We start from the raw sequence: 57671 nt of genomic DNA, 5'->3' as shown, positions 1-57671 counted from the left end.
CTTAACTCAATCACCTGATCACCCCGTAACGCGCGAAACTCAGAGGGTTTGATCTGCAGGTCATCCATAACAAAACTATCATCTTCAGCTATATTCGCTCGCGGACGCAGAGTGCGTCGTGTCACCGCTCGTATCCGGGCGATCACTTCACGACTGCCAAAGGGTTTTTTGATGTAATCATCAGCGCCTAATTCAAGCCCCAACACCTGATCGATCTCTTCCGATTTTGCGCTGATAAAGATCACCGGCAGCACTTCACTATGCTGACGAATACGTCGACACACCGCATAGCCATCCTGCTTTGGCATCATGATATCCAGCAGCACCAGATCCGGAAGATGCTGCTGATATAACCCCCAGGCCTCATCACCATCCGCCGCCGCTATACACTCATACCCTTCAGACTCCAGCAAGGTCGTCAGTCCCTGGCGGATATGCAGATCATCTTCAGCAATTAACAGTTTCATATCCCTTCCTGTCTAATAATCGGGCTTGTTGTCCAGCTCTTCAGCGGAGATAACAACGGGGGTTACCAGCGTCAGTAAAAAGCTGGAGCCAGACGCCTCTGACGAGGGACACGACTCCACAGCCAGATCGCCTCGATGCGCCCGAGCCAGGTCACGCGCCAACCCCAACCCGATACCGGTACCACTGACGCCGTCTGTCAGTTTCTCACTGCCACGGTAAAAAGGCTCAAACACTTTGTCTGCGTCATTCATCGGGATACCGGGGCCATAGTCCCGCACCCGGATATAACTCTGCAAACAACCCGACCGCTCCTCTTGCCAGCTACTGATATCAACGAAACGCCCCTCTGAAGCATATTTTTCACAGTTGCTCAGCAGATTATTCAGAATCTGCTCCAGCGCTTCACCGTCAAAATAACATAGTTGCTTAGCTTCAGCGGTAAAGCGGATACTTAATGCCCGCGCACTTAAGACCGGCGTAAACAGTTCCACCACCTGACCAATACAGTTATCGATAACCCCTTGCTGATATCTGACACTGACACCCTCACGTTTCGATCGTGAAAAACTCAGCACATTCTCAATCAGTCGGGACAACCGCCCCGCCTCACTGCTGATCACCCCCAGATAACGTTGCGCTACCGGCTCATCCTCGGGCAGTTCCTGCTCTAACATCTCGGTATATAAACGCACATTCGTCAGCGGTGTTTTCAGTTCATGAGACACCTGATTGACAAAATTAACCCGTTGTTCCGCCAGCCTCAGTTCGCGGTTATGTTCGCGATACAACAGGTAAGCCAGCGTCGATAAACCCGCAGCCAGCAACACTAACAAAACGATCAGTCCCAGCCATCCAGTGATGGCCACCGGTAGCTCAGAGGTATAGTAGGCCAGATGCCAGCTCGCCAAAGGGTGACTCAACGGTACTGTTTGCAAGGGTTTCTGCCCACTCTCAGCGACCTGTCCGCCGCCCCAGCTATAGGCAATTTCGCCCCGGTCATTCACCAGACGGATCTCGCTATCCATCTGCGGCGCGATCGACACATCCGCCGCGACACCGGCAACCGTGCTGGACGGCAGCAGATCGATCAGGTCCGATAACAACCGCGCGGAGTTCAGTGCAAAACCCACGGTATTGCCGTCACTATCCTGCAACCAGAAAATCTGTTGCAACCCCACTTCAGCGTACCAGGCAATCCAGCCATGGGGTGGTTCCGGCGCGTTCAGCCCGGCAGACTCAGATAACCCCTGCACGGCAACATCCGAGCTGTAGCGGTTTTTTTGCGCCACCGGACTACTGAGTCTGGCGCTCTTTAATGTGTCATTACTCCCCCCGGAATATCTCTGGTTTATCCCGCCTACCGGATCCGGTGTCGGCATAGTAAAACGCTCAGGTTCACGCAGCAGATTACGGGTGAGCGCGACAAACTCCTGCTCCTGATGATTCAACGGCTGGTCTGATGGAGGAAACAGACGCTCGCCGCTGGGCGATAGTACAAAGACCTGCTTTACTGCAGCCGACTGCTGGATAAACCGGCGCACCGTTTCAACCCGGTATTGCCCTGCAGTTTCCTGCTGCAATATTTCTGTCTGGCGAATAAAAAGCTGCTGCAAGCGGAAAAAATGTTCCTGAAACTGAGCATCAATACTCTGCAACCGTTCAGTAGCCAGATTACTTAACTGGTGAGCGACAACCTGCTGCTGGTCCAGCTGCAAGCGCACGCCAAACCAGGCCAGCAATAACAGCGGCACAGCGATAATAACGGCGAGTAATAGGGGTGTTCGTCTGTTCACAGATCCTTCCGGTGGTGTGAGCGGGGATTAAACGCTGACGTTCAATCCCCAGGTCACTCTGTTGCTATACGTGTATTAATACGCCTGCTGGGTGGCACGCTTATACTGTCGTGCCTTCAGCTCTTTACGTTGTTTATTCCAGTCCTGCTCAAGCTCCAGAGAGTCGGCATCCTGCAGAGCTTCCGCTTCCTGTTTCTGCAACTTGGGTGAGTTCAGCGACTCCGCCTGAGAACCCAGATAGGATGCACTATCCTGAAGGATCTTTTTAGCTCCTTCCAGATCACCGCTATCCCGTGCTTTAATCGCATCACGACTATATTCATTAGCCACCTGCTCAACCGCCGCTTCCAGTGTTTTATCATCCCGGGCGGCCTTCACTTCCTGCTTTGAACCACTGAAACGGGCGATACTCTGGCCGGATAACTGCTCCTCGCTCTGGGTGAACAGATTATCGTAGTGCACCTGCACCGCCACCAGTTCAAGCTCCGTTTCAGCCTGCTGTTGCGGAACTTCGACCTCAAGAATAACGAACTTTTCCTGCTCGCTATACAACTGATTCAGGCGGGTTGTCACCCGGTCGCCAATAATCTCGCTCTCACGTCCCAACAGCCGAATCGGCTTTACACCGTTGCGACAACGAATCTCAATATTGACCCCCTGGGCCACCACGGAGAGTACATCACCAAACTCATACTGAAATACAGACGCCAGATCTTCAGCGTTTTCGACAAACGCGTGATTACCATCGCTGTAACCCGCCAAACGGGTCATCAGGTCTTCGTTATAACCAAGGCCCAGACCTATCGTGGTGACACTGATCCCCTCTTTCGCCAGCGAAGCCCCCAGCTCCCCCAGTTCAGACGCCGACTGCGGGCCAACATTGGCCAAACCGTCGGAGAGCAAAATAACCCGGTTTACCCGGTTCCGGCTGAGAAACGTGCGCAGTTCATTTGCCCCTTTACTCACGCCGGCAAACAGCGCGGTATTGCCATCCGCCTGAATATTACGGATCGCAGCATAAATAGCCTGTTGGTTATGCACTTCGGTCGCTGGCACCACCACCTGCACCTGTGAATCGTAACTCACCACCGAGACGGTATCCCGCTCATCAAGTCGCTTAATCGCCATGATAGCGGCTTCGCGGGCATACTGAATTTTATCGCCGCCCATGGAGCCCGACTTATCCAATACAATCGCCACATTGGCCGGTATCCGGGCTTGTTTATCCTGCTGTTTAAAGCCTTCCAGCGATACTTTAATAAACGCCCGGTGACTTTGCCCGGCTTCCATCACCGGAGTGGCCAGATTAATATTCAGATTCACCTGATTCGCCTGGGCCAGCAGCGGCAACAGGCTCAGTAAAAACAATCCGAATGATTGCAACGTTCGTCTTAGCATATAGTTGTCAGATTGAGAGTTCATGATCATATTCCTGAGTTGAGAGTATAGTGGAGCCCTTCCACCGTTGTATTGACTCTACGCTCAGTCAGACAGAGAAAAGTCAGATCAGGTTATCGATTTTGTAAGAAATTTGTAAAATCCAAACCCTTTATTGTAAGAACTCTTTAATCGAGCCTCATCAAGCAAGCATCAGGTCTGATGACACAACTCGATCCAGCGTTCGATCCCCGCACTGCGATACTTATGTTTGTTGATCACCAAATACAGCTGGCGACTGAAATCACGTCCGGCGACCCGCAAGGGCACCAGGGTTTCCAGCTCAAACGACTCTTGTAACGCGATCCGCGATAAACAGCCGATTCCCAACCCCTGCGCCACCGTCTGTTTAATCCCCTCTGCGTGCTCAAGTTCCAGCAACACATTCAGGTTGGGCAATAAACCATGCAGCGCCCAGTCAAACGCCTGCCGGGTGCCGGAGCCCTGCTCACGCAATATCCACCGCGCCGAGAGCAGATCGGTATCACTCAGCTGAAGTTTCTGCGTCAGCGGATGACCCGGGGCACAGAACACCTCCAGCCGGTCACTCAGCCAGGGAATCACCTCCAGATCAGGGTGTTGCACCTCACCTTCCACCAGTCCGATATCCAGATCAAAATTGACCAGCCGGGCGGCGATGGCCGAGGTGTTGGCCACCTGAAGGTCCAGCTTAGCCCGGGGTTGCTCGTCCAGGTAACGGGCGATCAGCCCCACCGCCAGATAGTTGCCGATGGTCATGGTGGCACCGATCTTCAACTGCCCCACCGCCTCATGCTGCGCCATATCCTGTTCCAGACTGCGGGCCCGTTCTAACAACGCTTCCGCCCGGGGACGCAGCAATCGCCCCAGCTCATTGATCTTCAGCCGCTTACCCACCCTGTCAAACAACTGGATATCAAACTGTGACTCAAGATCACGCAATGCCCCACTGGCCGCCGATTGCGACATCGACAAACTCTCCGCCGCGCGGGAGATATTGTCGAAATGGGCGACCGCCAGAAACACCTCTAACTGCCGTAAGCTATACTTCATAACCTGTTTTTCCGATAACTGTTACCATAATAATCGTCTTTAACAATATAGCAGAGCGATCTACTATGCACTCAGGAAATAGATAACCCCTTTTTTATAACCTGAATCAACAGTGTTATCAGTCGAATAAGTGTGAGGTAGGTCCATGTCAAACATCGGTCGTGAAGAGGTGCTCAGCGTACATCACTGGAACGATACTCTGTTCAGTTTTACCACCAGCAGAGACCCCGGCTTCCGTTTCAAAAACGGTCACTTCACCATGATCGGTCTGGAACATGAAGGCCGCCCATTGATGCGCGCTTATAGCATTGCCAGCGCCAATCACGAAGATCAGCTGGAATTCTTCAGCATCAAGGTCCAGGACGGCCCGCTGACCTCTAAACTGCAGAGCATTCAGGTCGGCGACCAGATTCTCATCAGCCGCAAGCCCACTGGCACCCTGATCAATGATCATCTGCTGCCAGGCAAGCATCTCTACCTGATCAGCACCGGCACCGGCCTGGCGCCGTTTATGAGCATCATTAAAGATCCGGAAATTTATGAACAATATGACAAAGTGATTCTCACCCACGGGGTTCGTCAGCTGTCAGAGCTGGCCTATGCCGATGTGATTCAGGAGCACCTGCCCAGCAACGAATACTTCGGTGATATGGTCAGCGACAAGCTGCTGTACTACCCCACCGTCACCCGCGAACCGTTCCGCAATCAGGGCCGGCTGACCGACCTGATCGCCACCGGCAAACTCACCCGGGATCTGGGCCTGCCCGACCTGAGCCTTGAGAATGACCGGTTTATGATCTGCGGCAGCCCCAGTATGCTCAAAGACACCACCCGCCTGCTGGATCAAATGGGCTTTGAAGAAGCCCGCCACGGCGATGCGGGACACTATGTGATTGAACGGGCCTTTGTCGAACGTTGAAATCAGGGCTTTGTCGCAGCCTCCTGCTTGAATGAAGAGGCTGTGACGCAACGATTTCAAAGATATTTCACTAATCGCATTGACCGGCCGAAAACGAGACGTATAATACGCTCCACGTTTGTGCCAGTGTGATGGAATTGGTAGACATAGGGGATTCAAAATCCCCCGCCCTTAAAAGCGTGCCGGTTCGAGTCCGGCCACTGGTACCAAAGTTTTACAAACGCCCCGTATAACGCGCCCTATGGCGTTCCAGCGAATCATTATTATCAATAGTGTCAGACCTTAGTGTCAGTTTCCGGCACTCAGCAGTTAATTAAAGTTTTAAAATTGCGTCGTCAAACTAACTCTTGAAGCACCAAGGGCTTATCATGTCATAAAGCTCTGCAACATGGTGATTCAATTCATCACTATCTGACATTTCAGCTATTTCGCAGAAGGTCAAAAACAGAATCATCGCGGAAAACTGGATTGTTTCTTCTTCTTGCTGTGGGTTGTGATGCGGCTGAATAGTGACACCATCATATCTTCTTGTTACTTGTAACTGCCCCCCATGGGTATAGCTATTAAAAGCACTCCATGTTTCAGCCCTAATATCAGTCAGAGTACTCGGCCACTTTCTAGTTGCTTCGACCGCTTTAACCATAGCGGCAAACGTAAGACGCTTGCTGCTACCTTCGAGTTGAATCTTGTCTTTCTCTATAAAAGTTTCGAATTCCTTCTCTGTCGCACAATGTAATAGCCAACTTGCCCTAATATAAGTTTCGAATAAGATCCTCAACAAAGCAAAACCCGAAGCGCTGCAGTGTCCTTCAAACAAGAGACAGATGCCTTTCGCGTGCTCATTAGCTACATCATACAGCGCACCAGCAACCGCACTTCTTTGACTACCGGCAGAAGCGAACTCATGAACCTTGGGATCAATAAACGCGAGCATTTTTCTATAATTAAGTAATAAGTTCATAATTTTAAAGTACACCTTCAGAAAACCGTTTTAGGACTCTACTCACAGCAGCCCTAGTCCATAAACACCCTCGTTGGGTAGCGATCTCTTGTTCATTCAACCAGACTGATAGCTCACCCAAGCTCGACCGCCCTTCTACACGCGCTCTCTGAATTTCACTCATCACCAGTGAAGCATGCTTCTCAGCCTTCTCAGAGCGAGCGGTACGCGCCTTCAGCGTCACATCACCGGTACGGACTGCTCGCGCCTCTGCCAACCTAGGATTACCCAACGTCACGCCTCTCGCTTTAGCAGCCTTTAAAGCCGCTTTAGTACGGATCGATATAGCCTTCCTCTCAGCCTGAGCCATCACTGACATCATCTGAACCATCGTCTCATTAGCCTCTGGCATATCACAAGCGACAAAAGGAACTCCGGAGTCTTGAAGCTGAGCGATAAAGCCAACAGAGCGAGACAGACGATCTAGCTTAGCAATCACTAAACGCCCACGAATCAACTGGCATCGTTCAATAGCCGCCAGCAACTCAGGTCGGTCATTATTGCCACCGGATTCAATTTCGGTGTATTCAGCACTAACAGCCTGCCCAGTCATTGCAGCGTAAGCTTCTACGTCATGACGCTGAGCTTCAAGACCCAGACCACTTTTACCCTGTCTCGATGTAGAAACCCTGTAATATGCGATCAACTTATCGTTATTCATCCCTGGCCCCCGGAGTGTGTATCAAACTGTTAAACGAACATTTAACGTAACGATACAGCATCACCTTCAGAAATGCGGGCTTTTTTCAGCCTACCATTAGGAGCGCATCTCTGAGTTTTATATCACCTTTTCCAAGTTGGTGGTAAAGACACGTTCCTGCTTCTTTCAACCAAGCCTGACTACTAACTATGTGATAGTTGCCAACAGGCCTGTAAATGTCATTCCGGTTTAGTAATATTAATCCGGCATCCTGACATCTACGTTTTTCTAGCCGCTCAATGTCAGAGCCAATATCGTTTGAGTATCGAACCTGAAATAATCCAGCACATACAAGCTGTCGCTCTTGTCCAGCTTCAAGCGCCACATTAGTGCGAGTTTCCAGATCAGAGTTATCGTACTGCAGCACCTTCCCAGATACTCGACTAGCCAGACGAGCTGCAGAACCGGTACCAACATAAACGGCTGCATCCTTTTGAAACTCAATCCGGTAGAGGAACTTTATATGGCCGCACAGGCTTCCCTGGCCGATTAGCCACCGACGAAGCAACTCTTCAAGAAAACGCACCTGTGCTGTCACAGCTACCTTTAAACCTGCCTGATAAAGTGAATTCATCTTCGTATCTCCATTATCAACTCATGGAGCACGATAGCTAAAGATGACAAAAAAACAATTAAGTAATCAGTTACTTACCGACTTTACCCTGACAGCAAAGCTGCTACAACAAGGTTCAGAGCCCCTCTACATCCATGCCGTGCTCAGCCAACCACTGCTTACGTTCTTCATAGTCTGGCATGGCTCGCTCAAGACGAAGCCAGAACTCAGCAGAATGATTCGGCTCATGAAGATGAACCAGTTCATGCACTACAACATACTCAGCAATGCGTGCCGGAAGCAAAATAGTTTTCCAGTGAAAGTAAAGACGACCGCCCTTACCACATGACCCCCAGCGATAACCGAGATCTTGTACGTTGATACCTGAGGGGTTTACCTCAAGGCGTTGAGCAAAGTCCTGTACACGCTGCCAGAGCCACTTTTTTCCTCGCCCGCTATACCACCGGATAAAGTGCTTACGCGCTTCAGGGAGCGCTTCACTGTGCAGATGAAAGCGCCCATTTACCCACTTTAGTGGTTCTGTCTGGAGGTCAACTAAATTCAACCGATGATGGCGGCCAAGATAGAGAAAGCCCTCTCCCTGAACGTATTTCTTATGGCGCACCTGCTTATTCATAAGCGCTTTTTCGGCGAGTTTCTTGTAGACCCATAACTGCTTACTCCGCACGAAAGACTCTAGCACATCGGCACTGACGCCCACCGGAGAACTTAGCGACAGCGAGCTGTCTCGTTCAACAGTTAGTTGGAGCGTTTTGCGCCTGGTGCTTTCGCGCACAGGAATTTCAAGGTCATCAACTTGCAGGATCATACCCGCTCCAGTTTGTAGCTATTTGCCTTTGCAAGATCTCGCAGCTTATCCACCAATGGCTCGATCTGGTCGAACTCCAGTAACTCGCTTTCATATATGCGCTCGAATAGCTCCTGTTCCAGAGCCTCCTGCATAGGGCGGCGGTGGGGCTCCCAGAAGCTTGACGTCTTCACCTCTCTGGTGATGTACTCCACCAGATGTTCGGTAAGCTGAATAAGATCGGCTTCAGTGGCAAGATCAGGCTTACTATCGCCACACTTAATAGCCCGCAGCATCCGATAAAATGGAAGGTAATGCTCAGGAACATCCGGCATTCCTTCCTCGTGAACGGTGCTGCCACTATTAACTTCATCAATAATGGTCTGCAGCGCTGCAATTAGCTCATCCCACTGGCCCGACATACCCTCCAGAATATCTTTCAGACGCTCGCTGAGCTTACGATAATAAACCGGATCCTCGTCCAACTTCTGCTGCACATGGCTACGTATTGCGTGCTCCATCTCCGACGCCACCGCTTTCTTACCTTTTTCTGGGTCCGCATTATAGGAGGCCGCCAGTTCTTTAACCTGATTCAGTTGATCGGCGAATGTGGCATCAGTCAGATTAACCGGTGCGATTTTAGGATCAATCCCTAACGAGATCACATGGTCGTCGATCAACTTGCGCACTTTGGCACCGATGTCTTTACCCAGCACTACACTATCGCGGTATCGGCGGCGAGCACTGGCGTATATCATCGCCAACTGTTTGGCATCCGGGGTGAATGGCAAAGCCTCTGGGCGGGGCAATACCAAATCCAGGCTCTGCATAAATGCTTTTACCTTGACCCCGAACTCCTGACGAACACGTTCACTGTCCAGCGCCTGGACACAGGATTCCAGATCGGACAGGTCTTCAATACCTCGCGCCCTTAATACATCCACAGCACGCATATGTCGATCACGCAGCGCCGGGATCTCATCTTTCAGGCTACGCAGAGCCCCATCCACATCGTCATCGCTATAAGCAGCCAGCGCCGCTTTGAGATGATTGGCAACACCGAAATAGTCCACCACGATGCCTGCTGACTTACCAAAGCCAGTGCGGTTCACACGAGCAATGGTTTGCAACAGTTCTGCCTCACGAATAGAGCGGTCGAGATACATCACTCCCTCGATAGGCGCATCGAAGCCAGTTAACAACATAGATTTAACTATCAGAAACGCCAGAGGGTCCGTTTTCTTCTGGTCACCCAATAAAGGTTTTTTAAACCGGGCAATGGCGTTATCTTGTTCAGAACGATCTGTATGCTCAGTCCACTCCGCGCCATCGTTGTTGCTGCTGGATATGATGGTGGCAAACTCCAGCTTGGAAAGAGTTTCACGGTAACGCCAAGCCTGGATCAGCGCTTGCATCTTAGGCGATTTGCGACACAGCTGCTCATCATCTAGCCCTTTAAGTTCTGAGCTGAGGTGATCTGCCTCATCCAATAGATCATCGCGTGCCTTCTCAAAAGCCCCCTTGTAACGCACAGCAGCGAGACGACTGTATGCTACTACCTGAGCCTTGAAGCCGTTGGGAAGGATATTAGTAATGTAGTGACGCAACATATCCCGCGCTTTGTCATCAATCAGCTGCGGGGCTTCCAACACGTTGCCCTTGGTGGCGTACTTCTTCTTGATCTCCTCCAGCTCTTCAGCGCTCTTATCAGCGAAGAAATCTTCGAAAAGCTCATCAAGGCTGCTGCCATCTTTAACCGCGCCCTGTGCCGTACGCCCCTCGTAAAGGACCGGCACAGTAGCCCCGTCAGCCTCTGCCTCGCGGATAGTGTACTTGTCGATAAACTCACCGAAGATTTCATGGGTGCGCTTCTTCTCACCCATAATGATCGGGGTACCGGTAAAGCCTATCCGGGCGCAGTTAGGAATCCCAGCCAGCAGGTTGGCGTGAAGATCTCCCGCCTGAGTCCGATGTGCCTCGTCCACCATCACCAAAATGTCCTTACTTGCGTTCAGTAGCTCGAAGTCACCGAGCTTAGCCGCCTGCCCTTGAGGTGAAGGGTCGCGATACTTCTGGATCATGGCAAATACCAATCCCGGCCCATCCTGACGCAGGATGTTCTTCAGCGCGGAGCTATTGTTAGCAACTTGTACCGATTCACCAGTCAGAGTGGCAGTACCTGAAAGCTGGTTTTGAAGGTCGGTACGGTCAGTAACCACAACCACTTTGAAGCGACGAAGATCTGGGTCAGTACGCATACAGCGAACCATAAAAACCATAGTCAGCGACTTACCGGAACCCTGTGTATGCCAGACGATACCTCCACGACGATCATACTCACCATCCTGGGAGCGAGTCTCACCACGTTTGAGGCGATCAATCGCTTTAACCACTCCACGATACTGCTGATACCGGCACACCAGTTTTATCGTCTGCCCGCCGGTGTTCATAAACAGGGTGAAGTGGCGAATGATGTCCAGTAGATTGGCTTTATCGAGCATCCCAGCCACCGTACGCTGTTGCGGCGAGAGCACAGCCACACCCAATCGCTCAGCAACCTCTTTTTCGGTCTGTGTCGGTGCCTCACAGCTAGCAACGGTTTTCCAGGGTAGATAATGATCTGTACCCGCACCAATGGTACCCACAAGGCACTCATCGAAGCAGGTAGCCAGCAGGAACTGATTGGTTTGGAACAGTGCCGGAGCACCTTCGTTATCGCTCACTTCACCATTGGCGAAGCGCTGATTGGAGTAGCGGCGTAACTGATCTATCGACTCAACCATTGGCTCGGCTACAGTGGGGCTCTTACACTCGATCACCACTACCGGGATACCGTTCATCAACAACACCAGATCAGGAATGATGTGCTGCTTGGTACTGTCATGCCCCGGCGGACACTTAACCTTGAATTGGTTGATGACAGTAAACTGATTATTAGCCGGCGTATCCCAGTCGATGTAATGGATGGTGCGGGAACGTCCACCATCCCAGTCTGTTAATCCATCAACCACAAAGCCTTCAGTGAGCAGCTCTGTGGCGATCTGATTGGCTTCCATCAGACGCGGCGCGGCAATACGATTCAAGGCTGACACTGCGCTACTGATCCGTTCCTCATCCAACCACTCTACGCGGGAGCCATTCGCCATATGGCGGGTATTGATACTTTTAAGCCGCTCGCGCAACACACTGCTCTGCAGCACCTCGGCAAAGCTGGTGCGACCGGTGACGGCAGGATCATCCAGATCACCTGCCGCATAGGTCCAGCCCATGGCCACCAACTGGTCGATCAGCGGTTTTTCGCTTAGTTTGTATTCGGGGCCCATCCTTGTCCTCCTTACCCTTGGGGTTAGCTCGACAGCTGTTGCTTGGTCATTTTATTAACACGCACTTTGCCAGTAAGCAGGTCATCCATTAAGCCAAATTTCTGTTGCTTCAACTTCGTCAGATTTGACTCGTTTTCTTTGATTAATGCCTCATGACTGCTAATGACTGTATCAATCCTTTCTTGCTCTTTTAGGGGGGGAATGGGAAAGAACAGTTCTTTTAAAGGGGCTATCGATAGTTCAGCACGGGTCGTACCAACTTGAGACAATTCAAGCGTCTTTTGCCCTAAGGGCGAACGTAGCAAGAAACACAAAAAATTAGAACTCACACCAGCCGAAGGTCGAATTTTGGCAATATCCCGGCTGATATTACCCTCAAAATGATTCGGCACCACTCCAATGCGTCCAATCGTAGCCTTCACTGATATAAGCACATCACCACCTTTAACCCGACTTCTAGTATATCCCGCATCGATTGAATGAGCTGTTCGGTGGATGTTCGTCGAGTAGTCGCCAAGCAAGTCTCTTATTGCTAAAACAGGAACCCCATCTGCCACATATCCAAAGACCTGAACTATTCCGTAGCAAATTGGTGTTGAGCTGATTTCTTGAAGTGTTCGCGCGTCCCACTCTTTCGGAATTTCACCCAGTGGAGACTCCTTGTAAAGCTCCGGCGCTTGCTCATAGGGCGGGCGCAGTTGCCCACTGGCATCAATACCTCGGGTCAGCAGGTCACGCAGAAGGCCCTGCTTCACTTGCTGCAACTTGGCGACAATAGCCTCGGTCTGACGGATTTGGATCTCGAGTTGTTGCCCAATTTCAGAAATTAGAGCCCGTTCTTCTTTCGGGGGAAGCAATAAGGTGGTATTTAACAATGCCGTATTCGTAAAGTTAACCTGCGACTCAGCCATGCCTGTGCTGCGATCATCCAAATATTTCTGGGGTTCGGCCTGCGATAGCAAACCTGCAATCACATCCGATTCACAATACTCTGCCTTAAGTCGAAGCCCTATCATTTTTCCAGAGACGATCAATCGAGGCTGGGTAGCGGGCACATGAACGACCACACCCACACGATGACGCGGACCCGCTTTGGTAACGAGCACATCCCCAGCTTTAACTTCGAGATGTTTCTGCCCCCAGTAGCTCTGAGGCAAAGTCTTATGGGCAAATTCATTAAAGCCTGACCATGTAACAGCGGTGGTCTTAAATACCCCCCATTCTGATTCAGTCTGGATATTCCTTTCCTCACAGGTTGGGCTAGGCCCTGAGAAGTGAGTATCGATTAAGTCTTTAACCGAAACCACTTGCCAGCCAGACGGAACTTTTTCAAACATACCCTAGATCTCCCAGATACCCAGTCAGCTTCTGCGCCGCTCTGTCTCGCGCCTGTTCGATCTCGGTCAGCGTCACCTGGTACTTGTCCCACCACTTTTCCACCGCCTCAATCACCAATTGGCGCTGGGCACTAATATAGCGCTCAACGATGATCTGCATATCGCTATGAAGGATGGTTAGAAGCAGTTCGGCGGCCTGGACGTTATCCAGCGCATCCACCGTCGCATTAAGCTGAGCAGGCAACTCAGCCAGCTGCGCCTTGATCTGTTTGGTTAACGCAGTACGCTCTTTCTTCCACGCCTTGATCTCTTTTTCGAGTGTGACAATCTCTGCCTCGCTCAGGGGCTCAGCGTCGCTCTCCTCATCCTCATCGGACTCTTTGGGTAACTTCTCCTCGGCGGTCTTGATCTGGCTCTCCAGCTCGGCCTTGTCGCGCTCCAGCGCCTGCAGTGTGTCGATAAAGTCAGCCAGCAGGAACTTAACCAGCTTGTGCTCTAGCGGGTCGTCTTTGCTGGTGCTGTCGTCGATAGCGGTGATGATGCTGGTGCGCCAGGCGTCGATCACGCCAAAAGTGTCGCGAGCCATCAGGGTCTGAAAGTCATAACGCTGGGCGTACCAAAACCCGGCAATCATGCCGCTGATCTGAAAGTCGTCCAGCATCCCCACCGGTTGCAGGGCGACGTTGAAACTGTCGATCAGCTCAGCCCGCAACTTGGCATAAGCCTTGTGCTCAGCCAGCGCGGTAATGCTCTGGCTATGAGCACACCACCAGTTCTCAAAGGCATCGCGCAGTGCCTGCTCCTGGGCGGTGACGCCTGCGTTCTGCTCTATAGCGGGCTTGATCGCTACCTTTTGGTCGATGCTCTCACGGAACACCTGATAGCCGGGATCATCTTGCTTGGATTCAAATAGATCGTGAGAGTCCAGACCTTGAGCTTGGAACAGCGTCAGCTTGTCATCAAGCTCAGCCTGAGGGATACCGCCTAACAAATGAGCACGCACATCATGGGGCTCTGGTGGTGGCGCGTTATCGGCGTAGCGACGAATATTGAGGTTGTAGCCATTCTCACGCAGCGTCTCGCTGCTGACGATGCTGGCGAAGCCCGGGATATCTTTCCCTTCGCCACTGGCGAATGCCTCGTAGGTGGCTGCGATCTTCTCGATATGTTCGGGCATCAGGTAGTTCTGCGCCCGGCCCTCGAAGTATTCACGGTCCGCATTGATGAACAGTACCTTGCCCTGATTAACAGGCAGTTTGCTACTGACCTGATGGGCTCCTTCACTGCCACGCTGTCGCAACACCAGAATACAGGCAGGGATACCGGTACCATAGAACAGGTTTTGTGGCAGGCCAATTACCGCTTCCAGCAAGTCATCCTCGATGATTCCTGCACGGATGCGCTGCTCATCACCTCCCCTGAATAGCACTCCATGAGGCAGTACAGTGGCAACCATGCCACCCGGTGCGCACACCGCCAGCATGTGCTGCAGGAACATCAGATCCGCCTTCTTGGAACCAAGCGGCACCTCACCGTAGTTAAAGCGTTCACTGCGGAACAGGGGCTGGAATACCTCTTGTCCCGACTCATCTTTGTCCTTGCTGCCGAAGTTGATAGAGAACGGTGGATTAGTGAGGATACGGTCGAAGCGCACCAGTTCGCCCCCCTGCACATGCCGGGGCTTCTCCAGTGTGTCATCGTTCTGCAGGTTGGCAGTGGTGATGCCATGCAATAGCATATTCATCTTAGCGATGGACCAGACAGTACCTGCCGCTTCCTGACCGTAGCAGTCGAGCCTGTAACCTTCACCTCCATGCTCGTCGATATACTCTTTAGAAGCGATCAGCATACCGCCAGAGCCACAACAGGGGTCATACACCTTATGGTGCTGCTCAGGCTTGAGCAGTCGTACCATCATCCGCACCACAGAACGGGGCGTATAGAACTCACCACCTTTCTTACCGGCAGAGTCGGCAAAGTCGCCAATCAGATATTCGTAGGCTGCACCCAGCAGATCAGGAAACTCGAAATCCTGATCTCGAAGCCGGTGCTTGTTGAAGTGATTGATCAGCGCCCGGAGTTTAATGTCTGGCAGCTTGCTCTGGCCCACCTTGCGGTTGAAATCAATGTGCTCCAGCACATCCTGCAGACTGGTATTACCCTGCTCCAGACCGCCCAGGGCTTCGTTGAGGTGATCACCCACATGCTTATGCGCTTCTTTGACCAGGAAATCCCACCGGGAGCTTCCGGGCACGTAAAAACTGGTTTTGTACCAGAGCTTTGATTCGGCAACCTGCTCTGCCTCTTCAGGTGATTTACCTTTGGCAATCTGCTCTCTGATCACCTGTTCGCGCCGTTCCTCAAACACATCTGAGCACCGTTTCAGGAACAGCATCCCGAATATATATTCTTTAAATTCAGAAGCGTCCATCTTGCCGCGAAGGATGTCGGCAGCGTTAAAGAGGTGACGTTCAAGTTGGTTAAGCGTTAATGGCATGTCAATCCTTGTTAACAAGCGTCCTGAAACGATTATGGCTGCGTGCCTGTATCGTTCTCCGGTGTCATGTGTGTTACTTGGTTCGTAGCGAAACTATACCTGCAATCTTATACCTCGGTCACTTCTTTCTATCCCATCCCAGCCACTGTCAGTTGATTAAGAGTTGATGACATGTTGTCGTTTGTTTGTCCTATGTGTGTCAAAAAACGATCATTTCTGGTTCAGGAGATTTCCGGCCCAGTGATCATGAGGGTTCAAGGATGAAAGAGGCTACTATAAGGGTAAATTTCTGAAACTCGTCAGGCAGGAACAACCGACCCTGATCCGTGAGATTTCTTATACTTGGAAGGGTGCCTATGTTTAAAAAAACCGAAAAAACCGACAACATATGACAAACAAAAAACAACATTGAGTGTGTGGTTCGCTGCGCACTACTTGTATAAGGGCACATAGAACCGTGGGTGGGCTGAAAGGATTCATCCGGGTCACTAAAGTGGTTGTCACCTATAACATTCACAGACGGCATAGGGAGCAGTAGACGATCAACCTTTATCTATCCCTCTAACGCCCTGAGAAGCCCTGTATTCGACGCGGAGAACAAACCCCACAAGAGGTCAATTATTCCGGCGTTCGCACACCAGAGCCCCCTGATCGCGAACCTCGCTCGTTAACAGGGTAGATTCTGGAACCGATCACGAAAATAGTCCAAAATCAGGGTGGTCTGCATAGCCTTCTGGATTCAGGTCTCCAGAACTGTGGGGCCGATTTTTGACTGGATCGGCGAGCTTTGACTCTGATTCCTGGTGACGCCCGATCAAATTAGTAACGGCGTTTCGACTCCACGGTGCTCCCCGGGGTGTTGGCACACCACGTTCATTTAAAGCCTTAGCGATCTGGTTCGGATTCATACCTTGCTCAATAAGAGGTTCGATCAAAGGAAAGGTCTCTCGCATGAATGTATCAGCACCCGACTTTACGGCAGCAGCAGCACGTTTCTGGACTGCAGCAATGTCCGGATTGCCCATTCCTTCGTCGCGAACTCGTTTTCTGTCATAGGCGATCTGCTGACTATTCAGCTTTTTCTGACGTTCTCGGTCAGTCTTGTTCAAATAAGAGATAGCACGCTCAGGGCTGATCGTATCGTTATACTCTGCTTCGATGATCGTTATGCCGGAATCAATGATCTCCTTTAAAACGGCCACCGACCTTGTGAGACGATCAACACGTGTGACTACGATTGGCCTCTGCTCTTCAATTGCACGCTGCACGATGTCTCTGAGAGCCCCTGCACGAGCTAACTGCCTCTGACGGAGACCAGACGCTACTTCCATGTAACGATCATTAGAATTAATCTGGTAGCCATGAGAGCCTGCAAACTGATCAATAATCTCAAATTGAGACTCTGGTGAGGAACCTTCTGTACTCTGTTTTTTAGTAGATACCCGAACATAAGCTAAGGGTGTTTTTGTGTTTGTCATATGATAATAATCTAGATTAGGAACTATTGATTATTATCATCCAGATTCAGACCTTTAAAGTCAAACTGACTTGTCCGACGATCCTCTATGTAGCACTCTGATAAGGCTACCTTCCTCGCTTGGCATGCCATTCAGCAACACGCCTTTTAAAGTCATCCCAGCTTACGTGAGACAGATCGAGGCCGAGATACTCTAGTCTCTCGATATTTTGTTTCAGCACCTCTGGACTGTACCTACCTTCATAGATCTCATGAGTGTCGCCACCACCGATAGAATGCCCTACAAGCGCCTTACGAACCTCTCTCGGCACGTCTGTTACATTTTGTAATCGCTGAATGAAGAGTTTCCGGAAACTGTGATAACAGTACCCCTGGCCTTTCTCATACTTGATACTCTTGCGTAACGTGTCCCCGAACCACTTTGTTGCCGCATAACCATAGCGATTTTTCGGATTTTCATTGCTGAGATCTGGGAACAACCGCGTCTCTTTGCTGTCCCGTAACTCATCAACAAAGTCCAAGAGGCCTATCCGAATCAACTCACTATGAATTGGCACCTCTCGATGTGATGAAGCAGTCTTTATATTGACCTTCTTTCCAGTACCTTCATCATCAACCGACGATATGCGAAGCATATGGATACCATCGTTCTCAACAATATCTTGAAGGTGAAGCTGGCAGATCTCCTCCAATCGAGCACCTGAATACATGCCAATCAAGGGCAACCAGAACTTATAAGGCGAGACCGTTTTCAGACGCGTAGGGAGAGGGCCTGTAAAAAGGTAACAACCAATAAGGTTGTTCAAGTGGTCATCCGTGAAGGGAATAAATGTGCCACCAGTAGAATTCTTAGCAGTAGCAACATATTTTCTCTTCAACGGCCCTGACAGGTCTTCTGTAAGAAAGTCTGCTGATTCATGTGCCCACTTCAGAAGCATCCGCACCGCCTCTATTTTCTTGCCAATAGTGCGGTCACTCATTCTCTTCAGCCCATCTATTTCGGTCTTATCAACCAGCTCCTGAAACGACATTTCCGCCAGCCCCTTATTCAGATAGTACCTAGACGGAATCATCGGAACGGACTCCCTGAAATTACGTACATCCGCCCGAGTTAGCTGCTTTATAGGCCGGTCTCCAACGAATTTACGAAACAACTCCAAAGAGCCAATCAGGTCAGTCAGTGAGTTCTCATCGATTCCACCTTTCTTATCACGAATGAATACGTCAATCATTTCATCGACTGACTGGCTTCCTTGCTGACACTCAGGATAAGTACGAAGGTAATCCGCATTCTGAACAGCATCTTTATGCTCCTGACTCATCTGAGCCCAAGCAGTTTGAAGCTCGATGTAAGCCTGCGTCTCTTCTTGAAGATCCTTGCCTTCAATCTTCATCTCATTACCAAACGGATCAATTGCTGTAATCAACGACAGGTAATACTCTTTAGCTCTACACCCTTGCAATTCAAACTCTCCTATCAGCCGATCAATCTCGACAACAAACCTGCGACTTCTCAGCCGCGCCTGATGTCGCTCTTTTGTCCTGAGCGATTTACGCAAATCTCGCCGTATTCCCGGTAGATGAGTACGAATACGAGAAGGAATAACATACCGCACATAGTATGTCCCATGCGAGTCTTTGTAGGTGAAAGGAATACCCATTTTCAGCTCCTGGTGTCAGAGCTGAGTGTCAGACTTGAAACGTCTTAACCTATTGATTTGATGGTAACAAGCGCCTCAGAAGGCTTCTGAGCGTGTTTAGTACCAGTTCCGGCCACTGGTACCACGAACAAATAAAAAAGGGTCCTGCATTGTAGGGCCCTTTTTTATTTGTTCTTGAATCGTCGGACGAGAACCGGAGGTTCGACAAAGAGTTTCCAGGAAACTCTTTGGACAAGCCGCTTGCGGCGCAGCCCCAAAGGGGTTGTTGCAGCCAACAGGCTGCAACAATCAATCCGGCCACGTTTTTAGCCTCGTTACTCTTTAACCTAAAGAAACGGGGCTTTTTTGTGTCTGAGGTTTGGGCAGGAAAGACATAGGGGGTTCACTTTCTATAAGATCTTTGCCCGCCCTTAAAAGCGTGCCGGTTCAAGCTCTGGAATCGGCGGCCACTGGTTATTAAATAAATCTGTCCCCTTTATTGCCACTCAGACTGGAACGATTTAGAGCGTTGACTTCGAACAGGTCCCGTTTCTTTAGTGAGACTACCCCGAGCATTATTCGGAGAACAACTTCGATGATATCAAGTAGCTAAACTGTACTAATTCAGACTTGATCTGACAGTTATCGGCGTCCTCACTGAAGCTAACTCACCAATATGTTAACTATCGATAAAAATACAGCACCATTAGCCGATATACCTACTATTGTTATTCATGATAAAATTTGCCACGCTAAGGGATTGGGGAGACCGGATATGAACATTAATGAAGCTTGTGATTACATTATTCAGAAGGTAATTACATCTGAAGAAAGCTTAAGTAATTTAAAGCTCCAGAAGCTGATGTACTATGCTCAAGCTTGGCGTCTAGCATTCGAAAATGAAGCGCTATTTGAAGGCAAATTCCAAGCCTGGGTACATGGTCCAGTATCTCGTGCAGTGTATGATCGTTTTGCTTCGAGTAAAACTTTATATTCCGACATCACTCTCGATGATATCACTGATGGTTTTAACTCTGAAACTCTGGATGCGGGTGAAAAAGCCCATATCGACCGAGTACTATCAATTTATGCTCAATACTCTGGCCCCCAGCTTGAAGAAATGACGCACCGTGAAGCACCATGGGTTCAAGCTCGAGAAGGTTACGCCTCTTGGGAACGGTGCGAGATTGAGCTTGATGAAAGCACTATGCGTGAGTGCTACGCACAACGCCTACAGTAATGGATAAATTACCCGTTCTGGATTTTGTACCCTCAAAATCCAAAGAACCCGTATTACTAAAACCACCTGAAAAGTTACGTTGGACTTTTTCTCTGCGTTTTTGGAGGCAGATAGATTTCTTTGGGCTTGATAAGTCTCAGCCCAAGTGGTTCGTATCCCTGTTAGACAAGTTGAAAGATTTATCTGATAAAGAGATCGAAAATTTTATATCCGATGCAGCAGAACAAAATAACTGGCGTTACCATCCTATAAACTGGAATCAAAAAAATATTCCAATACAACGCAAGGATCTAGACTGGTTAGACACTTGCTATAGAGAAAACCCTGAAGACTACCCGATATTACAGTTTCAGATCTCTAAATCTCTTGGCCGAGTTGTCGGTTTTTGGGATGAGAAGAACGTTTTTAATATCGTTTTACTTGATCCTTTACACAATATTCAGCCAAGCCAGTCTCATTCCTATAAGGTAGACCCCTGCAGCCCTCTTTCATGTAACTATTCATCACTACTATATGATATTGATGCGTTAAAAAACCAAGACCTATGTGTTGAGAAATGTGGATATAAAGACAAACTAAAAGATTTCCCTTCATCTAGTAATTACACTAACGTAGTGATGCATTTTCTTGATGATACTCAAAAGGCTGAGCTCGACTCAGTTATTGACAATGGATATAGCCATACTGAAATTATGCTTTTAGGTATTGAATTAGCTAAAGATAATAACTCTTAGTTAATGAGCCTACTCTTTGGTTTTACTTTTATTAATACTAGGAATTTTTGGACCAACGCAAAAAACCATTTCAACTCTGGATCGGATCAAGCGGTCAGAGTTATTGATTTTCGCTCGACCCTTTTTGTACTAAAGGGTAAACGGGACAGATTTATTTATTGAGGTCTAAAAGATCGCTCTCTTTCTGAGCCCCCCGGCCCAAAACCTCACCCATCACGCAGGCAACGGAAACTCGCCATCGACGGCAAACTGTGACAACGGGTAATGCCAGGTTTGAGGGGAGGCTACGGCTTTGAAGGTTACAGCGGTTGCTGTTAGTTCGCAGAGCCACTGTGCGGTGGTGTCAGGCTGAGTGTTGGTAAACGAGGCGGCAGTATAGAGTGCGGCGCATATTCCTGACTCCATTGAACGGGCAGAGCGATACTGAAACGCTTCCACTCTCGCATCTGCGCGCCAAGCGTCTGCGACGGGGCGTAATCCCGGGGATGGGTGAGCTGATTGGTATAGTCCTCAAAGGCTGGATGCTGAAGCTGTATCCCCCGTTGAGCACTGTAGCCGATGGTAAACAGTGTATGCTCTGTATTGAGTCGCTTAGCGGGTGGTTCGCCCTCCATTGCCCGCAGGAAAACAAAGCGGTAATAGGCTGACATGAGTGCATAAAGCACTATTTTGACAATATATGTGCATAATGATCATAAACGACTAACTTTTATCAGCCGTCGACCTGCTGATAGAAGAGCCTTCCATCACAGAGAACACAGAGAATGAGAAAAGGGTGCGCCCTTATTTATTAAGAGAAAAAAGTCAGGCTCTGTACTCTACAGCTCTTGCTTGAGTTGACTTGCATTAGCGATGCACATAGCTACAAATTGAGGCAATATGCTACACTTAGCCATAAACAACATTGATTAGCAGGAGTGTGACATGTCCACCGCAAACTTACGTCTTGATCAAGAGCTAGTCTCTAACGCCAAAATCATGGGTGAAGTCATGAGTCGTTCTGCTGCCAAGCAGGTTGAACACTGGGCGAAGATCGGTCGTATCATGGAAGAGAACCCGGATCTGACTTACGAATTTGTGCGCAACTCTATGATCGCAAAGGCTGAAGCTGATGCAGGTCTGGTAGAGGAATACCAGTTTGGCTGAGACAATCAGGATTCTGCAGACCCGCTCTTTCTCTAAAGCAGTCAAAAAGCTCAAAGCAAACCAGAAAAAAGACTTAGACAGCGCCGTCAAACAACTACAGATGACCCCGGAGGCCGGAGAACAAAAGAAAGGTGATCTGGCTTATCTGCGCGTATATAAGTTCAAAATGGTGAGTCAGCTCACACTTCTGGGTTACAGCTTCGAAGAGGGCGAACTGACACTACAACTGATCGCTCTGGGCAGTCATGAAAATTTCTACAGGGATCTTAAGCGTTAACGACAGACAGTCACAAAAGAAAGGGCGCTGGGTACGCCCAGGATAAAGAAAAACCAAGGAAACAGATCTGTTTATTAAGATGTAGAAAGGTATCGGGGCAGTCCAACAGTAACCACCCACCCGCTGCTAAAAATTCACGACGAGCAGCTATAGTGCGACAGCCCGCCGAGTTCACTGAATTGAGACGGTTTCAGCCGGTAGTATTTATCCTCCACCTCTTTTGATTGCTCAGCGTAGGGCTGGGTCATCACCTCCTGCAGTTCCCGCACCAGTGCGTAGTTGCCAACACTTGCCAGCTGATAGGCGGGCACCACGAACCATTCGCGCCAGCTGTATTTTGGATTGACGCCTTTCATCTGCACAGAGATCTCATCACGGGAGAGAGGCTGGCTGTCGATCAGCGCGTTCCATGTTGTCAGCCACTCTGACCAGCGTTGGTCCATCGCTTCCGGGTCTGCCTGATAGGCCGCGCCTTTGTAGAAGCTTTTCCTGAGTGGCCCAATGTCGTCAGGTAGATGCGAGAGTTCACGGAAGAGGATGGTGTAATCCACGGAGGTTTCCATCATCAATGCGGCAAGCTCTCTGAACAGCGCCATATCGAATCTGTCCAGTCCTAGTTTGGTCGCCCACATCTGTCTCATTTTCGTTTGCATCACGGCATCAAAACCGCTGCGAATCTCGTCGAGCTGCTGCAAAGCATTGTCATTAGACATCAGCAACGGCCGCAATGCAGTCCAGAACATGTGGAAGTTACGTTCGGCTGCCGCGGGCTGATTGAGAAATGAGAAGTGCTGACCGCCGCCGGTCCAGGGTTGATATTGCGGGTCGAACAGCTCGCAGAATCCGAAGGGGCCGTAGTCAAGGGTGAAACCACCGGCAGCGCAGTTATCACTGTTGAAGTTGCCCTGGCAGTAACCGACACGGATCCAGTTCGCCACCAGCGAGGTCAGGCGATCGCGGAATTCACTCGCGAGCAGCACCACTTTTTCGGCGAGGCTCAGTGTCGTGTCAATAACGTCAGCGTACTCCCGTTCGATCAGGTGTAACACGATCATCTCCAGCTCCTGCAGCGCTTGCGGGTGTTCCTGCTTGCGGGCACGACGAGCGAACAGCTCCAGTTGGCCGACCCGCAGGAACGACGGTGCGACGCGGGTTGAGATGGCGACGGGCTCCGATACCATGGTGTCAGGATCCAACGAGTGCGAACCCTCTGTGTACCAGGGCCGCCGGACCTGCTCAATTTTAGACACATACAGACTCAGCGAGCGGGAGGTTGACACGCCAAGGGCATGCATATGTTCCTGTGCCAGAAACTCCCGAATACTGGAGCGCAGCACGGCACGACCATCCGCACCACGACAGTAAGGCGTCCGGCCGCCACCTTTGAGCTGCATCTCCCAGCGCTTGCCGTTGATGACCGCCTCAAGTACGGACACTGCACGACCATCACCGTAGCCATTACCGGTCTGGAACGGACACTGCTGATAGTATTCAGTGCCATAGATAGACAGTGCATAACCACAGGCCCAGCCAGCCCTGCGCAGAGGCGCAGGCACCTGAGAGAGATCACCGGAGAACATCCGCATAAAGTCGTCCGACTGTGCCAGAGTGTCAGCAAAACCCAGTTCACTAAAGAGTGCTTTACTGTGAGTGATGTACTCCGGATCGGCGATTGGCGTGGGTTTTACCGGGACATAGTGACCCGAGAACACCTGCCGCGGCTGATGATCATCTCCGTTTGCTGTCGCCTTAGGGTCGGCGTTGAGCCTGTCCATGAGCGAGTAGTTTGACAACGCGGCGAGATCTTCGAGGGTCTCAACGGTTGCCGAATTTTCCTGGGAGAATCGATTTTTCATAGAGGCACCTTCATTTAACGTGGACAGAACCGCTGCTTCCCCACTATTTGCAACATCATGGCATTCTGGTAAATAAGGGGGAGCAGGTCTTTTTAGCCGTCCAGGCGAGTGATAAATTTCTTAAACTTTTCTACTTCCCCTTCCCGCTCAGCCCACTGTTCAATCTCTTCAAGGCTATATTTCCCAACCTGATCGTTGGCAACCCACACTGCCTGATCGAGAGCCTGCCTGTCACTCCAATGGAAATAAGCAGCCAGACGATCTTTTATACAGTCTTCCGGCGTTATTAATGTGAAGGTTCCCAGTGGAGTAACCAACGTTGCCCATTTTCGGACAGGCTCATCACCCACTGACAAGGGTCCCGGCGGAAACTCAACAACAAAGGGGGAATCCGGGTGTTCGTAGTATCGTCCAATCGGTGTAAATCCAATTTCTAACATGGCACCTTTGAGCTTTTTGCTGGGAGTAATAGGAATGGTCAACGAAATCCAGATCGTCAGATTGATAGAAATTATCTGAGTAGATTGATACGCAGGTTCCACCCACCAGAGTCACATCAATCCCCTTTAGCGCCAGATGTGAAGCAATCAATCCTGCCAGATCTCTGGCGCTAATACCTTTATGGATTACAGCCAAATCATCCATTAGCACCGGTTCTCGTCAATGGCTTTTCAGGTTTGCGGGGACGACGACGGTTATTCATCAAAGCATTCTGGACATCTTCCGGATAGAATTCCAGTATCCGGTTTATCAATGCCTTCAGTTCGTTAATATATACGCACCTTGGATTTAGTGCATAGACTCGGGATCTACCGACAAACCGGCTGTAAAGTACTCCTGCGGTTTCCAGCTTCTCTGTTTGCTTCTGAATAGGCGTAAGGGGTGCATCAAAGAATGTAGCGATCTCTCGAGGATAGCCTTGGCCACGTGCGATCACATAAACGAGCACCCGTTCTTTGTTAATATTGCCTAAAATACCTTCCAGCATCGCCTCACTCGCTTAGATTACCGACTTGAAGCCAAAGACCTATTAAGCCTTGTGCACTTACATCAGATCAAACGAACTACTTATAGGTTCATATAAACCTATAAGTAAATCATATAGAGCAAATCATAAAGACTAAAGGAATCGTTAGCTTTATACGTGAAGAACCATTCCCCGTGAAAAATAGTCTGACTCAGTGAACATGTCCTGATTTACACTACAAAGCGCAATAGACTATACGCCCCAACCTGAGAATGAGATCAATCAATTCACCGCTTCCCTCCGTTTCCTGCTAGAATGCCGCCCCCTCAGCACGATGACACAACTTCAGGAGTCACCCATGTCTAAATGTTTCTATAAAGGTACTCCCGATATTATGGGTAACTACGGTAAGAGTGGTTACAACACCAAGGCGAAAGTTAAGCCGGGCAGCGAAAGCAGCCCATTGTGGCTGAGTGTTACCTCTGAAGCGCGCAAGCTGGAAGTGGAAGCGATGGTGGCGGAACATGATCTGGTAGCGACCATTGTTGTTGATACGGAAAGTGAAGAGAACATTGTTGAGCTGACAGCGATGTTAGCCACACCTAAAACCGTGCAGATCGAAAAAACACCGGAAAGAAACGCGCCCTGCTCCTGTGGCAGTGGTAAGAAATACAAAAAGTGCTGCGGCTAACTCCTTAGCGGCGCCTTTTAGCTCCACCCTTTTTAGCCCAATCCTTTAGCTCAACCCCGTTAGCCCAAGCCCTTTTGACTGTGAGGGTTCCGAGCGGTCATAAAAAAACCGGCGCGGTCTGATTTAACAGGCCACACCGGTTTATTAACTGGCAGATTTAAGCGCGGTTATTGGCAGCTTGCAGCCAGTTCCTTGGCACGTGCATAGACAGCCCGTGCAGGTAGCCCTTTCGCTTCCAGCTCGGCCAGATAGTCTTCAGACGCTTTATCTAAAACAGGTTTCCAGGCCGGGTTTTCACTGCCCCCTTCAACCGTATAAATCTCATGACCCAGCGATACCGCCTGCTCACGTCCTCTGACATCAGCGGCGTCAAACACACCGGCAGCGATCTGAGACCAGGTTTCACCTGAGTTATCGTCAATCACCTTCTGCAGATCAGCAGGCATACTGTTGTATACATCTTTGTTCATGGTGACCAGAAACGACAGGGTATACAAACCACCCACCTCAGTATGTTTAGGGGTCAGTTCATTCATACGAAACGTCAACTGACCTTCCCATGGCAGCGCGACGCCATCGATAACGCCCCGCTGAACCGATTGAAATGCCTGTGGAGCAGGCATTCCGACCGGCTGAGCCCCCAGCCCTTCCAACAGTTTTGCCACCACTGCAGTAGGACGGCGGATTCTCAACCCTTCAAAATCAGCCGGTTCTTTAATCAGTTTTTCGGTGGTATGAATATGGCCGGGGCCATGGGTGAAGAGGAACAAAGGCTTGGTATCGCTATACTCTTCACTGATCAGTTTTTCATCGTACAGATGCTGAATAATACAGGAACCCTGGGCTGCACTTTTGGTAATACCCGGCAGTTCAACCACCTGAGTCAGTGGGAAACGGTTGGCTGTATAACCCTGAACCGTCAATGACACATCAGCGATACGGTTGGTCACCGCATCATAGAGCGCCGGGGGTTTAGCCAACGTTGAAGAGGGGTACACCTCCACCGCAATGCGACCGTTGGAGTCGGCCACTACTTTATCCGCCCACGCCTGGGCAACATTTTTGTGTATCGCGGCAACCGGTGGAAAGAAGTGTGCCAGACGCAAAGTAAAATCTGCTGCCTGAGCGGTTTGAACCATAGCACCTGCTGTCAAAGCCAGAACGCTGCCTAGAATTAATTTTTTCATTGCATAGATTCCATTTAGATTATTTTTGTTCTGTTTTATTAGAATTTAACGCTAATGCCCTCTTTTTTATATGAGTATAGTCTGGGGTTTATTAGTGTCGGCTGAATTAAGTGCTGTGGTAAATCATCTGTCCTAAAGTAATAGCCCTGAAGCCTGTACTTCACTCTTTAAAGGGGATGACCTTTTAACCGGCGGCACAAAATGATCCTGAGGACCTGAGAAACGGGGATTACCCCGATGAGAACTTTCACCATAGAGCTGCATCATCAATCTACCGTTCTTATTATTAGAATGATCACTTTAAACCACGGACAATATAAGGAATAATCAATTTTTAGCCCCAGACACAAAGAATACGCATACATGAACCCTAACCTGTTGAAGCAATTAGCCATCGTGGTCAAACAAGGTTCTCTCACCAGTGCCTGTGAACAGCTGCATGTGACACAACCCACCCTCACCCGCAGCATCCAGCAACTGGAAATGAAGGTGGGAGCACCGCTGTTAAAGCGCACCCGTTATGGTGTTATTCCTACGGAGATCGGAGCGCGGCTGTCGCAGATTGGTGAACGGATTCTGGCAGAAACGGTCAGGGGCGAAGAGGTTATCCGCCAGTTTCACAGCGGTTATAAAAGCGAATTTGTCGTCGGTATCGATCCGCTCTGGGAGTTTGCCACAGTAAGTAACATGACCGATTACTTTATGCAGGAAAAACGCTATGCGTTTCATTTCCGCACCGGTTCCGCCGCCGCACAGATCTCGCTGCTACAGGATGGTGAGTTAGATTTTCTGCTGGCACCGGCACATTTGTCAGTGTCACAGAAATCCCTGGACCGTCAGATTCTGTTCCGCGACCGGTCTGGTATTTTTGCCGGTAAAAAATCAAAACTGATCGGATCAAAAGAGCCTGTCACTAAAGAGGATATCGCCCGGCAAAAGTGGTTTATCGCCGGGGCCAGTGCCGGGTTTCTTGGCCGTCAGGCTGAAGTGACCGATGCCAATGCTGCACAGATGGCCTTTACCGGCAGCATCCGCTCGGTGATCCATCTGCTAAACACCACCGATATGCTGGTCTGGTTGCCCGCCCGCTTAGCATTGATGACACAAGAGATCGCTCCGGAACAGATGCTTAGGGTGGATGACGTTACCTCATCTCGGCGTGATATCGCGCTTTGGTCATCTCTGGAACATAACGAACGCCCTGAAGTGCTTAAAGTGCAGGAACTGATCAGCAACTTTGTTAAGCAACTTGATGAGGATAGTCCAACCTTTGGCCTTGAGTTGTGAGCCCGAACGATCAGCTAGAGCTATGAACTAGAGCTGTTATGTTTACCACTTAATTTAAACACGGTTATCAACACAGTCCGCCTTGAACCTACCTCCCCTGCGGTTTCATCTGCTGACCGCAACCAAACCAGACACCGTTAGCCAAAAAACATCAGATCCGTTGTAAGCTCCGGTCAACCGATAGCGGCTGGATCAAAAATTGCATTAATCGAAGCAACATACCCCGGGTATTGAGGTTTTAGCATACCTGAACGGGGTGCCGGGCACTGCCCGCAATACCGTAGTGCTTACCGAGACTCCATTGCAGCGACCAGCACCAGTCTGGTGCGTACTACCCATACAGATGTCCAGGTGATTTCTGATCAGCTGTTACTCAAGTAAAGAACGAAGGAGCCGTCTCATGAAAGATCTGACCAACTTAGAAGTCACCGTCCACAGCAACTCAACGCTGAGTCTCTACAATACTGCCATTGCTGATCTGTGCCGTTTTAAGAATCCGGTGCCGACCACGATTGAGATGCTGGAAGCCGAACCAGACTTCGTCATGGGACAGGTGTTTAACGGTCATATCAATTTGTGGACCACCGACCGTGACGACCTTCAATGGTGCTTAGAGAGTCTGAAGGCCATAGCCACAATCGATGCATCCGGCCTGACCCCGCGAGAGCGAATGCACGTTAGCGCGTTACAAACCTGGGCTAAGGGCGACCTGGTTGGAGCATCCAGGCAACTGGATGAGATTCTGATCGAATACCCGATGGATATTATGGCACTGCTCAGCGGCCACCAGCTGGACTTCTTTCTTGGGGATGCGCTCAACCTGCGCGGCAGGGTCTGCCGGGTGCTGCCAGACTGGGATAAACAGCATCCCCTGTATGGATTTCTGTTAGGGATGCTCAGTTTTGGCTTGGAAGAAGCCGGACATTATGAACGGGCAGAACATGTCGCGATGGAAGCGGTTCAGATTAATCCTCAGGATATCTGGGGCATACACGCGGTCGCCCATGCACTGGAGATGCAAAATAAATACGTGCAGGGTGCCAGCTTTATGCAGGCATATGAGAAACACTGGCAGAACGATAATGTGATGGTTTCGCATAATGCCATCCATCAGGGACTTTTCCTGCTGGAAACCGGTGACTTAGGTAAAGCGGTCGAGGTTTACGATAATTTTGTCCACTGGGAAAACATAGAACCGATCCCCATGGCACTAGTTGACGCGTCATCTGTGCTATGGCGACTCTATCTTGAAGATGAAGAGTTGGGAAACCGGGCGAAGACGCTTACCGACTCCTGGAAGCAAAAAAGCGACCAGCAGTTCTACGCATTTAACGATGCCCATGCAATGATCGCCTTTGCCGCAGATAACGATCATGACGCCGCCAGAACACTGCTATCAGATCTTAAAGACTATGCACTGTTTGGGGATAAGACGACCACCAACCACAGCATGTCACTGCAGACAGGGTTACCGGTATGCGAGGCGATCTACTCATTTACTCAGGGTGACTACCACACCACCATCGCTAAACTGCTGCCGATAAAAAACACAACCGCACAGTTCGGTGGCAGCCATGCGCAGCGGGATATCTTCGACCGAACGTTATTAGAAGCCGCCATACGCGCCGGCAGAAAACCGCTGGCGAGAGCACTGGTCAACGAACGTTTGATGGCGCGTCCAAACAGCCCCTACAACGCTAAAAAGCTGGATCAGGTTCTCTCTCTGGCGTCATAAATAGCCGCCCGGCACTGACGCTCATCCCTGGGCCTGAAATATAAAGCAGAGTTATTTTCAGTTGATTTATGCAAATGTTACCGGTAAAGTCACAAATGTTACCGGTAACAACGTGCCATTTTGTGAATCTGTCACTTGTTCACCTACACTTACCCAAGAATAAAAAAGCACAGGAACTTACAGATGAAACTCTCTTCCAAGCTTCTGACCGCAGCGCTGTCCGGTCTGATCTCTGTCTCTGCCTTCGCCGCTGACTTTACCTTTAAAATGCAATCGTCAGATCCATCAGGTGACAAGAACTTCCAGATTCAGCAACAGTGGGCGGAGCGGGTCGGCAAGATGTCCGGCGGACGCCTTGAGATCAAACTGCTGCCAGTAGGTAGCGTTATCAAACACACCGAAACCCTCGATGCGATCAAGATGGGTATTCTCGATGGTCACATCACGGCCACCGCTTACTTTTCCGGCAAAGACCCTGCGTTCGGCCTGATCGGCAATACGGTTGGCGCCTGGTCTGACACCTCTCAGCTACTGCAATACATCAACTATGGTGGTGGTTATCAGGTGATGACTGATCTCTATGCGCCCTACGGCGTGAAATTTGTCGGGGGATCGACCACCGGTGTTGAATCTTTCGTCTCTAAAGTGCCGGTCGATGGCGTTGCCGACCTTAAGGGCTTGAAGCTGCGTGCACCGGAAGGGCTGGTGCAGAAAGTATTTGCCGCGGCCGGTGCGGCACCGGTTAACCTGCCGGGTTCCGAGGTCTTTACTGCGCTGAGCAAGGGGGTTATTGATGCCGCTGACTACACGGTGTTCTCGACTAACCAGAAAGCCGGTCTGAACGATATCGCACCCCATCCGGTACAGCCGGGTTTCCATTCACTGCCCTTGATTGACGTCTCCGTCAGCCAGAAGAAATGGGACAAACTGCCCGCAGACCTGCAGGAGATCCTGACGGTATCTGTACGTGATTTTGCTCAGGACATCACCACTCAGCTGCGTATCGCCGATCAACTGGCGGTGAAAGAAGCCCAAAACAATCCTGATATCACCATCCACAATTGGTCTGCTGAAGAGCGTAAAAAATTCCGTGCGATCGCCCGTTCCCAGTGGGAAGAGTTTGCTAAGGAGTCGGATAACGCGATGAAAGTGTATCAATCGATCACCGCTTATCTTGAAGAAAACGGCCTGCTCTAAGCGGCTCTCCCCGCGCTGTCCGTTAACTGACTGTGGGGCGTTCGGCCCCACTTAATTCCCTGGATTACTCTTATGAAAGCTCAAGAACGCATTCACAAAGAAGCGGTTCGAGAAGCAGACGCACCTGGCCGCACCTGGCTGGACCGCGCTATTCTCCGGGTGGGCAACCTGCTGAGCCTGCTGTTCGTGTTCACTGTCGCGATCTCGTTTTTCGAAATTCTGATGCGCTATCTGTTCAACGCCCCCACCATCTGGGTGCATGAATCTGCAGCCTTTATTGGCGGTTCGCTGTTTATTATCGGCGGCGCCTACGCGCTGGCCAACAACAAGCATGTCCGGGTGGTGCTGATCTATGATGTGGTCTCACCCCGCACCCGCTGTTTTCTGAATATCTTTCATGCGCTGGGAGGACTGCTGTTCGCCGGAATGCTGGCCTATGGTGCCTGGATGATGACCACCAATGCCTGGCTAACGCCGCTGGGAGAGCTGCACCTGGAGAGTTCAGGTTCAGCCTGGAACCCGGTGTTCCCGGCATTATCAAAAGCGCTGGTTCTGTTAGTCGTATGCGTGATGTTTATTCAGTTTCTGCTCCACCTGATTGACGATTTCCGTCAGCTGGGACGGATAAATCGTGGAGAGGTATCCGATGTTTGATCTCTCTGTAATCGGTATCGCCTACGGCAGTCTGCTGATGTTAGGGCTGCTGATATGTCTTCTTCTCACCGGTATGCAACTGGCGTTCGTCACCGGGCTGGTAGCACTGGTGTTCACCATCGGTTGGTTTGGTGTCGATGCGATGCCACTGATCACCAGCCGCATGTACAGTTTTGTGAATGGTTACGTCTTTTTGGCGGTGCCGATGTTCGTACTGATGGCAGCGCTGCTGGACCGTTCCGGCATCGCTGTAGATCTGTTTGATGCGATGAAAAAAGTGGGCCGTAAACTGCGCGGCGGAGTGGCGGTACAGACCCTGGTTGTCGCCGTTATTCTCGCCTCAATGTCCGGGGTGATTGGTGGCGAGACGGTACTGCTGGGTATTCTCGCACTGCCGCAGATGCTACGTCTGGGCTATGACCGCAAGCTGGCCATCGGCACCACCTGTGCTGGCGGAGCACTGGGCACCATGATGCCCCCCAGTATCGTGCTGATCATCTACGGCATGACCGCCAGCGTCTCGATTGGTGAACTGTTTAAAGCGGCCTTTCTGCCCGCGGCGATCCTCGCCGGTTTTTATGTCGCCTATGTACTGATCCGCTGTTATCTGAATCCGTCACTGGCACCGCTGCCCTCAGCAGAGGAGATGGCCGCCGATGATGAACGGGATATCAACTACCTCAAAGCATTGTTCTTCCCGGGCCTGACTGTTGCCATCGTACTGGGCAGCATCTACACCGGCATCGCATCGGTGACCGAAGCCTCGGCGCTGGGCGTGGTGGGCATTATGCTCAGCGCATTGATTCGCGGTGAGCTGAATTTTGAGATGATCAAAGACAGCGCCAAAGCCACCATGCAAACCTGTGGCATGATCATCTGGATCGGCATCGGTGCCAGTGCGCTGGTCGGTGTCTACAACCTGATGGGTGGTATCGACTTTGTTGAATCCGTGATTCTGTCACTTAGCGACGGCCATGTAATGACCACGGTACTGATCATGATGGCGATCCTGCTGGTGCTGGGGATGTTCCTGGACTGGGTCGGGGTTGCCCTGCTGACCATGCCGATCTTCGTACCGATCATCACCAACCTGGGACTGGACCCGATCTGGTTTGGCGTGGTGTTCTGTCTGAATATGCAGGTCTCTTTCCTGTCGCCACCTTTCGGACCTGCCGCCTTCTACCTGAAATCGGTTGCCCCTAAAGATATTAGTCTGGGTGAGATCTTCTCTGCGCTGGTGCCCTTTATCGCACTTCAGGTGCTGGCACTGGGACTGGTTATCGCCTTTCCTCAGCTGGCGCTGTGGTGGAAGTAAGAGGCAGATGCTATGAACAATAAGTACATTGTAATGGGCGTCTCCGGTAGTGGTAAGTCACGGGTTGGCTCACTACTGGCAGAACACCTGCAGGTGCCATTCTTTGATGGCGACGATTTTCATCCGCCGGAAAACGTCGAGAAGATGCGTCAGGGAATACCGCTGAATGATGAGGATCGTCATGGCTGGTTGCAGACCCTGAACCAGTTGATCATCAACGAAGATAATCTGGTGCTGGCCTGCTCAAGCCTGAAACCGCAGTACCGTGAACAGTTGTGCCATAACAATGATGCGCAGCTGATCTACCTGAAGGGCGATATCGAAACGATCTGGTCACGTCATAGCAGCCGTAAAGGCCACTATTTCAATGGCCGGGAGATGCTCGAAAACCAGTTTCAGCAATTAGTTGAGCCGCTGCCTGGCGAAGCGCTTGAGATCGGTATCGATCAGCCGGTCGAACAGGTGATCGATGAAATTCTGAACGCACTGGAGATCCGCAGCGCCGCTGACAACTAAAACATCCTCATCGCTGATCAGGCAAACAAAACCCGCTTTGCCTGATCAGCCGATGAAGGTAATATGTTACGCGTAACAGAAATTTCGGGCTAACCATGACAGCGAAGAAAAAAAGACCCACTCTACAGGATGTCGCGGATCGCGTTGGTATTACCAAAATGACCGTCAGTCGTTACCTGAAAAAGCCTGAACAGGTCTCGATCGCGCTGCATGAAAAGATCCAGAGCGCACTGGATGAACTCGGTTATATCCCTAACAAGGTGCCCGACATGCTCTCCAGTGCCAAGAGCCATGCCATCGGCGTTCTGGTGCCCTCGCTGACCAATCAGGTGTTCTCTGAGGTGATCCGCGGTTTTGAATCCGTCACGGAACCCGCCGGATATCAGACCATGCTGGCCCACTATGGTTATAGCCAGAGTGCCGAGGAAGCACGGATTGCCACACTGCTGGGGTATAACGTCGACGGTCTGATTCTGTCGGAAAGTGCCCATACTGAACGGGTCCGCCGGATGATCAAAACCGCCGGGGTGCCGGTTATCGAGATGATGGATTCGGTCTCTCCCGCGATTGAGCAGGCGATCGGCTTCGATAACAGCGCAGCATCATTTGCGATGACTGAACTGATGATCAGTCGGGGCCACCATAACATCGTGTATTTCGCCGCCCGCATGGACGCCCGTACCCGCCTTAAAATACAGGGTTATGAACAGGCGATGCGCAAACACAACCTGGAGCCTTTCAGTCTGCAGACGGAAGAAGCATCATCGTTTACCCGCGGAGCACTACTGCTGCGTCAGGCACTGCAGCAACGCCCTTCGCTGGATGGTATCTTCTGCACCAATGATGACCTTGCCATCGGTGCCTTCTATGAGTGCCAGCGCCAGGGCATACCGGTACCCGAGCAGATTGGCATCGCCGGTTTTCACGGCCACGATATCTCCGGGGCGATGGTTCCCCGACTGGCAACAGTGGTTACCCCCCGCGAGGAGATGGGACGACTGGCAGCGGAAAACCTGCTGAGCCGATTGCAGGGAAAGCCGGTCACGGAGCGCGTGATAGACCTTCCTTTTCGCCTGGAGGCAGGAGAAAGCCTGCGGCCAGAAAGCTGATCGATCTTTTAATCGATCCTATCCATACCCCATGATGGGTATTGAACATCCAGCCGTTAGATAAGACGATGATCTGCTTATTACACAACAGGTGATCTATGAGCTGGACCTCGTTAGTACGTAAAATATCCCTTCCAGTGGCCCTTTTATTGGGGTTAACCGTGATCATCCAGCTGATTATCTCGACCCTGCTGATCAACTCCACGACGGAACAGCTGCGTAACACCATCGAACCGGCCCTGAGCAGTGCGGCTCAGGATAAGATGGAAACCTTTGCCACTGCAGAGGAGTTACGTATTGAGAATACGTTTACCTCCAACGCGCTAGCCGCTGCTGGCTATGCCCGTGATATAGCCTTTCTGAGGACACAGTTTCGCTCACTCTATATTCCCTCGGATGATGTTCGTCATATTATCAACCAGTATATCGCCGGCACGCTGCAGAATAACCCGGATGTACTCGGCGTTTACGCGGTTTTCCTGCCCAAAGCATTAGATGGTGCCGATAACGAACATAAAGGTGAAACAGACCTCGCCTCCAATGATGCCGGACGTTTCGCGGTGTACTGGGCCCATAATGCTAAAGGAGAAGCGGTTCAGGAAATCCTCACCGAACAGATGATCAGCGACACGACCCCCAGCAGCAGTGGACAACCCTACAATAGCTGGTACAGCTGTCCGATTGAACGCAAAGGCCCCTGCATTATCGACCCCTATACCGATGAAGTGGATGGCGAAAAAACGCTGATGACATCAATCGCCGTGCCGATCTACTTTTCAGACCGCCTGGTCGGGGTGATCGGTATCGATCTGCCGCTGTCTCAGATGCAGGCATCGGCGCAAGCCTTTGGCCGTAAACTGGCGGACGGTCAGGGCCGGGTGATGCTGATCTCAGCATCCGATACCCTGGTAGCCGACAGTCAGAACAAAGGGACTGCCGGTGAAAAGGTGACCGACCTGCTACCACGGGATGTTCAGCTCAGCCAGCCGGTAACACAACAGAACGATGAACGTTACACCCTGATCCGTCACCTCAATCTGAATAAACTGGCCACCTGGAAACTCTATATTGACGTCCCGGCCAGCCATGTATTACAACAGGTCGATAGCGTAATCTCTGTGCTAAAACAGGGGCAAAACCAGCAGACCACCGGCGTTGTTATTGCCGGATTGCTGATCGTGTTGTTTGGCTCACTGATCGTCATCTGGCTAGCCATCCGTATTACCAGACCGCTGCGACAGGTAACCGACGCCTTAGAACAAATTTCCAGCGGCGAAGGTGATCTGACTCAACGCATCACCGTGCAGTCACAGGATGAGGTCGGTGTCTTGTCCGGCCACTTTAATCTATTTGTTGCCCAGCTCGCTGAGATGATACAAAGCATGGCCTACTCCATTAAGGAAGCACTCGCCAAATCGGAACAAGCGACTAAACTTGCGTTCAAAACCAACCACGACGTCGAGCAACAGCAGCAACAGATCGTTATGGTTGCGACCGCGTCTGAGGAGATGTCTCAGTCATCAGTGGATGTGGCAAAAAATGCAGCCCACGCAGCCGATGCCTCTCACCGGGCAGAGCAGGCCTCACTTTCCGGACGACAAGCGATCAAAACAACCACCCACAACATTGAAGCACTGGCGCAACAGATGCAGGTGTCGATGGCTCAGGTTGAGGGGCTGGCCACCGACAGTGAAAATATTGCAGAGGTACTACTGGTGATCCGTTCGGTAGCAGAACAGACCAACCTGCTGGCACTTAACGCCGCAATTGAAGCCGCCAGAGCCGGAGACCAGGGCCGTGGGTTTGCCGTGGTTGCCGATGAAGTCCGGGCACTGGCCGCACGTACAGCAACCTCGGTCAGCGAGATTGAAACCGTTATTAACAACCTGCAAAAGGCCACCAGCTCGGTGGTCAGCAGCATTCAGGAAAGCTCATCGTTAGCCAAAGACTCCGCCGTGCAGGTGCTCGATGCCAGCAACATGTTTGATACCATCGGCAGCGCCGTGGAAGAGATTACCCACCGTTCGACCCAGATTGCCACTGCGGCCGAAGAGCAAAGCATGGTGGCCGGCGATATCAGTCAGACCCTGCAGACTATCCGCACGGTTGCCGATGAGGTCACCGAACTGGCTAAAGATTCAGCCCGACTCAGCGATGAGATGACCTCGATGGGCAGAGCTCAAAACGACCTGATCAGCCGGTTTAAGGTTTAAGCGGAACGACAACCGGTTTATCAATCTCCCCTCTGAATTTAGCTATTACAGACAGGGCGCGGCTGTTAAAGTGCGATGTTTCAAACAGGGAGATATTGATGGAGCTGGACCTGACACTTGCGCTGCTGTTCGTACTGACCGGACTTGGCGCGGGGATTATCGATGCGATCGCCGGCGGTGGCGGAATGATTACCCTGCCGGTATTACTGGCATCCGGTATGAGCCCGGTGGAGGCGCTGGCGACCAATAAGCTTCAGGGGAGTTTTGGCACATTCGCCGCCTCAGTCTACTTTGTCCGTAAAAAGCTGGTCGACCTGACTCAGATGAAGCTGATGATCCTCTGTACTTTTCTCGGGGCAGTGTCGGGTACGGTGATTGTGCAGCAGCTGGATACCTCGCTACTGGCCTCGGTGATGCCGCTCCTGCTGGTGATCATCGCACTGTACTTTATGTTTTCCAAGCGGATCGGTGACCTGGACCGGGAGCGGAAAATCAGTCACGCTCTGTTCGCCTTTCTGTTTACCACAGCCATCGGTTTTTATGACGGCTTTTTCGGGCCGGGCACCGGCACCTTCTTTGCGCTTGGCTTTATCTCACTACTCGGTTTCAGCATGTCACGGGCCACCGCTCACACCAAGATTCTGAACTTTACCTCTAATCTTGCTGCACTGATTTTCTTCGCGCTGGGAGGCAATATACTCTGGCTGGCGGGATTTATTATGGCGGCCGGGCAACTGATTGGTGGCCAGATAGGCGCACGTATGGTGGTGAATCAGGGCACCCGTCTGATCCGGCCATTGGTGGTTGTGGTGACACTGATTATGTCTGCCAAACTGCTGTTCGATCAGTATCAGAGCGGCAGCGACTCGCTGATTGCCCTGCTATTGAGTTTTTTCAGTTAGTTCGTCCATAAGATATAAAAAAGGGGCTCATACAGAGCCCCAAAACATACCTCAAAACATAAATCTGGCCGTTATCAATCAACCAGCAGATAACGATGGTGGAACCTGAGCTGTTCTTCAATAAAACTAGCGATGAAGTAGTAGCTATGATCATAGCCCTCATGCTGTTCAAGCTGCAGCGGGTAATCCGATTCAGCGGCGGCTGCAGCCAGTTTTTCCGGCTGCAACTGTTCTGCCAGAAAATCGTCGGCCAATCCCTGATCCACCCGGGTAGGCAGCGGTACCGGATTATTGCGCAACAACACCGTGGTATCATACTGCTGCCAGCTGCTCTCATCGGTGCCCAGATAGGCGGTGAACGCTTTGCGTCCCCACGGACAACTGACCGGATTACTAATCGGGCTGAAGGCGGAAACCGAGCAATAACGCCCAGGATTACGCAGACTGATCATCAGCGCACCGTGACCACCCATTGAGTGACCGGCGATTGCACGCTTTTGCGACACCGGGAAGGTCGCTTCAATCAGTTTTGGCAGCTCCTCGACGACGTAATCATACATCCGGTAATGCTCGCTCCAGGGGGCTTCTGTCGCATTGACGTAGAAACCTGCACCTTGCCCCAGATCATAACCTTCATCGTTGGCGACACCATCGCCACGGGGACTGGTATCCGGCGCCACAATGGCGATACCCAGTTCAGCGGCAATGCGCTGTGCTCCGGCTTTCTGCATGAAATTTTCATCGCTGCAGGTCAGCCCGGAAAGCCAGTACAGTACCGGCACCTTCTCACCACTCTGGGCCTGCGGCGGCAGATAGATAGCAAAGCGCATGCTCACACCCAGCACCGAGGAGGGGTGGTTATACTGTTTATGCCAACCACCAAAGCTCTTTGTCTGGCTTACAAGTTCAAGACTCATAGATGCTTTCCTCAAGGGCTGTCGCCTGTACGACGACAGCCGATCGCTGACGGTTACTTGTCGTAATGAATAACGCTGCGGATGCTCTTACCTTCATGCATCAGATCGAAGGCGCTGTTGATATCTTCCAGCCCCATGGTATGAGTGATGAAGTCATTCAGCGCGAATTCCCCTTTCAGGTAACGTTCAACGATCTCTGGCAGCTCAGAACGGCCCTTAACGCCACCGAAGGCTGAACCACGCCATACACGCCCGGTCACCAGCTGGAACGGACGGGTAGAGATCTCCTGACCGGCACCGGCAACACCGATAATCACAGACTCACCCCAGCCTTTGTGACAGCATTCCAGCGCAGAACGCATCACGTTAACGTTACCGATACACTCGAAGGAGTAATCCACACCACCATCGGTCAGTTCAACAATGACTTCCTGAATCGGCTTGTCATAGTCCTTTGGATTGATGCAGTCGGTCGCACCCAGTTTGCGGGCCAGATCAAACTTAGACTCATTGATATCGATGGCGATGATACGGCTGGCTTTCGCCATAGTCGCACCGATAATCGCCGACAGGCCGATACCACCGATACCGAAGATCGCTACAGTAGCGCCCTCCTCAACCTTGGCGGTATTCATGACAGCGCCCATACCGGTAGTCACACCGCACCCCAGCAGGCAGACCTCTTCTAATGGCGCCTCTTTATTAACCTTGGCCAGAGAGATTTCAGGCAAAACGGTATATTCAGAGAAAGTAGAGCAACCCATGTAGTGATAGATCGGCTGACCATCTTTATAAAAACGGGTGGTTCCGTCTGGCATCAGACCTTTACCCTGGGTTTCACGAATTTTCTGACACAGGTTCGTTTTGCCAGATTTACAGAACTTACACTCGCCACATTCAGGAGTGTAAAGAGGAATAACATGATCACCCACAGCGACACTGGTGACGCCCTCACCGATCTGCTCAACAATACCGCCACCCTCATGACCGAGAATCGCAGGGAAAATACCCTCCGGATCTTCACCGGACAGCGTAAACGCATCGGTATGACACACACCCGTAGCAACAATCCGCACCAGGACTTCGCCAGCCTTTGGCGGCATTACATCCACTTCTTCAATAGTCAGGGGCTGGTTTGGTCCCCAGGCGATAGCCGCTCTCGATTTAATCATGGTCATATTGGTCAACTCTTTCCGGGTTAGATTTCGGGTTAGTACGCAACGGTAGCAACCGCTAATAATTATCTATTGTAGTTGTTAATAGAAACAATATAATCTAGCGCTTTATCAATATACTTTTACGAAAATGTAACAATGAACCGTTGGGAAGGGGTTTCTGAACTGATTGCCGTCACTGAAACCACAAGCTTCACCGCTGCGGCCAAGAAACTGGGCATCTCCACAGCACAGGTCAGCCGCCAGATCAGCGCACTGGAAAACCGCCTGGGCACCAAACTGTTCTACCGTACGACCCGTAAGGTGACAGCAACTGAGGCGGGCGAAACTTATTATCAATATTGTCGGCAACTGCTAAACGGGCTGGAAGAGGCAGAACGAGCCGTGACAAACCTGCAGAATACCCCACGGGGTAAGTTGAAGATCACCGCCCCCGCAACCTATGGGGAGCAAAAAATCGCCCCACTGATCAATGACTTTATCCGCCTCTATCCGGAACTGGAGGTGCAGTGTCATCTGACCAATCAGACCGTCGATCTGGTCGCATCCGGCTACGACCTGGCGATCCGTCTGGGTAAGCTGGAAGATTCCAGCATGATCGCCCGGCAACTGATCTCACGACAGCTGTATGTCTGTGCATCGCCTGCCTATCTGGCGACCCATGGCGAACCCCATGTGCTGAACGAGCTGAAACATCATAACTGCCTGCTGGGCACGCTGGATTACTGGCGTTTTCTTGAACGGGGACTGGAGCGTAATATCCGGGTCAGTGGCAATCTGCACTGTAACAGTGGTCAGGCACTGCTGGACGCGGCCCTGAAAGGGATCGGCATCGTCCAACTGCCTGATTACTATGTCGAGCCCTATATTAAAGAGGGTGAACTGATCTCGCTATTGGAAAACTACCAACACTCCAGCGAAGGGGTCTGGGCACTCTACCCTCATAACCGCCATCTATCCTCCAAAGTCCGGATGCTGGTTGATCATCTGGCAACACATTTAGTCTGAAAAAAAGCAGCCGCCAGATATAAAGATAACAAAGGCTAAACATAGACACTTTATTCTGCGCTCTTATCGTCATCTTCCGTGGGTTCACTACCCGACAGAGGAATATCGATAATAACCTGCAACCCACCTAAACGTGCCGCATGCAACTGCATTTTTCCACCATAGCTGCTCACGACTGCACGGCATATGGATAACCCCAGCGCATAATTATCACCCTCCGGGGTATCTTCCCGATAATCATTCAGAGTCATCGCCTTAATCTTTTCCGGCGCAATACCCGGACCATCATCGCTGACGATAATGGTCCAGAAGCCATGACTCTCCCTGATACTCAGCAACACTCTGGAGTTAGCATGCTGCCAGGCATTATCCAGCAGGTTGCCCACCAGTTCCAACATATCATCCCGGTCAAACGGAATAGCAAACTCCGGAATATGCTGCACCAGCTCGATCGCATCGCCCTCCCGCTTTCGATTTAATAGCTGCACCAGATAAGGCAGCTCCTCCTGAGGATTGAACAGATCGACCGGTGCTGGAGAACCGGAAATTTTCGCACGTCGTAACTCGCCATCAATACGCCGCTGTAGCTGAGTATATATCTGCTGCAGGCTGTCGCGGTTATCCTCAACCTCTGTCGCGGCAGCCAGCAGTTGAAGATGCTGAAGTGGCAGTTTTAATTCATGGGCCAGATTGCTGGTTGCGGTTCGTGAACGGCTTAACTGCTTCCTGGAATGATCAACCAGACGTTCAATCGCATCCGCCAGGGGCTGAACTTCCACCGGCACCCCTTTCGGCAAATTAAGCGCACCGTCAATTTTTCCCCGCAACAAAGCGGTTTGCATCGGTTTAAGCGTGGCAAACCCCCAGTGTAAAATGCGCCGTTGCAGCAACATGATCAACAGGCTTAAACCGACTAAGATGGTCAGCAGGGAATATTCATAGTCACGCTGTATAGCGATAAACGAGGTAATATCTTCAGCGACCCAGATGCTAAAGTCCCGTTCCTCTTTGCGAACGCCCTGCTGCCACACCATCCACCGTTCCTCACCAACCCCGGGAACCTGAAACTGTTGTTGCCTGCCCAGAGGGAGTAGTTCAACGTCAGGAGTGGTATCCCACAGACTGCGGGAACGTAACTGTCCGCCATCCCAACGCACCACAAAGTAATGACCACTTTTGACACGCTTGAACGCTTCGGGAACCTGGTGGTCATCGACCTGCCACCCCTTATCCGTCCACTTCAGTGCAGTGATGATATTTTCGACATCATCTCCCAGCCGGGAGCCGACATATTCATCGGTGATGCGGTTCATCGTCAGATGCAGCAACAACAGCAGACAGACAAACGCCGGTAGCATAAGGATCATCAGCCCTCGCCGAATCTGCTGCTCCAGAGACTGCCCAACCGAAATCATGATACTAGTCCTTCTGCCTGCAAACGGTTGTCCCTCCAACCGGATTGAGTACAGTGCGCAAGAAAGTACTGTAACTCCCGGGCATTATTATCAAAGTCAGGAACACGCATGACGATGACTCTCCTTATCGTTGCTCAACAGCTTACCGCATCAAATACATAGACATTGATGTGCCCATCCCAATGAAATACCTGTACCTCAACGGTAATTCTGCTCCAGTTCCAGTACCCGGCTACGACTGATTACCGAATGCAGAGCTAATAGCTGACCAAATAAAATAATTAAGCTCTGTTTCACCAGCTCAACCGCATAATCAGGATCTACACTATCCTGGAGGTAGGGGAAAACATTGTCAGAGAAGCACTGGCAAGATGAGATAGCTCATCACCACCTTTATTTTATTGTTTAAAGACAGTGTAGACTGGCTATTTTGAATGAAGCGTTAAAAACGAATAATTACGTGATAAACAGGAGAAAATAACGAAAACACAGGGGTGGAGAGTGGTAATAGGATAGTAAAAATTATGAATGGACAGAAACGCTGGGGGTATTGCTTCTGTCCACAGTGACAAAGCAGCGGAGCCTAGTCCTCAGTGGTCCTCGCGGTTTTGAGTGACATATAGCCGTTGGTGGTTCTGAGCAACGTGGCCAGATCATCCGCCTTGAGCGGTTTACTGAACAGGAACCCTTGCACCTCTTCGCAGGCGTATTGCTGCAGAAAAGCCAGCTGAGCCTCTTCCTCCACACCCTCTGCCGTAACGCTCAACCCCAGATTATGAGCCACGGCGATAATCGCCTGAGTGACCGAGGCATCGCCGGGGTCTGTGGTCACATGGGTAATAAAAGAGCGGTCCACTTTTAACCGGTCGATAGGAAAGCGCTTCAGATAGCTGAGACTGGAATAGCCGGTGCCAAAATCATCTATCGCCAGCTGCACACCCAGCGCTTTTAAGCGGTGCAGAGTCTCAACTGACCCTTCAACATCATCCATCAGCATGTTTTCAGTGATCTCAAGCTCCAGACAGTTAACTGGCAAGCCCGTGTCCTGCAACACCTGACTCACCAGTTTTTCCAGGTTTTGCTTGGCAAACTGACGCACGGACAGGTTAACCGCCACCCGGATGTGCGGCAGCCCGTCCAGTTGCCACTGCCGGGTTTGCCGACAGGCTTCACGCATCACCCATTCGCCAATAGGAGTAATCAGTCCGGTTTCTTCCGCGATGGGAATAAACTCAACCGGCGAGACAAAACCCAGCTGGAGGCTGTTCCAGCGCAGCAGAGCTTCAACCCCGACGATTCTACCGCTGCGCATATCAACCTGAGGCTGATAGTTAAGTGACAACTCATTCGTTTCAATGGCATGACGCAGATGACTTTCCAGTTCCAGCCGACGCTTAGCCACGACATTCATCGACTTCACAAACAGCTCATAGCCATTTTTACCCGTATGCTTTACATAATACATAGCGGCGTCGACGTTTTTCATCAGGCTGTCTACGTTTTCCCCATGATGGGGAAATATAGCGATGCCAATGCTGGGAGTAATCACCACCTCATGACCGGCAAGGTCAATTGAAAGGCCTATCGATTCGAGAACCCTGCGGGCAACATTTTCAGCATCCCGAATCTGATTAATCTCCGGTAGCAAAACGGTAAACTCATCACCGCCAAACCGGGCCACCAGTGGGACCCGGACCTGCCGATCTTTATTGTGCGTGTACAGATCAACACGGTGGTCTAAATCGGTTTGCTCAGCAGCACCCGCGTCTGAGTCATCACTGATCCGGTCGGTATAACGAACACTTTGCGTCAATCGTTGTGCCACCTCCTGCAATAACAGATCACCAATGCCGTGACCAAAGGTATCGTTAATTCGCTTAAAATTATCCAGATCAAGAAACAGTACTGCGCCAAGGCCTCCTCTGCGTTCGGCCTGATCGATTGCCAACTGCACCCGATCACAGAAGACACTGCGGTTTGACAGGCCTGTCAGGCTGTCGAATCGCGCCAGTTTCAGTACCTGATCCTGTGCCCGCTTCAGCTCAGACACATCCAGCATAGTTCCGGCAATAATCGTGGCATTGCCCTGATCATCACAAAAAACCTCAGCCTGATGCTGTACATTCTTAACATCCTGCCCGGCCAGACTGATACTGTGATTAATCCCGGACATAAAGCCGGAGTAACGACAGTTCAGCAGTTGTTTGAACCAGTGTCGTAGCTGCGGCCTTTCATTCGCAGGAACACAACGTAAAAAGGTGCGCATACCGGTCTGAGTCCGCCCCCGTTTACCACCCAGCAGTTGGTAAAACTGATCCGACCAGTAGATCTCCCCGCTTTTCAGATGCCACTCCCAGTTGCCCAGCCGGGCAATCCGCTGAGCATTACCCAGGCGCGTTTCACTCTTCTGCAACTGGCGCAACTGTTCAGTAGTATTGCTGGCACGAATCATATAATTGAGACGGTGTCCGAGCACCTTCCAGTTGAAGGGTTTTGAGACAAAATCGGTGGCTCCGGCAGCATAGGCCTGCCGGACGGAATCGATATCATCCTGGCCAGTTGCCATCAGAATCGGCACCAATTTTCCACAGGGCATACTGCGCAACTGACGACAGACATCAAAGCCGTTAAGACCCGGCATCTCCACATCCATCAGAACAATATCTGGTTGTGCCTCCTGAAAGGTCTGCAGCGCAATAACGCCATTATCCGCTAACAGAACCTCAAACCCCTCTTGTTCGAGTGAGTGGGTGGCCAGTATCCGGGCGGTGAGATCATCATCAACCACCAGCACCCGGAACGGGGTCGGCCTGTTATCATTTACGTCCGTCATGCGCGCCTTCTGTCTGTCTGATGGTCATCAATATCTGTTCGGCCTTCTGATACTCACTCTCTATCTCTTGCAACAATACTGGCGCCTGCTCCAGCACCCCATCCCGGCCAACCTTTTCCAACGCTTTACATAGCTCCGCCAGCGTCGTCGCACCAAGGTTATAACTACTGGATTTGAAACTATGTGCAGCAACTCTCAGCATCTCAGGATTCTGCTCTGACAATGCGACTGTCAAGCGACTCAGATCATCAGGGGATTTTTCCAGATAGGCATCAATAATTTTGCGCAGAAAAGCACCATTAGCATCCATCTCAATTAGCTGCGATATCACATGTTCATCGATGACCGCTTTATCGAGGGAAAACGGCCGGTCGGTATAGCTAATCGGGTGATCAGCCTCGGTGGAGGTAACACCGGTATCGTCCGTTACACTCTTCGGCAACCAGTGTTTGAGAATATGCGTAATCTGTTGTTTATCAAACGGTTTTGCCAGATAGTCATCCATCCCCGCTTGCAGACAACGCTGACGGTCATCCGCCATCGCATTCGCGGTGAGCGCGATAACCGGTAGACGGGGACGTTGCTCCGTGGCTTCCCGTTTGCGAATCTCGGTGGTCGCCTGATAGCCATCCATCTCCGGCATCTGACAATCCATCAACACCAGCTGATAGTCATTCTCGCAGATCATCTTTAACGCCTGCACTCCATTTGCGGCGAGATCAACACCTACACCTAATCCTCTGAGGGTCTGCAGTGCATACTCCTGATTTACAGGATGATCCTCTACCAGCAGTATATGCCCCTCAATACCCCCCTGGGCAGACAGGGGCTCAAGCTCAGACAGTTCCGATTCAGGCAGCAGGTCAGTTTTCGCTAGCTTCAAACCAAACCAGAAGGTGGTGCCTCGACCCGGCTCGCTGGAAAAATCTATCGACCCACCCATCATCTCAATCAGCTGTCGAGAGATCGCCAAGCCGAGCCCGGTGCCACCATAGTTTCTCGTTGTGGTGTTATCAGCCTGAGCAAAGGATTCAAAAATCATACTCTGATGTTCAGGGGAGATGCCCACACCGGTATCCGCAACCCGTAGCTGAAAAGAGATATCCTGATCGGTCTCTTCAAACACCACCGCGGTGACTTTAATTGAGCCATCCCGGGTAAATTTAATCGCATTACCGATCAGGTTGGTGAGCACCTGACGCAACCTGACAGTATCGCCTATGATAACGATGTTCAGCTCAGGGGGCAGATTACAGGTCAGAGTCAGCCCCTTCTTTTGCGCCTGAAGATTAAGAATTGCAACCTGAGTCTGAATCAGCTCGGCCAGATTCAGTGGCCGGTAATCCAGATGCAATTTCCCCGCTTCAATTTTGGAGAAATCGAGAATGTCATTGATGATCTCCAGCAAACCTTCGCCGGAATAGCGAATCATCTGTATAAAGCGTCGTTGCTCATTGGTCAGATCGGTATCCAGCACCAGATCGGTCATTCCCAGCACACCATTCATCGGCGTACGGATCTCATGACTCATGGTTGCCAGAAACTCACTTTTCGCTTTACTGGCATCAATCGCAATCTCTTTCTCTTTATGCACCTGTTGAATGGTGCACCTGATCGCCTTTTCCATAAACAGAAATGATTCTGCCAGACGGCCAATCTCATCGGGGTTTTTCCGTGCCAGCCTGAGTATTTTCTGACTCTGTTCGCCGGGACGAATAAAATCCTGATCAGGCAGTGATTTGGCATAAGATGCCAGACTATTAAGCGGTGCTGCCATGCGGAAAACAAGAATAAACGCAGCACTGATACTGGCCAGAAATATCAATCCGATAATCAGGCTCTGCTGAGCCACCACCGCCCGACCCGGTGCCGCAATCTCTTCAACCGGCACCACCACTGCGGAATACCAGTCAAACGCTTTAAAATAACTGAAGAAAATCTGTACCTGCCGCCCCCCGGTAAACGCACTCTGATGGCTGACAGAGTCGGCCCCCCGTTTATCCGCGGCAATAATCTGCTCCAGTACCCCCGCTTTATTCCAGTCGAGATCATCCGTCGAAATCGTTTCACTCAGAGTCTGTCTGGGAGGCTCAATCAGTATTTTTCGATCTCCCGTAAACAGAATTGCATAGCCAGTCTCAGCAACCTGAAGTTTATTGAAGGTCAGACGCAGCGCATCCACAATACGGTTCATCTGTTTCTGGCTCTCCTCCTCGACATCCGCAAAGCTGACAATGATCCCCATGGTCCAGCCCCAGTTTGCTAACGGAAGAAAATAGCCCATATACCGCCCGCCCTCGGGCTCACCGGGCTTGTGCCAGAAAAAGATACCGCTGTCACCCTCAGGTTTTAACTGGTCAAAACGCATCGCCTGATGTATCTGGCGTCCCTTAAGGTCTCGCAAACCCGCTATCGAGGTATCGGTAAGCTTCGAATCAGTTGACCCCACAATAACCCCATCCCCACCAAACAGGATCAGGTCACCATTATTAAACGTCACATCCGACAGCCATTGGCGAGCAATCTCTTTAGCAGCATCTTCACTGAGCAGACCCTTCGCCGAGACCCCGGCATAGCTATCCAGAACCGTCTGTCCCAGACGTGTCAACTGACGCATATCCGCTTTGATTTTACTGAGAATATCTACCTTTTCGCTGATCAGCTGCTCATACCCGGCACGGATATTCAGATCAGCCAGCTGCAGCACGTTGCGCGCAGATTTCTGCTCTGCCACCAGCATCGCCTGCCCCACATCCCGCTGGGTGAAATACATCACCCCGGCTGCAGTACACAACAGCACTGCAACAATCAGGGCGATAATTTTAAATTTGAAACTGGACAACATACTCAGTACTCAAGGTTGCTCTATTTGCCAGTAAAGCTGGTCAGCTGCGGCTAAAAGTTCTGCATTCAGGTAAAGCCCAATCTGCTCTGCCGTTTTCAGGTTAAGGGTTATCCGGTTTGCCTCTGCCGAATGATTCTCTAATGACGCAGGCTCGGCGCCCTTCAAGATACGTATTGCAACATCAGAGAGTATCTTGCCCTCATCTATAAACCCTTCGGACTGCGACAGGCTCATCAGATACCCCTGTTTCACTTCACGCTGACCATACTGTGAAAAAGTTGGAATACGATGCTGATTAGCAATCTCCACCAGCACAGGAATGGTTTCATCATTAACCCCACCCTGTGTCGTCACATAGAGCGCATCGACCCGCTCGGCGAGATCGCTGAAACAGCCAATCACCGAATCGTTAGCCTGCTCCTGATCGGTTACATCACTTTGGGTGAAGCAGCTAATCACTTTGAAGCCTCTTTCTTGAGCTAACCTCTCGATCATCTCAATTGAAGCGTAACTTCTGCCTTCAAAGCTGTCTTCATAGGCGACCCCCAGAGCTTTAAAGCGAATAAGGTCGTGAAACAGGGAGACCTGGCGCTCATAACGCTGTGGGTCCTCGGTAACATAGATATGCTCATAGGCCTCCCCCTGATCACGAATAAGACCTAAACTGCGGGGATCGTTAACAGACACCACCATGGTCGGAACAGAGTGACGATCAACGGCCATATCGACCCCCGCCCAACTGCCCATGGCTAACAGCAAGTCGACCTCTCCATGCTGATTTAACCGGGTTATAACCCGTTCATGCAACTCCACCCGATAGCCCCGGTCCCAGCCTGCGCTATAAAAACCATCCGACAGAAACTCAAGGTAATCGCTATGCGCAGTCTCTGTTAGCCAATGCCACAGATCCCAGGCGGTTGTCAGCTCATTGGGAATAGTCTGTGGAGCGATCCACCCCCGTGCCATCAACCCCTCAGCAGTGGCCTTCAGATATTGGTAATAATCATAATATTCGCCCCCCTGATAGTAGGCCACACGCCATTTCTGGCCTTGATTAAGCATAGGAGCGTCACCCAACTCGGCCCCATGAAGCGCAACCCCTGACAGTAGCAAAAGCATCCCTGCCAGCCAGGCACACAGCCTCTTCTTTCCTCGTTTAACTATCATCGCCAGTACTATGTCCTTGATATGGCTTTATTCTGCAGGAATTTCCCGGTAGACCTCATCCGCGGCACCCAGCAGCAGTAACGGCGGATTAAAACCAACGATCTCAGCCGTTTTCAGATTTACCGCCATGCGCGGTGGTTCTTCAAACAGCTGCGTCAGTTGATTAGGCAGAGCGCCGTTAAATACTTTAGCAAATGTAGATGCGTGAAATTCACCCACATAGCGGAATCCCGCCTGGGACAGACTCAGCAACAATCCTTTTTTTACCTCTTCAGAGCCGGACTGTGAAAAGGTTGGCACCCGATATTCATTGGCAATTTTGACCAACTGACCAATACTATTTCCGTTCACTCCTCCCTGCACGGTCACATAGATAGCGTCAGCCTCTGATGCCAGTTTACGAAAACAACTCACTACACTCGCCTCAGCGCGAGCAGTGTCACTAATATCACTCAGTGTGTGACAGCCAACAACTTCGAAGCCCCGCTCGCGGCTCAGTTTTTCAATTACATCCAGGGCAGCGTAACTGCGCCCATTTTTGGTGTCTTCATAAGCAACACCGAGTTTTTTGAAGTTGACGATATCATCAAAAACCCTCACCTGGCGGTCATAACGGTTAGGATCAGCCGTGGCATGAACATGGTCATACCCTGAATCGCTAACACTTTTGATTATCCCGCTGGACAGCGGATCACTGGTGGATAAAACCATTGTCGGAGTATGGTGGCGGTCATTAGACAGAGATTTACCTGCCCATGTCCCCATCGCGATCATCAGGTCGATATCTCCCTGATTGAGACGATCAATAACCGTCTCAGTTAGCTGGGCACGTGTGGTTTCGTCCCACTGCGCGGAATAGTGGGCATCTGCGACAAATTCAACATATTCACTTTGCACCCCCTGCTGCAGCCATTGCCATAACTGATCTGTCTGCTCCCCTTGCTGTGCGGGGATTTCTGTTTTTTTAATCCAGCCCAGCTGCATCAACCCTTTGACGGTTTCGACCAGTATTTTCTGATAGTCGACATACTCGCCACCCTCAAAATAACCGATTCTCCAACGCTCACCGTTATGCGTCACCGGTGCGGTTGAAAAGATCCCTTTGTCACCTGCCTGGGCTACAGGCATGATTAACAGCCAGAGCAACACCAGACCAAAATACTTAATAGATCGCATATCCTCTCCTATACGCTTACAGGAACATTATTTTTTTGTATACGCCCGTTTAAAACAGAATAACATTAACTCAGCCGTCTTAAAGCGACTTTCGCTGAAAGTAAATCCCACTGATCTATCATCAATGGCTTAAGCCAGTGGTCTCCCAATTGCCCGGTCGGCATAACATCAGCGACGGTTTCTGCCAGTGAGGCGTAATGCGCATCACGCAGATTGATATTTGCGATCAACTCAAGCTCCGCCGCGGTGATTGCACCACTGCTCAGTATCTCAACCAGCCCCGCTGGCAACAAAGTATCAGCCTCTGCAACCATAATCGCCTGCATACCCGATAGATAACTGTCGGTAACACTCGCTGAAATCTGCACTGCTAGTTCAGCCAGATCATGCTGCTGCAACACCTCAGCAACACCCGTCTGCATCTGCGGCAGATACTCTGCCTGATAATACCCCCCCAAACAGGTCACTCCCCGTGCCAGCGCGATAACCAGAAAACAGCTGAACACCGAGGGCATTAGCCGCCCATCACGCAAAGCCTGAGAAAGCGCCGTGGGCTCCAGGCTATAGTGATACTCCTCACCATTATCATCACAGCCTAATAATATTGGCTGACCCAACCGTTCACTTAACATCAGTGGAATCCGGCGAAAACGACTATCAACACCCCAGAAACCAAAGGTGCCACAAGCCGACGTTTTCAGCGGTTCGGCTGAATGCCTGTCGGCCCAACGCTGTTCCAGCAACGTCCGGCTCCAGCATCCGGAAATAGTATCCAGTCGTTGGAAGAGCGTTGTTATCAGCGGCCCGGCAAATAACACCGAGGCAAGACTGTTATCGTGCTGCAGGTCTTTAAGCAATAACCCTTCGGCCAGCTTCTCCAGCTCAATAGTCACCAGATCAGGCATAGTAGCAGAGGAGCAGAAGAGTCGAGTCCAGATACGCTGGTTTAAGATCACAGATTGGGCAGAGTAGCGCTTCTGCGACACCACATCTTCAGCCAGATATTCACTCTCCAGAAGGTTCAGCAACGTCTCAAACAGCACAGGATTCAGCGCTTTTTCCACCATTCCACGCACCCGCTTAGCCGCCTGCTGTATCATCGACCGGTCAAGCCCTTTAACCCGCGCGACCGGTTGACGCCTCAGCTTATTGGAAAACAGAGGCACCCTTAATGGCCAGTTAGCCCCATTGCTATCACAGCCATAAAGCAGAGCCCCTCGGGGATAGGTAATATTATCCAGAGGGATATTCGCACAGGAAAATACCGGGATGGTAGTCACCCCTTCAATCTGCCGTTTAGCCAGCCCAAATAGCAAGCTGCCCTGAACCGACTGGGCAAAAAAATCAACCCCATGATGGTTGGTTGTCAGTGCAACCGGATGTTGCAGAAAATCGGCGGCAGCACGTTCTGCCATCTGTTCACCCAACAGAGGAGCTATATATTCGTACATCACTTCAGCCACATCTGAGCGCGACTGATAACTCTGCTGACTGACTTCACAGATCTGCTGAAGATATTCAGACACCGAACAATCACCGGATGACGTCAACACCCTGTCAACCACCGGAACCTGTTTACGCACCGTGTTGAGCAACTGCTGAGCCATACCCATCGCTGGAGCGACCTGCCGGTTATTCATTAGAAACGGCCTTAACCTGAGAGGTCATTCGAACCTTTGGCGCCCAGGTAAGCACAGCAAACAGAACCGCTGTAATCAGATAGGCCGCACCAAACAGCATCACTCCGTATTCGATATCAGCCATGGCTATTATGCTGGCAAACAACACGGGGCCGAGCATCTGGCCGATGCGGCTGCTGGAACGGAATATCCCCATCGACTTACCCTCACCATACTCGGTGGTAACCGGCTGCTTCAGGACAAACGCGCTCTGGGAAGATAACACCAGACAGTTGGAAAGCCCCAGCAACAGAATCGCCAGAGTAACCGCCATAACCCCATCAAATACAGTGAAAACCATAAAAGCTAAACCACCCAGCAGACAGCCGAGGATGATCGGGATGCGCTTCGTTTCACTCAGATCAGCAAAACGGCCGATAGCAGGGCCAAATAGTGCGAGAATCACGCCAAACAGCATCAGCACCTGACCAATGGAGGCATCATCAACCCCAGCCCGGTTAAGGTAAACCGGACTAAAATAGTTAAGAAAACCGACCACCGCGATTGACGCGGGCATACTACTGAACAGCACCGCCGCCAATACCTGACGATCACCGAGAAACCTGATAAAGGAGGTCGCTGTGCGCGGTGTTACACTGTCTGTCTGCTGCACGTCCGGCGATTTCGGGGCAACCGGGACCGGCGTCAGCACTAACCGGCCATAGAGCATCACGCTGAACACGATAAAGGCACCCAGCAGAAATACCGGGCCATAACCAAACTGATCGGCGAGAACAGCTCCGGTGGCGGCACCACATATACTGCCGGAGTAGAGCCCGGCAAACAGATGCGCCAGCCCCCGGGATTTATTCCGATTATCCGTTTGCCGAATAACGTAACTCTGGGACGCTAACAACGTCAGACCATAACCGAACCCTAATATCCCCCGGGAGAGAATGAACTGCACGGCATCGGGTGCCAACCAGGAATAGAGACAGCCCAGCCCGGTCAGAGCAAGGCCGGTATAAAACGGAGGCTTCCAACCCTGTTTGTCCAGCCACACACCACACAACAAAATCGCAACGCCAACGCAGAAAAACTCAACCGATATCGGCAAGCCGATCAACAGGTCCGGACTGAATCCGCTAAAACTGCGGGGCAGCGCTTCCATATGCAACGGAATAAACGCCATCGACAGATCGATGCCAAACAAAAACAGGAAGATCGCTGGCCGCATCTGCTTATAACGTTCAGAACCCTGCAGCTGGTAACGGCAGCGGCTCTGTTGCAACACAGCCAGTTCCAGTGACACCAGAAACGAAATTAATATAACCGTCGCCAGATCAAACAAATTGAGGTCAACATTACCAAACCAGACATGCTGCAAACTAAGTAACAGTAGTGAAACGCTACTCAGCCCTATCATCAGCCGACTGACATCTCTACCGCTCAGAGGGTTCATATGACGGCGGTAGAGCAGCACAAGCATCAATAACAGCGTTGAGACCAGCGTCGCAGCGGCCCCCCAACCCGCTATCGATTTTAACTGGATATCAAATTCCCCGCGCTGATAGGCGGCAAACAGCAGAAAAACCGCCAGTGCCTGCACACACCACAGCTGCAGGCCGCCAGCGAACAGCCGTCTGATCGGTCCGGCATCGCTTAAATTATCCCTCATGAGGTCAGCCTTTTAAGCTCAGCCGGGTCATCCTGCTGAGCAGAGAGGTGTTCAACCACCGGATGACTGACAGATAACAACCGATAAACCCCATCAAACAGCAGCACAGGGCCACTTGCCAGCGACCACCCGCTATCAGTGCGATGTATTCGAATCTGCGCCTGTTTGTCGTGCCAACGGCAACGGTGTGGCAGAACATCAATCTCATCCAAATCCAGCTGATTTATCTGACTATAAACATAAGCGACACCCAATGCGCCGGTACCGCAGGCAAGGGTTTCCCTGTTTATTCCCCGCTCAAAACAGCGATTCTCAATCACGCGGGAGCTTTGTTGACGAGCCAGATTGACATTAATACCGGCGGGAAATAACGTTTTATAGTGGTTATTAAGGTACTGTCCGATATGCTCCACCAGCCAGGTACCAAAACTTTCACGGCGATCTTTGACTGGCCACTGGTCAGAACTGCTGAAAATGTAATCGGCCAGTTCAGGGATGGAGAAATCAATATCCGGAAAGATCACTAAATGGGGTTCACCGGTAAACACCAGATGCGCTTTGATTTTCAGTTGGGTTGCATTGCCGACATTACGCAGATCACCTGCACGAAAGCGGATAATGATCTCCGGGTAAAGGTCAATATTCGGACTGAAGGCAAGTGAGTGCCCAAACGCAGCCAGTTCAACCGGTGTTCGGCGCGGGTGTCCGAGATTAACCCAGCCGCCCTGCTGATCACTTCCCGCACCAATCTGAATAACTTTCGGGGTATGTAAGGGAATTTCCGTCAGGATAGAGGCAGAAAACACACCATGCTGATTCAAAAGATGACTGGCAACACACATTAAGCCATTACCGCAACACAAAGCTTCTTCACCATCCGGCTCAAACATGCGAAACAGATAATCTGCCTGATCGGCTTCCGGCTGCCGGTGCCAATAACCTCTTGAATCAGCAATCGACTTTAATACTTCGACACTGCAACGCTGAATAACCAGCAGGTTATCGCAGCCGACGCCAAAGCTGGTATTGGTCGCCTGAAAAGCAAACCGCGACATCTCAGCCTCGGAGAGCAGAGGTTGCTCCGTTGCATCAACAATAACAAAGTTATTACCGCATGACGTGTACTTCACAAACGGAACTAATTTCATTTCAGGTTCCCGATAGCGTTGATTAGGTATTTCAAATCCTGACCTGACCTGAGCGGGTCTGCCGGGATTACAGCTTGTGAAACACCCTGACACCGGCCGAAACGGAACAAACGTTTCTGACATAGAAGAGGTTCTACCAGGGTCAATTCAAAGATGACAAAAAAAACCAAACAAGTGTTTAAATTATTATTTGAGCAGCAATCTACCATCTGCTCACACAACAAATCAAATAATGAGATACCCAAAACGGCGACAGCATTCGGCTAACGATGCTGTCAATCGCACCATCATGGAGATGATATTCAAAATAGAACTCTGTAAACCGTTGCATTCGAAAAGCCCCGGAATGGGCTGAATGAGAGACTAACGTCAGAAGCGCTGCTGAATCCTGCGGGACAAAAGGTCAACCAGGATATTCATCATCGCAGCAATCAGAATCAGCAGCAGGGCAACATCGAAGCGGATCTCCTGGATCGCGCTATCAACATAAAAACCGATGGTTTGAATGCCCAGAATTCCGAGGATAGCGGTCTCCCGCATAATCACTTCCCAGCGATAGAGCATAAAAGATAAAAACGCCGGATAACTGCGCGGCAGAAGTTCATAAAAATAACGGTCGACACGTCTGCCAGGGGCATCCGCTCTAAGTTGTATCTCATTGCTATTACGCCCGGTCAGATAACCGATCAGGGCGCCATTATGAATGGCCAGCGCGATCACCGCAGGAAGCATAGAGGGCCCCAGCAACTGCAATAATATGTATGCCAGCAGGTATTCCGGGGTAGAACGTGCCACCACCAGTAAAATATGGCCAGGAAAACGTCCGGCAGGACCAAAACAGTGACGGCTGATCAATGGAAAAAGCAGCAGCGCACACAATCCGGTCACCACCAGCGCAATCTGTGATAACAGTAATGTATTCCAGATTCCGGGGAGCGCCTGATCAATAAAAATAGTCCCAGCCCACTCTCCCAGAGAGTGCAGTGTTGCATCATCACTGCGCAGAGGAGCCGGAATAATATCCTGGGAGAAGAAGCGCCCGACATTACCCCAGATAATCGGCATCCCCGAGCCCATAAAAAAAGGCGCTCCCAGTAAAAACAACGGCAGAGTCCAGCGTCTGAGCCAGAATTTTTTGGTCGCAATTAACAGATAAAACAGAATCATCAACGCCGCAACCTCAGGGTAATATCCCTGAGAAAAGGAGGATTCCAGATAGTATCCAAGCGTAGGCAGTCCGACGAAGCCCAAAATCGCGCTACTGCGAATACCACACTCAAGACGATATGAGGTGTAACTGACCAGATGGGGCCAGGCCTGCGGTAAACGGGTAAACAGCAACGCACTGAGAAAACCACTGCCTGCGGGCAAGGCATCGGTGGGCTGTTTTGGAGCCTGATCAAGAATCTCCGCATACATGCGGGCAAAAACACCTGCATAAGGAACCGCGATCGCCAGCAAACCCGTTAGCGGATGAAGACCAAAAAACTGCAAAAAAATCAACGCCCAGAATAGCTCATGAATCGAGCGCATCAGCGCACAGGTCGCGCGGACAAAGGTGTTATGAAACGCTAACGACAGCAGAAAGCCACACACCACCGCCAGCGCCACACCCGCAAAAGCAAAGGCCAGTGTGGCCAGCAAAGCTTCGACCACCAGGGTCGAATCCATAAGACTTGGAGAGATAAAACCCTGCAACAAGCGCCCCAGATCGGTCCAGGGATCAAGACTGGAAACCTCAAGGTCGGCAAATGGCAGACAGATCAGCGCAACCAGCACAAACCACAGGCCGGTTCGGACACCACCGGGCCAACGATAGCGTGGCGCAGACAAGGTTTTAGTAGAACTCATTCAAAGCACTGACTGTCAGCCGATCAGCTCGTTCATCCAGAACAAGCTCGCCATTCTGGATAGCGATAATTCGCTGGCCATAGCGCAATGCCCGGTCAACATCATGCAGGGTGATCACGGCGGTGGAAAAATGCTGCCCAAGCAGTGACATCACCCGATCAGCTTCCGGACCATCCAATGCAGAAACAGGCTCATCCGCAAGCAACACCGAGGCGTTCTGAAAAAGAGCCCGGGCGACGGCGACACGCTGCTGCTGGCCACCGGACAACTCCGCGACCGCAGCGAAACACTTATCGCTTAACCCTAACCGCTCAAGCAGGGGCAAAATTTCAGCGACCCGTGCTGCGGCAGGCAATACCAGGTTGCGAATATTGTGAAAAACACTGTAGCGGGATAAGCGCCCCATATAAACGTTATGGAAGACACTCAGGCTTTCAACCAGGCCCAAACCCTGCGGAATCAGAGCGCATTCGCTCCGATTCGTGGTATAGATATGATTCAGCAGGGTTGACTTACCACAGCCACTTTTGCCCAGCAGAATGAGGTGCTCGCCAGCCTGAATATCCAGACTGACAGGCCCCAAGACCTGCTGGCCACTGTAACCCAGCGAATCACTTTGTATCGCCAGTGCAGACATTAATCCAGCAAACCTACCTGTTTAGCGACCTTACGGACAGGCTCAAAGTCATCATTGGATGCCGGAATAAAGCCTGCACGGGGAAAGCTGGCCAGCAGTTCAGGATCATTCATTCCTAGCAGCCTGTCGGACTTCCATCCGACGGGTGTGATTTAAGAATACAGTCAGAGACAGGGCCATCAGGAATCATTT

The 57671-nt window shown here is 50.9% G+C and carries 46 protein-coding genes and 1 tRNA gene (1 of these 47 running past the window's edge); 17 read left to right on the top strand and 30 right to left on the bottom strand.

The window, feature by feature from the left end; translation table 11 throughout:
- The 4 genes from Q0499_RS14600 to Q0499_RS14585 all read right to left on the bottom strand — a co-directional run.
- Nucleotides 1-467 carry the 5' portion of a response regulator transcription factor gene (locus Q0499_RS14600; protein ID WP_299200493.1) on the bottom strand. It extends 220 nt beyond the left edge of the window, so 467 of the gene's 687 nt are visible here — the first part of the coding sequence; the start codon lies at nucleotides 465-467; its stop codon lies off the left edge, out of view.
- A gap of 12 nt (nucleotides 468-479) precedes the next feature.
- Nucleotides 480-2261 carry a HAMP domain-containing sensor histidine kinase gene (locus Q0499_RS14595; RefSeq protein ID WP_299200492.1) on the bottom strand — a complete coding sequence of 594 codons (1782 nt, stop codon included), beginning with the start codon at nucleotides 2259-2261 and terminating at the stop codon, nucleotides 480-482.
- Nucleotides 2262-2336: 75 nt separating this feature from the next.
- Complete coding sequence (locus tag Q0499_RS14590) at nucleotides 2337-3683, bottom strand: VWA domain-containing protein (RefSeq protein ID WP_299200491.1); 1347 nt, start codon at nucleotides 3681-3683, stop codon at nucleotides 2337-2339.
- Between the two features lie 168 nt (nucleotides 3684-3851).
- Nucleotides 3852-4730: a LysR family transcriptional regulator gene (locus Q0499_RS14585; protein WP_299200490.1), complete on the bottom strand. Its 879-nt coding sequence runs from the start codon at nucleotides 4728-4730 to the stop codon at nucleotides 3852-3854.
- 145 nt (nucleotides 4731-4875) lie between these two features.
- Here Q0499_RS14585 and Q0499_RS14580 point away from each other — a divergent pair, with 145 nt between their 5' ends.
- Entirely contained in the window at nucleotides 4876-5649 is a 774-nt protein-coding gene (locus Q0499_RS14580; protein WP_299200489.1) for a ferredoxin--NADP reductase, read from the top strand.
- A 122-nt stretch (nucleotides 5650-5771) separates the two neighbouring features.
- Nucleotides 5772-5858 (top strand) — tRNA-Leu (locus Q0499_RS14575).
- Nucleotides 5859-5989: 131 nt separating this feature from the next.
- On the opposite strand, the gene Q0499_RS14570 is transcribed toward Q0499_RS14575, so the two are convergent.
- The 9 genes from Q0499_RS14570 to Q0499_RS14530 form a co-directional block, all read right to left on the bottom strand.
- Nucleotides 5990-6610 (bottom strand): DUF5677 domain-containing protein, encoded by a 621-nt coding sequence (locus Q0499_RS14570; protein ID WP_299200487.1) that lies wholly within the window; start codon nucleotides 6608-6610, stop codon nucleotides 5990-5992.
- A 4-nt stretch (nucleotides 6611-6614) separates the two neighbouring features.
- A complete protein-coding gene (locus tag Q0499_RS14565; protein WP_299200485.1) occupies nucleotides 6615-7310 on the bottom strand; it encodes a recombinase family protein in 696 nt (231 codons plus the stop codon).
- A gap of 85 nt (nucleotides 7311-7395) precedes the next feature.
- The gene (locus tag Q0499_RS14560; RefSeq protein WP_299200483.1) at nucleotides 7396-7923 is read right to left on the bottom strand and encodes a hypothetical protein; all 528 of its coding nucleotides are present in this window, start codon (nucleotides 7921-7923) and stop codon (nucleotides 7396-7398) included.
- 115 nt (nucleotides 7924-8038) lie between these two features.
- On the bottom strand, nucleotides 8039-8731 hold the full coding sequence (locus Q0499_RS14555) for a SprT family zinc-dependent metalloprotease (RefSeq protein WP_299200481.1): 693 nt from the start codon (nucleotides 8729-8731) through the stop codon (nucleotides 8039-8041).
- Nucleotides 8728-12033: an HsdR family type I site-specific deoxyribonuclease gene (locus Q0499_RS14550; RefSeq protein WP_299200479.1), complete on the bottom strand. Its 3306-nt coding sequence runs from the start codon at nucleotides 12031-12033 to the stop codon at nucleotides 8728-8730. The genes Q0499_RS14555 and Q0499_RS14550 overlap by 4 nt, the downstream gene beginning before the upstream one ends.
- Nucleotides 12034-12056: 23 nt before the next feature.
- Nucleotides 12057-13370, bottom strand: coding sequence for a restriction endonuclease subunit S (locus Q0499_RS14545; RefSeq protein ID WP_299200477.1), 1314 nt, complete (start codon nucleotides 13368-13370; stop codon nucleotides 12057-12059).
- Complete coding sequence (locus Q0499_RS14540; RefSeq protein WP_299200476.1) at nucleotides 13363-15867, bottom strand: N-6 DNA methylase; 2505 nt, start codon at nucleotides 15865-15867, stop codon at nucleotides 13363-13365. Before Q0499_RS14540 ends, Q0499_RS14545 begins: the two co-directional genes overlap by 8 nt.
- A 692-nt stretch (nucleotides 15868-16559) precedes the next feature.
- A complete protein-coding gene (locus tag Q0499_RS14535; RefSeq protein ID WP_299200475.1) occupies nucleotides 16560-17345 on the bottom strand; it encodes a recombinase family protein in 786 nt (261 codons plus the stop codon).
- A gap of 106 nt (nucleotides 17346-17451) precedes the next feature.
- Nucleotides 17452-19005: a site-specific integrase gene (locus Q0499_RS14530; protein WP_299200474.1), complete on the bottom strand. Its 1554-nt coding sequence runs from the start codon at nucleotides 19003-19005 to the stop codon at nucleotides 17452-17454.
- 754 nt (nucleotides 19006-19759) lie between these two features.
- Here Q0499_RS14530 and Q0499_RS14525 point away from each other — a divergent pair.
- Together Q0499_RS14525 and Q0499_RS14520 are read left to right on the top strand one after the other, a co-directional pair.
- The gene (locus tag Q0499_RS14525) at nucleotides 19760-20224 is read left to right on the top strand and encodes a type II toxin-antitoxin system antitoxin SocA domain-containing protein (RefSeq protein ID WP_299200473.1); all 465 of its coding nucleotides are present in this window, start codon (nucleotides 19760-19762) and stop codon (nucleotides 20222-20224) included.
- Nucleotides 20224-20958 (top strand): hypothetical protein, encoded by a 735-nt coding sequence (locus Q0499_RS14520; protein ID WP_299200471.1) that lies wholly within the window; start codon nucleotides 20224-20226, stop codon nucleotides 20956-20958. Before Q0499_RS14525 ends, Q0499_RS14520 begins: the two co-directional genes overlap by 1 nt.
- A gap of 314 nt (nucleotides 20959-21272) precedes the next feature.
- On the opposite strand, the gene Q0499_RS14515 is transcribed toward Q0499_RS14520, so the two are convergent.
- Complete coding sequence (locus tag Q0499_RS14515) at nucleotides 21273-21608, bottom strand: RES domain-containing protein (protein WP_299200469.1); 336 nt, start codon at nucleotides 21606-21608, stop codon at nucleotides 21273-21275.
- A 274-nt stretch (nucleotides 21609-21882) separates the two neighbouring features.
- Between Q0499_RS14515 and Q0499_RS14510 the strand changes: the two genes are divergently transcribed.
- On the top strand, nucleotides 21883-22104 hold the full coding sequence (locus Q0499_RS14510; RefSeq protein ID WP_299200468.1) for a hypothetical protein: 222 nt from the start codon (nucleotides 21883-21885) through the stop codon (nucleotides 22102-22104).
- On the top strand, nucleotides 22097-22381 hold the full coding sequence (locus Q0499_RS14505; protein WP_299200467.1) for a type II toxin-antitoxin system RelE/ParE family toxin: 285 nt from the start codon (nucleotides 22097-22099) through the stop codon (nucleotides 22379-22381). Before Q0499_RS14510 ends, Q0499_RS14505 begins: the two co-directional genes overlap by 8 nt.
- A gap of 134 nt (nucleotides 22382-22515) precedes the next feature.
- Here the strand turns inward: Q0499_RS14505 and Q0499_RS14500 are convergent, their stop codons facing one another.
- From Q0499_RS14500 to Q0499_RS14490, 3 genes are all read right to left on the bottom strand, one after another.
- A complete protein-coding gene (locus Q0499_RS14500) occupies nucleotides 22516-24237 on the bottom strand; it encodes a protein adenylyltransferase SelO family protein (protein WP_299200466.1) in 1722 nt (573 codons plus the stop codon).
- 92 nt (nucleotides 24238-24329) lie between these two features.
- On the bottom strand, nucleotides 24330-24719 hold the full coding sequence (locus Q0499_RS14495) for a hypothetical protein (RefSeq protein ID WP_299200465.1): 390 nt from the start codon (nucleotides 24717-24719) through the stop codon (nucleotides 24330-24332).
- A 155-nt stretch (nucleotides 24720-24874) separates the two neighbouring features.
- On the bottom strand, nucleotides 24875-25225 hold the full coding sequence (locus Q0499_RS14490; protein WP_299200464.1) for a winged helix-turn-helix domain-containing protein: 351 nt from the start codon (nucleotides 25223-25225) through the stop codon (nucleotides 24875-24877).
- A 337-nt stretch (nucleotides 25226-25562) separates the two neighbouring features.
- Here Q0499_RS14490 and Q0499_RS14485 point away from each other — a divergent pair, with 337 nt between their 5' ends.
- Complete coding sequence (locus Q0499_RS14485) at nucleotides 25563-25895, top strand: PBPRA1643 family SWIM/SEC-C metal-binding motif protein (protein ID WP_299200462.1); 333 nt, start codon at nucleotides 25563-25565, stop codon at nucleotides 25893-25895.
- Between the two features lie 167 nt (nucleotides 25896-26062).
- Here the strand turns inward: Q0499_RS14485 and Q0499_RS14480 are convergent, their stop codons facing one another.
- On the bottom strand, nucleotides 26063-27082 hold the full coding sequence (locus tag Q0499_RS14480) for a TRAP transporter substrate-binding protein (protein WP_299200461.1): 1020 nt from the start codon (nucleotides 27080-27082) through the stop codon (nucleotides 26063-26065).
- Between the two features lie 363 nt (nucleotides 27083-27445).
- Here Q0499_RS14480 and Q0499_RS14475 point away from each other — a divergent pair, with 363 nt between their 5' ends.
- From Q0499_RS14475 to Q0499_RS14435, 9 genes are all read left to right on the top strand, one after another.
- Nucleotides 27446-28369, top strand: coding sequence for a LysR family transcriptional regulator (locus tag Q0499_RS14475; RefSeq protein ID WP_299200460.1), 924 nt, complete (start codon nucleotides 27446-27448; stop codon nucleotides 28367-28369).
- Nucleotides 28370-28769: 400 nt separating this feature from the next.
- A complete protein-coding gene (locus Q0499_RS14470; RefSeq protein WP_299200459.1) occupies nucleotides 28770-30104 on the top strand; it encodes a tetratricopeptide repeat protein in 1335 nt (444 codons plus the stop codon).
- A 183-nt stretch (nucleotides 30105-30287) separates the two neighbouring features.
- The gene (locus Q0499_RS14465) at nucleotides 30288-31301 is read left to right on the top strand and encodes a TRAP transporter substrate-binding protein (RefSeq protein WP_299200458.1); all 1014 of its coding nucleotides are present in this window, start codon (nucleotides 30288-30290) and stop codon (nucleotides 31299-31301) included.
- A 72-nt stretch (nucleotides 31302-31373) separates the two neighbouring features.
- On the top strand, nucleotides 31374-31955 hold the full coding sequence (locus tag Q0499_RS14460) for a TRAP transporter small permease subunit (RefSeq protein ID WP_299200457.1): 582 nt from the start codon (nucleotides 31374-31376) through the stop codon (nucleotides 31953-31955).
- A complete protein-coding gene (locus Q0499_RS14455; RefSeq protein WP_299200455.1) occupies nucleotides 31948-33270 on the top strand; it encodes a TRAP transporter large permease subunit in 1323 nt (440 codons plus the stop codon). Before Q0499_RS14460 ends, Q0499_RS14455 begins: the two co-directional genes overlap by 8 nt.
- Before the next feature lie 12 nt (nucleotides 33271-33282).
- Complete coding sequence (locus Q0499_RS14450; protein WP_299200454.1) at nucleotides 33283-33786, top strand: gluconokinase; 504 nt, start codon at nucleotides 33283-33285, stop codon at nucleotides 33784-33786.
- A gap of 95 nt (nucleotides 33787-33881) precedes the next feature.
- Nucleotides 33882-34895 (top strand): gluconate operon transcriptional repressor GntR, encoded by a 1014-nt coding sequence (gene gntR, locus Q0499_RS14445; protein ID WP_299200453.1) that lies wholly within the window; start codon nucleotides 33882-33884, stop codon nucleotides 34893-34895.
- A gap of 98 nt (nucleotides 34896-34993) precedes the next feature.
- A complete protein-coding gene (locus Q0499_RS14440; RefSeq protein WP_299200452.1) occupies nucleotides 34994-37108 on the top strand; it encodes a methyl-accepting chemotaxis protein in 2115 nt (704 codons plus the stop codon).
- 98 nt (nucleotides 37109-37206) lie between these two features.
- Nucleotides 37207-38010, top strand: coding sequence for a TSUP family transporter (locus tag Q0499_RS14435; protein WP_299200451.1), 804 nt, complete (start codon nucleotides 37207-37209; stop codon nucleotides 38008-38010).
- A gap of 74 nt (nucleotides 38011-38084) precedes the next feature.
- Here the strand turns inward: Q0499_RS14435 and fghA are convergent, their stop codons facing one another.
- Together fghA and Q0499_RS14425 are read right to left on the bottom strand one after the other, a co-directional pair.
- On the bottom strand, nucleotides 38085-38927 hold the full coding sequence (gene fghA / locus Q0499_RS14430; RefSeq protein ID WP_299200449.1) for an S-formylglutathione hydrolase: 843 nt from the start codon (nucleotides 38925-38927) through the stop codon (nucleotides 38085-38087).
- 53 nt (nucleotides 38928-38980) lie between these two features.
- Entirely contained in the window at nucleotides 38981-40099 is a 1119-nt protein-coding gene (locus Q0499_RS14425) for an S-(hydroxymethyl)glutathione dehydrogenase/class III alcohol dehydrogenase (protein WP_299200505.1), read from the bottom strand.
- Nucleotides 40100-40240: 141 nt separating this feature from the next.
- Here Q0499_RS14425 and Q0499_RS14420 point away from each other — a divergent pair, with 141 nt between their 5' ends.
- Nucleotides 40241-41110, top strand: coding sequence for a LysR substrate-binding domain-containing protein (locus tag Q0499_RS14420; protein ID WP_299200448.1), 870 nt, complete (start codon nucleotides 40241-40243; stop codon nucleotides 41108-41110).
- Nucleotides 41111-41160: 50 nt separating this feature from the next.
- Here the strand turns inward: Q0499_RS14420 and Q0499_RS14415 are convergent, their stop codons facing one another.
- The 10 genes from Q0499_RS14415 to Q0499_RS14370 form a co-directional block, all read right to left on the bottom strand.
- Nucleotides 41161-42525, bottom strand: a complete 1365-nt coding sequence (locus tag Q0499_RS14415) for a sensor histidine kinase (RefSeq protein WP_299200447.1) — start codon at nucleotides 42523-42525, stop codon at nucleotides 41161-41163.
- Nucleotides 42526-43108: 583 nt separating this feature from the next.
- The gene (locus Q0499_RS14410) at nucleotides 43109-45358 is read right to left on the bottom strand and encodes an EAL domain-containing protein (RefSeq protein WP_299200446.1); all 2250 of its coding nucleotides are present in this window, start codon (nucleotides 45356-45358) and stop codon (nucleotides 43109-43111) included.
- Nucleotides 45342-48203, bottom strand: a complete 2862-nt coding sequence (locus Q0499_RS14405; RefSeq protein ID WP_299200445.1) for an ATP-binding protein — start codon at nucleotides 48201-48203, stop codon at nucleotides 45342-45344. The genes Q0499_RS14410 and Q0499_RS14405 overlap by 17 nt, the downstream gene beginning before the upstream one ends.
- Before the next feature lie 9 nt (nucleotides 48204-48212).
- Complete coding sequence (locus Q0499_RS14400) at nucleotides 48213-49370, bottom strand: ABC transporter substrate binding protein (protein WP_299200444.1); 1158 nt, start codon at nucleotides 49368-49370, stop codon at nucleotides 48213-48215.
- 27 nt (nucleotides 49371-49397) lie between these two features.
- Nucleotides 49398-50546: an ABC transporter substrate binding protein gene (locus Q0499_RS14395; protein WP_299200442.1), complete on the bottom strand. Its 1149-nt coding sequence runs from the start codon at nucleotides 50544-50546 to the stop codon at nucleotides 49398-49400.
- A 65-nt stretch (nucleotides 50547-50611) separates the two neighbouring features.
- Entirely contained in the window at nucleotides 50612-52186 is a 1575-nt protein-coding gene (locus Q0499_RS14390) for a hypothetical protein (protein WP_299200441.1), read from the bottom strand.
- On the bottom strand, nucleotides 52179-53843 hold the full coding sequence (locus tag Q0499_RS14385) for an MFS transporter (RefSeq protein WP_299200440.1): 1665 nt from the start codon (nucleotides 53841-53843) through the stop codon (nucleotides 52179-52181). Before Q0499_RS14385 ends, Q0499_RS14390 begins: the two co-directional genes overlap by 8 nt.
- Complete coding sequence (locus tag Q0499_RS14380; protein ID WP_299200439.1) at nucleotides 53840-54991, bottom strand: diaminopimelate epimerase; 1152 nt, start codon at nucleotides 54989-54991, stop codon at nucleotides 53840-53842. Before Q0499_RS14380 ends, Q0499_RS14385 begins: the two co-directional genes overlap by 4 nt.
- A gap of 369 nt (nucleotides 54992-55360) precedes the next feature.
- The gene (locus Q0499_RS14375; RefSeq protein ID WP_299200438.1) at nucleotides 55361-56842 is read right to left on the bottom strand and encodes an ABC transporter permease; all 1482 of its coding nucleotides are present in this window, start codon (nucleotides 56840-56842) and stop codon (nucleotides 55361-55363) included.
- Nucleotides 56829-57479: an ATP-binding cassette domain-containing protein gene (locus Q0499_RS14370; protein ID WP_299200437.1), complete on the bottom strand. Its 651-nt coding sequence runs from the start codon at nucleotides 57477-57479 to the stop codon at nucleotides 56829-56831. Before Q0499_RS14370 ends, Q0499_RS14375 begins: the two co-directional genes overlap by 14 nt.
- Nucleotides 57480-57671: the final 192 nt, after the last annotated feature.

The organism is uncultured Amphritea sp., assembly GCF_937127095.1.
GTDB lineage: Bacteria > Pseudomonadota > Gammaproteobacteria > Pseudomonadales > Balneatricaceae > Amphritea.
This window is presented reverse-complemented; position numbering and strand designations above follow the sequence as displayed.

Bases quoted from the DNA above. Each gene is read 5' to 3' on its own strand.
- Q0499_RS14470 (WP_299200459.1), top strand. From the start codon at position 28,770: ATGAAAGATCTGACCAACTTAGAAGTCACCGTCCACAGCAACTCAACG.
- Q0499_RS14425 (WP_299200505.1), bottom strand. From the start codon at position 40,099: ATGATTAAATCGAGAGCGGCTATCGCCTGGGGACCAAACCAGCCCCTG.
- Q0499_RS14545 (WP_299200477.1), bottom strand. From the start codon at position 13,370: ATGTTTGAAAAAGTTCCGTCTGGCTGGCAAGTGGTTTCGGTTAAAGAC.
- Q0499_RS14405 (WP_299200445.1), bottom strand. From the start codon at position 48,203: ATGTTGTCCAGTTTCAAATTTAAAATTATCGCCCTGATTGTTGCAGTG.
- Q0499_RS14395 (WP_299200442.1), bottom strand. From the start codon at position 50,546: ATGCGATCTATTAAGTATTTTGGTCTGGTGTTGCTCTGGCTGTTAATC.
- Q0499_RS14525 (WP_299200473.1), top strand. From the start codon at position 19,760: ATGAACATTAATGAAGCTTGTGATTACATTATTCAGAAGGTAATTACA.
- Q0499_RS14500 (WP_299200466.1), bottom strand. From the start codon at position 24,237: ATGAAAAATCGATTCTCCCAGGAAAATTCGGCAACCGTTGAGACCCTC.
- Q0499_RS14565 (WP_299200485.1), bottom strand. From the start codon at position 7,310: ATGAATAACGATAAGTTGATCGCATATTACAGGGTTTCTACATCGAGA.
- Q0499_RS14400 (WP_299200444.1), bottom strand. From the start codon at position 49,370: ATGATAGTTAAACGAGGAAAGAAGAGGCTGTGTGCCTGGCTGGCAGGG.
- Q0499_RS14590 (WP_299200491.1), bottom strand. From the start codon at position 3,683: ATGAACTCTCAATCTGACAACTATATGCTAAGACGAACGTTGCAATCA.
- Q0499_RS14555 (WP_299200481.1), bottom strand. From the start codon at position 8,731: ATGATCCTGCAAGTTGATGACCTTGAAATTCCTGTGCGCGAAAGCACC.
- fghA (WP_299200449.1), bottom strand. From the start codon at position 38,927: ATGAGTCTTGAACTTGTAAGCCAGACAAAGAGCTTTGGTGGTTGGCAT.
- Q0499_RS14450 (WP_299200454.1), top strand. From the start codon at position 33,283: ATGAACAATAAGTACATTGTAATGGGCGTCTCCGGTAGTGGTAAGTCA.
- Q0499_RS14380 (WP_299200439.1), bottom strand. From the start codon at position 54,991: ATGAAATTAGTTCCGTTTGTGAAGTACACGTCATGCGGTAATAACTTT.
- Q0499_RS14535 (WP_299200475.1), bottom strand. From the start codon at position 17,345: ATGACAAACACAAAAACACCCTTAGCTTATGTTCGGGTATCTACTAAA.
- Q0499_RS14485 (WP_299200462.1), top strand. From the start codon at position 25,563: ATGTCTAAATGTTTCTATAAAGGTACTCCCGATATTATGGGTAACTAC.
- Q0499_RS14570 (WP_299200487.1), bottom strand. From the start codon at position 6,610: ATGAACTTATTACTTAATTATAGAAAAATGCTCGCGTTTATTGATCCC.
- Q0499_RS14550 (WP_299200479.1), bottom strand. From the start codon at position 12,033: ATGGGCCCCGAATACAAACTAAGCGAAAAACCGCTGATCGACCAGTTG.
- gntR (WP_299200453.1), top strand. From the start codon at position 33,882: ATGACAGCGAAGAAAAAAAGACCCACTCTACAGGATGTCGCGGATCGC.
- Q0499_RS14515 (WP_299200469.1), bottom strand. From the start codon at position 21,608: ATGTCAGCCTATTACCGCTTTGTTTTCCTGCGGGCAATGGAGGGCGAA.
- Q0499_RS14420 (WP_299200448.1), top strand. From the start codon at position 40,241: ATGAACCGTTGGGAAGGGGTTTCTGAACTGATTGCCGTCACTGAAACC.
- Q0499_RS14560 (WP_299200483.1), bottom strand. From the start codon at position 7,923: ATGAATTCACTTTATCAGGCAGGTTTAAAGGTAGCTGTGACAGCACAG.
- Q0499_RS14375 (WP_299200438.1), bottom strand. From the start codon at position 56,842: ATGAGTTCTACTAAAACCTTGTCTGCGCCACGCTATCGTTGGCCCGGT.
- Q0499_RS14410 (WP_299200446.1), bottom strand. From the start codon at position 45,358: ATGACGGACGTAAATGATAACAGGCCGACCCCGTTCCGGGTGCTGGTG.
- Q0499_RS14520 (WP_299200471.1), top strand. From the start codon at position 20,224: ATGGATAAATTACCCGTTCTGGATTTTGTACCCTCAAAATCCAAAGAA.
- Q0499_RS14440 (WP_299200452.1), top strand. From the start codon at position 34,994: ATGAGCTGGACCTCGTTAGTACGTAAAATATCCCTTCCAGTGGCCCTT.
- Q0499_RS14540 (WP_299200476.1), bottom strand. From the start codon at position 15,867: ATGCCATTAACGCTTAACCAACTTGAACGTCACCTCTTTAACGCTGCC.
- Q0499_RS14490 (WP_299200464.1), bottom strand. From the start codon at position 25,225: ATGCTGGAAGGTATTTTAGGCAATATTAACAAAGAACGGGTGCTCGTT.
- Q0499_RS14415 (WP_299200447.1), bottom strand. From the start codon at position 42,525: ATGATTTCGGTTGGGCAGTCTCTGGAGCAGCAGATTCGGCGAGGGCTG.
- Q0499_RS14385 (WP_299200440.1), bottom strand. From the start codon at position 53,843: ATGAGGGATAATTTAAGCGATGCCGGACCGATCAGACGGCTGTTCGCT.
- Q0499_RS14510 (WP_299200468.1), top strand. From the start codon at position 21,883: ATGTCCACCGCAAACTTACGTCTTGATCAAGAGCTAGTCTCTAACGCC.
- Q0499_RS14370 (WP_299200437.1), bottom strand. From the start codon at position 57,479: ATGTCTGCACTGGCGATACAAAGTGATTCGCTGGGTTACAGTGGCCAG.
- Q0499_RS14585 (WP_299200490.1), bottom strand. From the start codon at position 4,730: ATGAAGTATAGCTTACGGCAGTTAGAGGTGTTTCTGGCGGTCGCCCAT.
- Q0499_RS14460 (WP_299200457.1), top strand. From the start codon at position 31,374: ATGAAAGCTCAAGAACGCATTCACAAAGAAGCGGTTCGAGAAGCAGAC.
- Q0499_RS14480 (WP_299200461.1), bottom strand. From the start codon at position 27,082: ATGAAAAAATTAATTCTAGGCAGCGTTCTGGCTTTGACAGCAGGTGCT.
- Q0499_RS14580 (WP_299200489.1), top strand. From the start codon at position 4,876: ATGTCAAACATCGGTCGTGAAGAGGTGCTCAGCGTACATCACTGGAAC.
- Q0499_RS14475 (WP_299200460.1), top strand. From the start codon at position 27,446: ATGAACCCTAACCTGTTGAAGCAATTAGCCATCGTGGTCAAACAAGGT.
- Q0499_RS14455 (WP_299200455.1), top strand. From the start codon at position 31,948: ATGTTTGATCTCTCTGTAATCGGTATCGCCTACGGCAGTCTGCTGATG.
- Q0499_RS14435 (WP_299200451.1), top strand. From the start codon at position 37,207: ATGGAGCTGGACCTGACACTTGCGCTGCTGTTCGTACTGACCGGACTT.
- Q0499_RS14465 (WP_299200458.1), top strand. From the start codon at position 30,288: ATGAAACTCTCTTCCAAGCTTCTGACCGCAGCGCTGTCCGGTCTGATC.
- Q0499_RS14530 (WP_299200474.1), bottom strand. From the start codon at position 19,005: ATGGGTATTCCTTTCACCTACAAAGACTCGCATGGGACATACTATGTG.
- Q0499_RS14390 (WP_299200441.1), bottom strand. From the start codon at position 52,186: ATGAATAACCGGCAGGTCGCTCCAGCGATGGGTATGGCTCAGCAGTTG.